The organism is Paraburkholderia sp. BR10937 (assembly GCF_040965695.1).
Classification (GTDB): Bacteria; Pseudomonadota; Gammaproteobacteria; order Burkholderiales; family Burkholderiaceae; genus Paraburkholderia.
Genome location: NZ_JBFRCL010000008.1, coordinates 1 through 57,448, shown reverse-complemented (window position 1 = coordinate 57,448; position 57,448 = coordinate 1). Strand labels below are relative to the sequence as shown.

Annotated in this window: 49 protein-coding genes and 2 pseudogenes (1 of these 51 cut by a window edge); 26 read left to right on the top strand and 25 right to left on the bottom strand. The window is 65.8% G+C overall.

From position 1 onward, the window contains the following. From AB4Y44_RS09015 to AB4Y44_RS08995, 5 genes are all read right to left on the bottom strand, one after another. Positions 1-132, bottom strand: partial view of a hypothetical protein gene (locus AB4Y44_RS09015; protein WP_342920816.1) — the beginning only. 306 nt of this gene lie to the left of the window's left edge; the window shows 132 of its 438 coding nt (coding positions 1-132); it begins with the start codon at positions 130-132; the stop codon falls past the left edge of the window. A gap of 174 nt (positions 133-306) precedes the next feature. Next, positions 307-930 (bottom strand): OmpW family protein, encoded by a 624-nt coding sequence (locus tag AB4Y44_RS09010; protein WP_246089235.1) that lies wholly within the window; start codon positions 928-930, stop codon positions 307-309. Positions 931-1,129: 199 nt separating this feature from the next. Further along, on the bottom strand, positions 1,130-2,914 hold the full coding sequence (locus AB4Y44_RS09005; protein ID WP_368699271.1) for an acyl-CoA dehydrogenase C-terminal domain-containing protein: 1,785 nt from the start codon (positions 2,912-2,914) through the stop codon (positions 1,130-1,132). A 14-nt stretch (positions 2,915-2,928) separates the two neighbouring features. Further along, complete coding sequence (locus AB4Y44_RS09000; protein WP_342920818.1) at positions 2,929-3,876, bottom strand: FAD-binding protein; 948 nt, start codon at positions 3,874-3,876, stop codon at positions 2,929-2,931. A 24-nt stretch (positions 3,877-3,900) separates the two neighbouring features. Continuing rightward, positions 3,901-4,650, bottom strand: a complete 750-nt coding sequence (locus tag AB4Y44_RS08995; protein ID WP_342920819.1) for an electron transfer flavoprotein subunit beta/FixA family protein — start codon at positions 4,648-4,650, stop codon at positions 3,901-3,903. Between the two features lie 268 nt (positions 4,651-4,918). On the opposite strand from AB4Y44_RS08995, the gene AB4Y44_RS08990 reads away from it, so the two are divergent. After that, on the top strand, positions 4,919-7,672 hold the full coding sequence (locus AB4Y44_RS08990) for a LuxR C-terminal-related transcriptional regulator (RefSeq protein ID WP_368699270.1): 2,754 nt from the start codon (positions 4,919-4,921) through the stop codon (positions 7,670-7,672). A 13-nt stretch (positions 7,673-7,685) separates the two neighbouring features. Here the strand turns inward: AB4Y44_RS08990 and AB4Y44_RS08985 are convergent, their stop codons facing one another. The 6 genes from AB4Y44_RS08985 to AB4Y44_RS08960 all read right to left on the bottom strand — a co-directional run bounded on the left by AB4Y44_RS08985 (position 7,686) and on the right by AB4Y44_RS08960 (position 14,321). After that, on the bottom strand, positions 7,686-9,008 hold the full coding sequence (locus AB4Y44_RS08985) for a DUF445 domain-containing protein (RefSeq protein WP_368699269.1): 1,323 nt from the start codon (positions 9,006-9,008) through the stop codon (positions 7,686-7,688). After that, entirely contained in the window at positions 9,005-9,856 is an 852-nt protein-coding gene (gene phaZ / locus AB4Y44_RS08980) for a poly(3-hydroxyalkanoate) depolymerase (RefSeq protein ID WP_342920822.1), read from the bottom strand. Before phaZ ends, AB4Y44_RS08985 begins: the two co-directional genes overlap by 4 nt. Positions 9,857-9,934: 78 nt before the next feature. After that, a complete protein-coding gene (phaP, locus tag AB4Y44_RS08975) occupies positions 9,935-10,357 on the bottom strand; it encodes a TIGR01841 family phasin (RefSeq protein ID WP_342920823.1) in 423 nt (140 codons plus the stop codon). A 65-nt stretch (positions 10,358-10,422) separates the two neighbouring features. After that, on the bottom strand, positions 10,423-12,129 hold the full coding sequence (locus AB4Y44_RS08970) for an alpha/beta fold hydrolase (RefSeq protein WP_342920824.1): 1,707 nt from the start codon (positions 12,127-12,129) through the stop codon (positions 10,423-10,425). Positions 12,130-12,175: 46 nt separating this feature from the next. Beyond that, positions 12,176-12,640, bottom strand: a complete 465-nt coding sequence (locus AB4Y44_RS08965) for a MaoC family dehydratase (protein ID WP_342920825.1) — start codon at positions 12,638-12,640, stop codon at positions 12,176-12,178. Positions 12,641-12,677: 37 nt separating this feature from the next. Next, positions 12,678-14,321: a fatty acid--CoA ligase gene (locus AB4Y44_RS08960; RefSeq protein ID WP_342920826.1), complete on the bottom strand. Its 1,644-nt coding sequence runs from the start codon at positions 14,319-14,321 to the stop codon at positions 12,678-12,680. A gap of 234 nt (positions 14,322-14,555) precedes the next feature. On the opposite strand from AB4Y44_RS08960, the gene AB4Y44_RS08955 reads away from it, so the two are divergent. The 3 genes and pseudogenes from AB4Y44_RS08955 to AB4Y44_RS08945 all read left to right on the top strand — a co-directional run bounded on the left by AB4Y44_RS08955 (position 14,556) and on the right by AB4Y44_RS08945 (position 16,915). Beyond that, positions 14,556-14,882 carry a DNA-binding protein gene (locus AB4Y44_RS08955; protein WP_368699268.1) on the top strand — a complete coding sequence of 109 codons (327 nt, stop codon included), beginning with the start codon at positions 14,556-14,558 and terminating at the stop codon, positions 14,880-14,882. A 525-nt stretch (positions 14,883-15,407) separates the two neighbouring features. Continuing rightward, a pseudogene (locus tag AB4Y44_RS08950) lies at positions 15,408-16,139 on the top strand (integrase); the annotation flags it as partial. 575 nt (positions 16,140-16,714) lie between these two features. After that, complete coding sequence (locus AB4Y44_RS08945) at positions 16,715-16,915, top strand: tyrosine-type recombinase/integrase (RefSeq protein ID WP_368699267.1); 201 nt, start codon at positions 16,715-16,717, stop codon at positions 16,913-16,915. Between the two features lie 101 nt (positions 16,916-17,016). Here the strand turns inward: AB4Y44_RS08945 and AB4Y44_RS08940 are convergent, their stop codons facing one another. Both AB4Y44_RS08940 and AB4Y44_RS08935 read right to left on the bottom strand, forming a co-directional pair. After that, a complete protein-coding gene (locus tag AB4Y44_RS08940; protein ID WP_342920830.1) occupies positions 17,017-17,745 on the bottom strand; it encodes a hypothetical protein in 729 nt (242 codons plus the stop codon). Continuing rightward, positions 17,732-18,220 carry a hypothetical protein gene (locus tag AB4Y44_RS08935; RefSeq protein WP_342920831.1) on the bottom strand — a complete coding sequence of 163 codons (489 nt, stop codon included), beginning with the start codon at positions 18,218-18,220 and terminating at the stop codon, positions 17,732-17,734. Before AB4Y44_RS08935 ends, AB4Y44_RS08940 begins: the two co-directional genes overlap by 14 nt. Positions 18,221-18,983: 763 nt before the next feature. Here AB4Y44_RS08935 and AB4Y44_RS08930 point away from each other — a divergent pair. From AB4Y44_RS08930 to AB4Y44_RS08890, 9 genes are all read left to right on the top strand, one after another. Continuing rightward, the gene (locus AB4Y44_RS08930) at positions 18,984-21,344 is read left to right on the top strand and encodes a bifunctional salicylyl-CoA 5-hydroxylase/oxidoreductase (RefSeq protein ID WP_368699266.1); all 2,361 of its coding nucleotides are present in this window, start codon (positions 18,984-18,986) and stop codon (positions 21,342-21,344) included. 2 nt (positions 21,345-21,346) lie between these two features. Beyond that, positions 21,347-22,126, top strand: a complete 780-nt coding sequence (locus AB4Y44_RS08925; RefSeq protein WP_368699265.1) for an SDR family NAD(P)-dependent oxidoreductase — start codon at positions 21,347-21,349, stop codon at positions 22,124-22,126. After that, on the top strand, positions 22,123-22,686 hold the full coding sequence (locus AB4Y44_RS08920; protein WP_069261929.1) for a MarR family winged helix-turn-helix transcriptional regulator: 564 nt from the start codon (positions 22,123-22,125) through the stop codon (positions 22,684-22,686). The genes AB4Y44_RS08925 and AB4Y44_RS08920 overlap by 4 nt, the downstream gene beginning before the upstream one ends. A gap of 35 nt (positions 22,687-22,721) precedes the next feature. Next, positions 22,722-23,576, top strand: a complete 855-nt coding sequence (locus tag AB4Y44_RS08915) for an enoyl-CoA hydratase family protein (RefSeq protein ID WP_368699264.1) — start codon at positions 22,722-22,724, stop codon at positions 23,574-23,576. 1 nt (position 23,577) lies between these two features. Continuing rightward, complete coding sequence (locus AB4Y44_RS08910) at positions 23,578-24,765, top strand: acyl-CoA dehydrogenase family protein (RefSeq protein WP_342920835.1); 1,188 nt, start codon at positions 23,578-23,580, stop codon at positions 24,763-24,765. 41 nt (positions 24,766-24,806) lie between these two features. Continuing rightward, on the top strand, positions 24,807-25,223 hold the full coding sequence (locus tag AB4Y44_RS08905) for a RidA family protein (protein ID WP_342920836.1): 417 nt from the start codon (positions 24,807-24,809) through the stop codon (positions 25,221-25,223). Positions 25,224-25,286: 63 nt separating this feature from the next. Beyond that, positions 25,287-26,924: an AMP-binding protein gene (locus AB4Y44_RS08900; RefSeq protein WP_368699263.1), complete on the top strand. Its 1,638-nt coding sequence runs from the start codon at positions 25,287-25,289 to the stop codon at positions 26,922-26,924. 220 nt (positions 26,925-27,144) lie between these two features. Next, on the top strand, positions 27,145-27,432 hold the full coding sequence (locus AB4Y44_RS08895) for a helix-turn-helix domain-containing protein (RefSeq protein ID WP_368699262.1): 288 nt from the start codon (positions 27,145-27,147) through the stop codon (positions 27,430-27,432). Continuing rightward, positions 27,429-28,664: a type II toxin-antitoxin system HipA family toxin gene (locus AB4Y44_RS08890; protein ID WP_368699261.1), complete on the top strand. Its 1,236-nt coding sequence runs from the start codon at positions 27,429-27,431 to the stop codon at positions 28,662-28,664. Before AB4Y44_RS08895 ends, AB4Y44_RS08890 begins: the two co-directional genes overlap by 4 nt. 37 nt (positions 28,665-28,701) lie before the next feature. Here AB4Y44_RS08890 and AB4Y44_RS08885 read toward each other — a convergent pair whose 3' ends face one another. Further along, positions 28,702-31,392 (bottom strand): ATP-dependent Clp protease ATP-binding subunit, encoded by a 2,691-nt coding sequence (locus AB4Y44_RS08885; RefSeq protein WP_342920840.1) that lies wholly within the window; start codon positions 31,390-31,392, stop codon positions 28,702-28,704. A gap of 199 nt (positions 31,393-31,591) precedes the next feature. Next, complete coding sequence (ydiK, locus tag AB4Y44_RS08880; RefSeq protein WP_342920906.1) at positions 31,592-32,674, bottom strand: AI-2E family transporter YdiK; 1,083 nt, start codon at positions 32,672-32,674, stop codon at positions 31,592-31,594. 173 nt (positions 32,675-32,847) lie between these two features. Between ydiK and surE the strand changes: the two genes are divergently transcribed. After that, positions 32,848-33,636, top strand: coding sequence for a 5'/3'-nucleotidase SurE (gene surE / locus AB4Y44_RS08875; RefSeq protein WP_368699260.1), 789 nt, complete (start codon positions 32,848-32,850; stop codon positions 33,634-33,636). Between the two features lie 24 nt (positions 33,637-33,660). Here surE and AB4Y44_RS08870 read toward each other — a convergent pair whose 3' ends face one another. Together AB4Y44_RS08870 and AB4Y44_RS08865 are read right to left on the bottom strand one after the other, a co-directional pair. Further along, positions 33,661-34,098: a thioesterase family protein gene (locus AB4Y44_RS08870; RefSeq protein WP_028203609.1), complete on the bottom strand. Its 438-nt coding sequence runs from the start codon at positions 34,096-34,098 to the stop codon at positions 33,661-33,663. Between the two features lie 45 nt (positions 34,099-34,143). Beyond that, the gene (locus tag AB4Y44_RS08865; RefSeq protein ID WP_342920843.1) at positions 34,144-34,734 is read right to left on the bottom strand and encodes a YSC84-related protein; all 591 of its coding nucleotides are present in this window, start codon (positions 34,732-34,734) and stop codon (positions 34,144-34,146) included. A 374-nt stretch (positions 34,735-35,108) separates the two neighbouring features. On the opposite strand from AB4Y44_RS08865, the gene AB4Y44_RS08860 reads away from it, so the two are divergent. From AB4Y44_RS08860 to AB4Y44_RS08845, 4 genes are all read left to right on the top strand, one after another. Continuing rightward, positions 35,109-35,480, top strand: coding sequence for a DUF2946 domain-containing protein (locus AB4Y44_RS08860; protein ID WP_368699259.1), 372 nt, complete (start codon positions 35,109-35,111; stop codon positions 35,478-35,480). Between the two features lie 101 nt (positions 35,481-35,581). Beyond that, a complete protein-coding gene (locus tag AB4Y44_RS08855) occupies positions 35,582-37,978 on the top strand; it encodes a TonB-dependent receptor (RefSeq protein WP_368699258.1) in 2,397 nt (798 codons plus the stop codon). Positions 37,979-38,079: 101 nt separating this feature from the next. Next, positions 38,080-39,597, top strand: coding sequence for a PepSY-associated TM helix domain-containing protein (locus AB4Y44_RS08850; protein WP_368699257.1), 1,518 nt, complete (start codon positions 38,080-38,082; stop codon positions 39,595-39,597). Positions 39,598-39,657: 60 nt separating this feature from the next. Then, positions 39,658-40,086, top strand: coding sequence for a hypothetical protein (locus AB4Y44_RS08845; RefSeq protein ID WP_368699256.1), 429 nt, complete (start codon positions 39,658-39,660; stop codon positions 40,084-40,086). Positions 40,087-40,162: 76 nt separating this feature from the next. Here the strand turns inward: AB4Y44_RS08845 and AB4Y44_RS08840 are convergent, their stop codons facing one another. Further along, positions 40,163-40,873: an SDR family NAD(P)-dependent oxidoreductase gene (locus tag AB4Y44_RS08840; RefSeq protein ID WP_342920848.1), complete on the bottom strand. Its 711-nt coding sequence runs from the start codon at positions 40,871-40,873 to the stop codon at positions 40,163-40,165. A 100-nt stretch (positions 40,874-40,973) separates the two neighbouring features. Further along, entirely contained in the window at positions 40,974-41,915 is a 942-nt protein-coding gene (locus AB4Y44_RS08835; protein ID WP_368699255.1) for a sterol desaturase family protein, read from the bottom strand. Positions 41,916-42,245: 330 nt separating this feature from the next. Between AB4Y44_RS08835 and AB4Y44_RS08830 the strand changes: the two genes are divergently transcribed. The 5 genes from AB4Y44_RS08830 to AB4Y44_RS08810 all read left to right on the top strand — a co-directional run bounded on the left by AB4Y44_RS08830 (position 42,246) and on the right by AB4Y44_RS08810 (position 46,721). Continuing rightward, on the top strand, positions 42,246-43,229 hold the full coding sequence (locus AB4Y44_RS08830; protein WP_342920850.1) for a hypothetical protein: 984 nt from the start codon (positions 42,246-42,248) through the stop codon (positions 43,227-43,229). A 102-nt stretch (positions 43,230-43,331) separates the two neighbouring features. Beyond that, complete coding sequence (locus tag AB4Y44_RS08825; protein WP_368699254.1) at positions 43,332-43,637, top strand: EF-hand domain-containing protein; 306 nt, start codon at positions 43,332-43,334, stop codon at positions 43,635-43,637. A gap of 16 nt (positions 43,638-43,653) precedes the next feature. Next, positions 43,654-44,367, top strand: a complete 714-nt coding sequence (locus AB4Y44_RS08820) for a response regulator (protein WP_342920852.1) — start codon at positions 43,654-43,656, stop codon at positions 44,365-44,367. After that, positions 44,367-45,764 (top strand): ATP-binding protein, encoded by a 1,398-nt coding sequence (locus tag AB4Y44_RS08815; protein ID WP_368699253.1) that lies wholly within the window; start codon positions 44,367-44,369, stop codon positions 45,762-45,764. The genes AB4Y44_RS08820 and AB4Y44_RS08815 overlap by 1 nt, the downstream gene beginning before the upstream one ends. A gap of 189 nt (positions 45,765-45,953) precedes the next feature. Next, complete coding sequence (locus AB4Y44_RS08810) at positions 45,954-46,721, top strand: DUF4410 domain-containing protein (RefSeq protein WP_342920854.1); 768 nt, start codon at positions 45,954-45,956, stop codon at positions 46,719-46,721. Between the two features lie 76 nt (positions 46,722-46,797). On the opposite strand, the gene dld is transcribed toward AB4Y44_RS08810, so the two are convergent. The 5 genes from dld to AB4Y44_RS08785 all read right to left on the bottom strand — a co-directional run bounded on the left by dld (position 46,798) and on the right by AB4Y44_RS08785 (position 53,855). Then, entirely contained in the window at positions 46,798-48,540 is a 1,743-nt protein-coding gene (dld, locus tag AB4Y44_RS08805; RefSeq protein WP_342920855.1) for a D-lactate dehydrogenase, read from the bottom strand. A 120-nt stretch (positions 48,541-48,660) separates the two neighbouring features. After that, complete coding sequence (locus tag AB4Y44_RS08800; RefSeq protein WP_342920856.1) at positions 48,661-49,560, bottom strand: LysR family transcriptional regulator; 900 nt, start codon at positions 49,558-49,560, stop codon at positions 48,661-48,663. A gap of 116 nt (positions 49,561-49,676) precedes the next feature. Next, positions 49,677-51,221 (bottom strand): hopanoid C-3 methylase HpnR, encoded by a 1,545-nt coding sequence (gene hpnR / locus AB4Y44_RS08795; protein ID WP_342920857.1) that lies wholly within the window; start codon positions 51,219-51,221, stop codon positions 49,677-49,679. Positions 51,222-51,312: 91 nt separating this feature from the next. Beyond that, entirely contained in the window at positions 51,313-52,800 is a 1,488-nt protein-coding gene (locus AB4Y44_RS08790) for a GntP family permease (protein ID WP_342920858.1), read from the bottom strand. Beyond that, the gene (locus AB4Y44_RS08785) at positions 52,797-53,855 is read right to left on the bottom strand and encodes a patatin-like phospholipase family protein (RefSeq protein ID WP_342920859.1); all 1,059 of its coding nucleotides are present in this window, start codon (positions 53,853-53,855) and stop codon (positions 52,797-52,799) included. The genes AB4Y44_RS08790 and AB4Y44_RS08785 overlap by 4 nt, the downstream gene beginning before the upstream one ends. A 211-nt stretch (positions 53,856-54,066) precedes the next feature. Between AB4Y44_RS08785 and AB4Y44_RS08780 the strand changes: the two are divergent. Both AB4Y44_RS08780 and AB4Y44_RS08775 read left to right on the top strand, forming a co-directional pair. After that, positions 54,067-54,663, top strand: a pseudogene (locus AB4Y44_RS08780) (uracil-DNA glycosylase family protein); the annotation flags it as partial. 45 nt (positions 54,664-54,708) lie between these two features. Continuing rightward, the gene (locus AB4Y44_RS08775; RefSeq protein ID WP_342920907.1) at positions 54,709-55,080 is read left to right on the top strand and encodes a DUF488 family protein; all 372 of its coding nucleotides are present in this window, start codon (positions 54,709-54,711) and stop codon (positions 55,078-55,080) included. Between the two features lie 40 nt (positions 55,081-55,120). On the opposite strand, the gene AB4Y44_RS08770 is transcribed toward AB4Y44_RS08775, so the two are convergent. Beyond that, positions 55,121-56,443: a TIGR00366 family protein gene (locus AB4Y44_RS08770; protein ID WP_342920860.1), complete on the bottom strand. Its 1,323-nt coding sequence runs from the start codon at positions 56,441-56,443 to the stop codon at positions 55,121-55,123. 271 nt (positions 56,444-56,714) lie between these two features. Between AB4Y44_RS08770 and AB4Y44_RS08765 the strand changes: the two genes are divergently transcribed. Continuing rightward, the coding region (locus tag AB4Y44_RS08765; RefSeq protein WP_368699252.1) for an SH3 domain-containing protein at positions 56,715-57,448 on the top strand (734 nt) is incomplete at its 3' end.

Sequence of the window (57,448 nt, the reverse complement as noted above, 5' to 3'; positions counted from 1 at the left end):
GACCAGCTGCTCGATGAACGTGTGGGGACCGAGATGGCAATCGAGGCTGGCGCCGATCTCCTGCGCGTAAATCGCATTCGAGACGAAGGCCGCGCCGAACGCGACGCATCGAGGCAGATGAGAGATCTTCACGACTATCTTCTCCTTGGACAATCGGCTCGCTGGCTCGGTGCCGTGGCCTTCCAGAGAGAAAGCTTAAGCGCAAAGCGGTGCCCGACTCAATTGCACAATGGTGTTAGCGGCTTATCCGTACCGATGCAAGGTGCGCGAGGTGCCCAGCCCGAACGCGTCGCGCATTGAGATCGGTCAGAAGCGGTATCCGACCCCCACGAACGTAATCCAGGGATTCGCAGTAATTCGCGTCTTGTTCGTGAGCGCAGGTTGTCCATTGGCGGCATAGGCTGTCACTGTCGCATTCGTCTTGAGCGGCAAATACGTTACCGACGCCGTAGCGTACCAGTTCTTGCTGAAGTTGTACGAGGCGCCCACGTTGAACGCCGGATTCCAGGACGGACTCAACGAACTCTCGACATGGCTGCCCGGCCCTGCGAACTGCTGCAATGCGCCGCTAAAAGTCGAGTTGAGTTCGGTGTGTGAATACCACGTGTAGTTCACGCCCACGCCCGCGAACGGCCGGAATTTCGACTGGGCATCCCCAAGGTAATATTTCACGAAGAGGATCGGCGGCCACGAGCGCGTGGTGGCGAGCGGCTGCAGGTTGCCCAGGTCGAGCCCCGGACCGCTCGGCCCGACCGGCGTCACCCTGCCCTGCGCATAGAGCTTGAGCTTGGGCGGTATGCCGCTCGCCAGATCGAGCGCGATGTGGTCGGTGACGAAATACGTCATCGAGAGTTCGGCGGTGAACGTATTGTGAATCTGCCCGCCCGTGCCCGGCGAAGTATAGGTGCCGAACGCCGTGGTGCTCGTCATGGGAGTCGCCGACGATTGCCCAAAGTCGAGCCACGCCCCACCCACGCTGGTAATGAGGCTGCCCGCACTCTGGGCCATCGCGCTACTACAAATCGCCCCGGGTATCAGGGCGAGACATACGAATTTCTTCACTTTCATTTTTGATTTGGATTCCGAATTGATCGCAACGGAGATTTCAGAAAATTCCGTCCAACCGGCTTTACAGCTGTTCAATAACGACCGCGCCCGATGTGCCCACTTTGATCGCCTCCAGCAACGCACAGGCCTTGGGCAGGATCTTTTCCGCGTAGAACCGTGCGGTGGCGAGCTTCGCTTGATAGAACTCCGGATCTTCATGCGCCGCCAGCTTCTGCGACGCCACCTCGGCTGCGCGCGCCATCTGCCAGCCGCCGCACACATAGCCCACGAGCATCAGGTAATCCGCCGAACTGCCGAGTCCTTCATCGGCGTCTTTAGCGAACGCGCCCAGCATCCAGGCGGTGGCGTCCTCGAGCGCCTGAACGGCGGCGGCAAAACGCGTGCAGATCGATACGACTTGCGCATCGGTGTTGCGCTCCAGTGCGGGCAGGATCTCGCGCATCTGCGCAATCAGCGCCGCCATCGCCATGCCGCGATCGGACGCCAGCTTGCGGCCGGCCAGGTCTGCCGCCTGAATGCCGGTCGTGCCTTCGTAGATCGTCGCGATCCGCGCGTCGCGCAGGAACTGGCAAGCGCCCGTTTCTTCGATGTAGCCCATGCCGCCATGCACCTGTACGCCCATCGACGCGATCTCGACACCGAGTTCGGTACACCAGCCCTTGAGCACCGGAATCAGCAGATCGATGCGAGCCTGGTGACGCACGCGCTCGTCGCCGTCGGGATGCCGGTGCGCGCGGTCCATGTCGCTTGCCATGACGTAGGCAAAGGCACGCATCGCTTCGACCTGCGCCTTCATCGTCATCAGCATGCGGCGCACGTCCGGGTGATGCACGATCGCGACCGCGTTGGGCGATTTGCCGCTCGCGAGACGCCCTTGCACGCGTTCCTTCGCGTATTCGCGGGCCTGCTGCCAGGCGCGCTCCGCCATCGCGAGGCCCTGGATGCCCACCTTCTGACGCGCTTCGTTCATCATCGTGAACATGTGCGCCAGGCCCTTGTTCTGCTGGCCGACCAGGTAACCGATCGCGCCATCGTTTTCGCCGAAGCTCATCACGCAAGTCGGGCTCGCATGAATGCCAAGTTTGTGCTCGAGAGAGATGCAGCGCACGTCATTGCGCTCGCCAAGCGAGCCGTCTTCGTTCAGCAGGAACTTGGGCACGAGGAAGAGCGAAATGCCGCGCACGCCTTCTGGCGCGTCAGGCAGGCGCGCGAGCACGAGGTGGATCACGTTGTCCGTCATGTCGTGATCGCCCCACGTGATGAATATCTTCTGGCCGCGAATACGATAGCGCTCCCCATCGGGCTCGGCTTTCGTTCGGACGGCCGCGAGGTCCGAGCCGGCCTGCGGCTCGGTCAGGTTCATCGTGCCGGTCCATTCGCCGCTCACGAGCTTCGGCAAATAGCGCTCCTTCAGCGGCTGCGAGCCGTGCAGGCGAATCGCTTCCGTTGCGCCGGCGGTGAGCATCGGGCACAGCGCGAATGCCATGTTCGACGAATTCCACATCTCGACCACGGCCGCGTGCATCAGCTCCGGCAAGCCCTGTCCGCCGAATTCCGGGTCGCCGGCGAGGCCGCACCAGCCGCCGGAAACGTATTGCGCATAGGCCTGCGGGAATCCCTCCGCCGAAGCCACGCCATGTTTCGTCAAACGCGCACCCTGCGCGTCGCCGGGCTTGTTGAGCGGGTCGAGCACTTCGGTCGCAAACTTCGCCGCCTCGTCGAGCACCGCATCGGCGAGTTCCGGCGAGACGTCATCGAAACCGGGCAATGCCGAGATCGAGTCGAGGCCAGCCAGCTCGGTCATCACAAAGCGCATGTCGCGCAGCGGGGCAATATAGGTCGTCATGGTCGGCTCCTTTGTCAGCCTTGCTGCAGTGTGTCCAGTTCGCGCGAGAGTTCGGGCAGAACCTTGAACAGGTCGCCGACGATCCAGTAATCGCAGACCTGGAAAATCGGCGCTTCCTCATCCTTGTTGATCGCGACGATCACCTTCGAGTCCTTCATGCCTGCCAGATGCTGGATCGCACCCGAAATACCCACCGCAACGTAGAGTTGCGGCGCGATCACCTTGCCGGTCTGCCCCACCTGATAGTCGTTGGGCACGAAGCCGGCATCCACCGCCGCGCGCGAAGCGCCCACCGCTGCGCCAAGCTTTCCGGCGATATCTTCAAGCAGTGCAAAGTTATCGCCGGAGGCCATCCCCCGTCCTCCGGAAACCACACGTCGCGCGGAGGTCAGCTCAGGCCGCTCGGAGCGCGTCAGTTGCTGGCTCACGAAACGGGCCCGAGGCACTTCGGGTGCTGCCTCCAGCGGCTCGACGGCAGCGTCGCCGCCTTGCGCGCTCGCGGCCTCGAAGGCCGTCGTGCGCACGGTAATGACCTTGATGCGGTCGGCACTGCGCACGGTCGCGAGAATGTTGCCCGCGTAGATGGGGCGCACGAACGTATCGGCGGATTCCACGGCAATGATGTCCGAGACTTGTGCGACGTCGAGCAGTGCGGCAACGCGGGGCATCACGTTCTTCGCGGTCGTGGTGGCCGGCGCCAGCACGTGGCTATATTCAGGAGCGACGTTCACGACGAGCGCCGCAAGATTTTCGGCCAGCGCATGGCCGTAATGGGCAGCATCGGCGATGCGCACGCGGGTCACACCGGCGACGCGCGCCGCCTGTTCGGCCACGTTCGCGCATTGCGATCCGGCCACGAGAACATGGATGTCGTCTGAGAGACGCGCGGCGGCGGTCACAGCGTTCAGGGTCGCTGCCTTGAGCACCTGATTGTCGTGCTCTGCAATTACGAGGACTGTCATTTCTGGTTCCTTTTCCTTGGCGTATCAGATCACTTGGGCCACGTTGCGCAACTTCGCCACGAGCTCCGCGGCGTCGGCCACGCGCACGCCGGGTTCGCGCTTCGGCGGTTCGGCTACCTTCAGTGTTTCCAGTCGCGGCGCGACGTCCACGCCCAGCGCGTCGGGCTTGACCACGTCGAGCGGCTTCTTCTTCGCCTTCATGATGTTGGGCAGGCTCGCGTAGCGCGGCGTATTCAGACGAAGATCGGTGGTAATGACCGCGGGCAGGTCGACCTCGATCGTCTCCAGCCCGCCGTCGATCTCGCGCGTCACGACAGCCTTGCCGTCGCCGATTTCGACCTTCGAGGCGAACGTCGCCTGCGGCCAGTCAAGCAGCGCAGCCAGCATCTGGCCGACCTGGTTCGCGTCGTCGTCGATGGCCTGCTTGCCGAGCATCACCAGTTGCGGCTGCTCCTTGTCCACCAGCGCCTTCAGAAGCTTGGCGACAGCGAGTGGCTGTAACTCCACATCGGTTTCGACGAGGATGCCGCGGTCGGCGCCAGTCGCCATCGCCGTGCGCAGCGTTTCCTGGCAGCCCTGCACGCCGCAGGACACCGCAACCACTTCCGTCGCGGCGCCGGCCTCTTTCAGGCGAACGGCCTCTTCCACCCCGATCTCGTCGAAGGGGTTCATCGAAAACTTCACGTTCGCGGTATCCGCACCGCTGCCGTCCGCTTTCACGCGCACTCTCACGTTTGCATCGACGACGCGTTTGACTGGTACAAGTACTTTCATTGCCTGCTCCGCTCCTTGAAATGATCCAAATATTCTGGATAACGAACTTTTACTCGTGCTTTCCCGCGCTGTGGCTTTGTGCGCTGCAACGTAAATCGTCGCGCTCAACCGCGCCAGCTTCGTAGCGGTTGGGCTATCATTTTTCCGTCCGCTTCGTTAGATGCCATGGTCTCTCAGGCTGACGCGGCGCAATATCCCCCATACAGGGGTGACCGATCGAGAAAAAAGGGGACGCAGCCGGGGCGAACCCGCAGACACGGAGCAGCCCATGCACGTGAGCGAAGCGTCAGGAGCGGTGACTGGAGGGGCGTTCACGGCCAGACCTCCCCTTTTGCTCGCGACGAAGATCTATCCGCCCCGGCTTCCCGCGGGCCTGATTGACCGTCCGCGCCTTGTCTGTCTCGCTGGCGAGGCCGAGAACAAACGTCTCACCGTCATCAAGGCCCCAGCGGGCTTCGGCAAGACCTCGCTCGCGCTGACCTGGCTCGAACGCTTGCGCAGGGAGGGCGTACTGGTGGCGTGGCTGTCGCTCGACAGTGAAGACGACGAGCCCGCGCGCTTCCTCTATCACCTCGCGCAGGCCCTGCAGCAGGCGTGCGACGGTGTCGGCGCGTCGGCCATCGGGCTCACGACAGCGGCGTCGCTCGTGCCAGCGCAGTCGATCGTGTCGACGCTCATCAACGAGCTCGTCGAGGTCGACGACGAAGTCTGCATCTTCCTCGACGACTTCCATCTGATCAGCCTTCCGGCCGTCCACGACGCGGTGTCGTTTCTGGTCGAAAACGCGCCTTCGCATGTGCACGTGGTGATCTGCACGCGCACCGACCCGCCGCTGCCGCTCGGCCGCCTGCGAGCCGGCAACAGCCTGCTGGAGCTCGACGCCTCCACGTTGCGCTTCGACTTCGACGAAACGCGCAGCTTTGTCGAGCACGAGTGCCCGGGCAAGCTGCATGCATCCAGCATCAAATCGCTGTTTACCCGCACCGAGGGATGGGCCGCCGCATTGCGCATTTCCGCGTCGGTGCTGGCGCGCGCCGCACACAAGCCGGATGCGGAGGTCGCGCCGGCCTCGGGCGCGTCACGCCCCTTTGCGGCCTATCTTGAGGACATGGTCAAGCGCCTGCCCGGCGGCATGGTCGAGTTTATGCTGCGCACCTCGATACTCGAGCGGCTGAGCGCGCCGCTGTGCGAGGCGGTCACCGGCGTCAGGACGAGCCAGGCCATGCTGGAGTCGATCGCCGCGCGCCAGTTGCTGCTCGAACCGCTGGATCTCGACGGCACCTGGTTCCGCTTCCATCATCTGATGGGCGAATACCTGCACCGGCGCCTGCAGACGCAGCACCGCGACGAGGTCGCCGACCTGCATCGCCGCGCATGCCAGTGGTACGCGCAGGAGGCGCAATGGACCGACGCGGTCAGGCATGCCATCGCTGCGGGAGATGCGGAAGAGGCGGTCTCGCTGATCGGCCGCTGCGCAATGGCGCTGGTCACGAAAGGTGATCTGCTTACCCTGCTCGGCTGGCAGCGGCAGTTCCCGGCGCATCTGATGCGTTCGCAGATCAAGGTCACGCTCGCCATCGCCTGGGGAATGGCGCTCGCCATGCGCTTCGACGAAGCGCTCGCCATGCTCGATACGATCGAGAAAGACGCCGCGTCAAGTGCCGATCCTGATTCAGTTCGTTGGGAATGCCAGGCGATCCGCTCTGTCGTGGCCGCCCTTCAGGACGACGCGCACGCCTGCCTCGCGCTTGCCGAAGGCTGCCTCAAGCGGCCATCGACCGACGTCTGGACGGCCAACGTGGCCTCCAACGTCGTGCGCTTCGCACACTGGAAAATGGGCAACCTGGAAGCACTCTACGCGGTGCCGTGGGTTCCGTATTCGATCGAGGAAGACTCGCGCAACGTGTTCGCGTCGGTCTACCGGCTCACGCTGCTGGGCCACGTGGAGATGCAGCAACTGCACTTCCCGCTGGCAGAGCGTTATTTCCAGGAAGCCATGCGGCTCGCGGAGCAGCACGCCGGTCCGAAGTCCATCGCCGTCGCGCAGGTCGCGCCGATGATCGCGCAGCTGCGCTACGAGCAAGGCCGGCTGGACGAAGCCGAAGCGCTGGTAAGCGACCTGATGCCGGTCATCGACGCCGCCGTGTTGCTCGACAGCGCCCTCATGGCCTACCGGATGCTCATCCGCACCGCCGGGGCGCGTTCTGACACCGTGCAGGCCTATGCGTTGATCGACCGGGCGCAGGCATTGGCCTACGCGCGCAAATGGGACCGCCTGAGCGCCGGCGCCCTCGTCGAACGCACACGGCTCAATCTCGCCGAAGGCCGCATCGTGGAAGCCGCGGCCAGCGTTGCGCAGCTCGATCGGCTTGCGGATTCGGCCAGCACTGCCGCCACGTCCGCTGCCGCGGAGATCGCCACGTACCGTGGGCTCGCGCGCGCGTATCTCGCGATGGCGCAGGGCCGCACGCCAGACGCCGCCGACACGTTGACCGCCACGCTGCAAACCATCGAGTGCCGGCACGGCTGCTATCTCGCGCTGCGCCTGCGCACGGTGCTCGCGCTCGTCTGGATGGCCGCAAACGAAAGCGCGCGGGCCGTCGAGACCTTTCGCGAAGTCTTCAAGGCCGCAGCGCCCGCGGGGCTATACCAATCCATCGTCGATCAGGGGCCGCAGATCGTGCCGTTGCTACAGGCGGTGCGCGAAGCGCTGCGTGGCGACGCGCACGCGAAGGCGCTGCTGGCCTACGTCGATCGCCTGCTGGACGGCAGCCGCGCGCTGTATCAGCTCGGCGAAACCCGCACGCGCAACGCGGAGCGCGAGCCGCTCAGCGCGCGCGAGCGCGATATCATCGGACTGATCGCGCACGGCCAGTCAAACAAGGAAATCGCGCGCACGCTCGGCATCGCGCCGGAGACCGTCAAGTCGCACGTGAAGAGCATCTTCGTGAAGCTCGCGGTGGACAAGCGCGCGCAGGCGGTGGCGCGGGCGCAATCGTTGGGGCTGGTCGGGAGCGTCTGAATCGTGCGGCGCGTCACGTCACAATGACGAGCGCGAGCCCATGCAGCAACACGCCGACCATTCCGCCCACCAGTGTGCCGTTGATCCGCACGTATTGCAGATCGCGGCCTATCTCCGCCTCGATCTTGCCGCTGACTTCCTGCGCGTTCCAGCCCTTCACGACGTCGGTGATCAGCGCAGAGAGCTGGTGGCGATAGCGCACCACCAGATCGCGCGCCAGCTCCAGCCACCACGCGTTGAGCTTGTGCTGGATCGCGCGCTCCTCGCTCACGCTCTTGCCAAGCGTTGCGAGTACGCCAGCCAGCGCGCTACGCACGATGGAATCCTCACGTTCGACATCGGCGATTACGCGCGCACGCACGTGGCTCAGCACGCGCTGCGCATAGGCCTCGTTTCTGAAATGGCGGATACAGTCGCGCATCAATGACCGGCCAAAGCGCCGGTACACCGGCGAACTCCGCAACTGGACGATCAGGTCCCGCACCGCTTCGTCGAACTGGTGTCGAAGCTCGTGCTCCGGGCTCGCCGCCACCTCGTGCAGCAGCGTGACGATGCCCTCGACGAACTTCCTCACGATATACGCGTCAAGCGGCGCGGGCGTGTATCTCGAAGCCTCGCTGAACTTGGCCTTGATCAGGTCCACGTTGGCTGCGAGCCACTGCTCGAGTCCTGCCAGCCCTCGGTCCAGCAGCGGCTGATGATGATTGCCTTCGGTCAGGACCTTGAGAATCTCGCCGATAGCGCGAGAAACGTCGAGCGAGCGCAATTGCGGCGTTGCCACGCGCTCGAAGAATTGTTCGACGCGTGTGTCGTCGATGCCGCTTAGCAGACGCGGCAGCGAATCGGCCACCACGTCGCCGATCGCCCGGCTATGCGCCGGCTCGGCGAGCCATACGGCGAGCGAGCGCGCGGCGTTATGGCCGCTCAGCCGGCCAATGATGAGTTCGGGCGCAAGAAAGTTGGCCTCGACGAACTTGCCGAGGCTCTCCGCAATGCGCTGCTGGTTTTGCGCAATGATCGCGCTATGTGGAACCGACAGGCCAAACGGCCGCCGGAACAGCGCGACCACCGCATACCAGTCCGCGATGGCGCCCACCGTACCGGCTTCCGCGAATGCCCTAAGCCACGGAAGCCCGGTAAGCCACGGATATCTGGCCTCCAGGAAAACGCATGCGAGCAACACCGCGAATACGACTGCGAGCAGACCTGTCGCGGTGCGCTGCATGCGTTTGAGACGCAGCGCCTTGCGCGCCGCCAGTGCCTGATCAGCCGCATTCAGCGGGCTTTCGGCGCCATCGGCCGGCGCGCTGACGTCGTCGCTAACTGCGCCGTTCACGCTAGTTCCTCGCGCAGGAAACGGCGCACCACAGGCGCGACTTCCTTCGCACGCGCGATCAGGAACAGATGACCGTCGTCGATCACGTAGAGCGTCGAGTTGCGGATGCGGGCCGCCAGTATCTTCGCGTTGGTCAGCGGCACGATGGGGTCGTCGTTGCCGTGCATCACGAGCGTGGGCTGACGCAGCGCGCCGAGCCACGGCAGGCTGGTCCAGCCGGACGCAGCCAGCAGCTGATAGAGGTAGCCCCGCCCGCGCGGCGGATGGATATGGCGGCTATGCTCTTCCAGCAACCTCGGGTCGCGCCGGTAGGCACCGCCATAAATCTCCGCGCCCACCTGCTTCATATAGCTGCGGTCGGTGTAGCGGCGCGGCCCGATCATCTTGGCGAGCACCGAGAGCCGCGCGGGGACCATGATGACGCCCGGCGACGTTGCCGCAAGAATGAGCCTGCGGCAACGCGTGGGGTAAAGACGCGCGAACTGCTGGGCGAGCGCCCCGCCCCACGAAACCCCGAGCACATCGACCGGACCGTCGTAGCCGAGCCGCGTCAGGAGCTTGTCCGTGAGCACGGAGAGCGTCGAGAAGCGGTACGGCACGAGCGGCACGGGCGATCCGCCGACACCGGGCACATCGAAGATGATGACGCCCACATCCCCCAGCGCCTCGACGAACGGCTCCACCAGCTCGAGATTCGCGCCGATGCCGTTGAAGAGGAGCAGCGGCGGGGAAGCGTCGCTGCCGTGCCGCACGCCCACGCGCAGGACCTGACCGTCAAGCTCGACGGTCTGGATCTGCAAGCCGACCGGGCCGCCGCTCGAATCGGGACTGGAAGCCTCTGCTCTCATCTGCTCGACCTCTTGCACGGGTGTCTCGCCACGGGTTGCGTCATTGGAAACATCGGCGTTTTGCATCGCCGCGCCCTCTTACTTCTTCGGCTGCAGGAGCGCCTTGAGCTCCTCGACGTGCTCGGCCACACGCTTGGTCACGACCGCGATGCTGTCCGACTGCGCACGGTAAGCCGTATCCGCGAGTTCCTGCATGTCCACGAGCGCCTTGTGCAGCGCCTGCTGGACGACTTCGCCCGTATTCGCGCCCGGCGCCACGCCTTGCGCGCCCAGCTTCGCCACGAGCGACTGCAGCTCGGTCATGGTCGTGCGCAGGATTTCAGCCTGCTTCAGACCGAGCGATTGCACGCCCGCGAGCGCCGCGCTGTTGGCCTGTGCCAGCGCCTCGATGTCCTTGCGGCGCGATTCGAGAATGGCCGCCACATCGACGCCCGGCAGCTTGAACTGGCCCAGGACCTTCGTGTATTCGGCAAAAAGATTCGTGGGATTGGTGGATTCCATGATTGAAACTCCATTAGTACTACGTTGAAAAAACAATGAATAACTTCTGAACGATTGGTCGTAAATCAAGCTTCGGTAACGTACGTTCCCGGTGCGTCGGCAAGCGCAGCGTGACGCTCATTGCCGAGCGAAGCCGGCGCGCTGCGGCGCTCGCCCGAACGGCTTGCCAGCCACTCGCGCCAGTTGCCCCACCACGAATCCTTTTCGGGCGCGGCGCTTGCGAGCCACGTGTCCGCATCCGCAGGCAGGTCCGAGTTCATGAAGTACTTTGCCTTCGGATTGCCCGGCGGGTTGATCAGGCTCTGGATGTGACCGCTCGAGCTGAGCACGAAGCGTGTCTTGCCGCCGAACGTACGCGCCGTGTTGTAAACACCCTTCCACGGCGTGATGTGATCCGTCATGCCTGCCACCACGTAGGTGTCGCACGTGACCTCGGAAAGATCGATAGGCGTGCCGAGCACCGTGAGCGCGTGGCGCTTGCTGAACAGGTTACCCGTGAAAATGTCGAGCAGCTGGCCGTGAAAGCGCGCGGGCAAGCGGGTCGTATCGTTGTTCCAGTAGAGGATGTCGAACGCGGGCGGCGCCTTGCCCAGCAGGTAATTGTTCACCCAGTAATTCCACACCAGATCGTTGGGCCGCATCCACGCGAACACGCGCCCCATCTCTTCGCCTGCGAGCACGCCGCGAGCGAGGCTGTTCTGCTTGGCTGCCGCGATCGCTTCGGGCGTGCAGAAGAGGCCTAGCTGCGAGTCGGCGGTGCTGTCCAGCACGGCGACCATCAGCGTGGTCGCGTTGACCGTCTTTTCGCCGCGGCTCGCGAGATGGCCGAGCAGCGCCGAGATCGTCATCGCGCCGGAACATGCGCCGTGCAGGTTCACATCTTCGCTGCCGGTGATGTCGCGCACCGCTTCGATGGCCTCCAGCAGCGCAGAGACATAGGTATCCATGTCCCAGTGGCTCTGCGCCGCCGTGGGATTGCGCCAGCTCACCGCGAACACCTGGAACTCGTTCTTCACGAGGTAGTCGACCATGCTCTTGCCTTCGGAGAGGTCGAACACGTAGAACTTGTTGATCTGCGGCGGCACGATCAATTGCGGGCGGCCATAGACCTGCTCCGTGGCCGGCTTGTACTGAATCAGCTCCAGCACTTCGTTGCGAAACACCACCGCGCCGGGCGAGGTGCCGAGATTCTTGCCCACTTCGAAGGCGCTCTTGTCCACCTGCGCGGGCATGCCCTGATTCTTCAGCATGTCGAACATGGCGTTCTTCAGGCCGCCGATCAGGCTTGCACCGCCCGAATCGACCACCTTCTTGAGCGCCGCCGGGTTGCCGAGCAGCGTGTTCGTGGGCGAAAGCGCATCGGTGAAGAGCGACATCACGAATTGGGCGCGCTCCTTGCTCTTCGGGTCCAGCGCCGAGCGATCGACAAAACCGCTCAGCGCGTCGCGCCACACCAGATAGCCCTGCAGCGCCATGCGATACCAGGTGTTGTCCTGCCACGCGGGGTCTGCGAAACGCTTGTCGCCTGCGGGCGGTGCGCTCTTCGCGTTGCCGCCCAGCACCGCGAGCAGATTACGCACGAGCGCCGCTTCCTGTTCCACCAGCAGCGCGGGCTGCCGCACGGCCTGCGCGCCGATCTGCTGCGCCGTGGCCAGGATATCGCACGGCCGCAGTCCGACAAACGGATTGGGCCCGAGCATGCCTTCCGTTGCCGACGCCGATATATCGTCAATCAGTTCGTTATGCGAATTATCTTTCGCCGTTTCCGACATTTTCTTGCTCCTTATGCGACGCATTGCGCGTCCTTGAACGCCCGGCTTACGCCACGAGCATCGCGAGGGTCTCGGCGACCAGCGCGGGCTTGTCTTCACCTTCGATCTGCAGTTCGTTCATCGTCTTGACGATGATTCGGCCGCCGCCCTTCTTCTCCACCGACACCAGGGTCACGCGGTTGCGCACCCGGGCGCCTGCCTTTACCGGCGTCATGAAGCGCACCTTATCCAGCCCATAGTTCAGGCCCGCCGACACGTCCTCCGGAATCAGGCCGATCTCCATGGCGAGCGCGGCCAACAGTGAAAGCGTGAGATAGCCGTGCGCGATTGTGCCGCCAAAAGGGCTCTCGCGTCTGGCGCGCTCGACGTCCACGTGAATCCATTGCCGGTCGCCCGTGCAGTGCGCGAACGCGTCGATGCGTGCCTGGTCGACGACGACCCAATCCGATACGCCCAGCTCGCGGCCCACGAATTCGTCGATCGTGGCGATGCTATATCCCTTGATGCTCATTGCGAATACTCCTTTTTGTTCCTTGGTGAATGACGTGTCAGGCGAACTGCTCGCGCAGCCATTTCTTGTCGATCTTCCCGACGCTCGTCTTCTTCAAGGCATCGACGAACTTGACGATTTGCGGCACTGCGTACTTCGAGATGTGGCCTGACGTGGCGAACGTCATGACGTGCTGCTTGATGTCGTCCGCGCTCGCTTTGGCGCCGGGTTTGAGCACGACGAGCGCCACCGGGCGCTCGCCCCACTTCTCGTCCTTGATGCCGATGACCGCCACTTCGGCCGCCGCGGAATGCAGCGAAATCAGACTTTCAATTTCGAGTGACGACACCCACTCGCCGCCCGACTTGATCACATCCTTGATACGGTCGGTAATCTGCAGATTGCCGGTCGGGTCGATATTGGCGATGTCCTGCGTATGCAGATAGCCGCCCGCCCAGAGCTGCTCCGAGGCCTCGGGATTCTTCAGGTAGCCCTGCGTGAGCCAGGGGGCGCGCACGACGATCTCGCCGTTGGCCTTGCCATCGCGGGGAAGGTCGTCCATCTCCTCGTCGACGATGCGCAGATCGACGAGCGGAACCGGGAAGCCCGTCTTGCAGCGCAAGCGCACCTGCTCGTCGAGATCGAGCGGCTCGCCGCCCGTCGGCAGTTGTGCGAGACTCAGCACCGGGCCCGTCTCGGACATGCCGTAGCCAGCGAAGATGTCGATGCCGCGTTCGAGCGCTTTGCGCGCCAGTCCCAGCGGCAACGCTCCGCCGCCAATCACGATCTTCCACTTGCTCAAGTCGACCGACTCGGACTCGCCGCTGTTGAGCAGCATGTGCAGAATCGTGCTCACGCAGTGCGAGAACGTGACGCCTTCGTCGCGTACCAGCTCCAGCAGACGGTCCGGCACATAGCGGCCCGGATAAACCTGCTTCACGCCCATGACCGTCGCAATGTAGGGCATGCCCCACGCGTGCACATGGAACATCGGCGTGAGCGGCATGTACACGTCGGCGCGATGGAAGCGCTGCCCGGAAACGGGGCTCGCGAGGGCCGCCATCAGTGTGAGCGTATGCAGCACGAGTTGACGGTGCGAAAAGTAGACGCCCTTCGGCAGGCCGGTGGTGCCCGTCGTGTAGAAGGTCGTGGCGCGAGTGTTCTCGTCGAAATCGGGAAAGTCGTAGTGCACTTCGCTTTGCGCCAGCATCGCTTCGTATTGCGCCACGAAGTCGATCGAATGCGCGACGGCCACACTGTCCGGCTCGTCGATATAGACGAAGGTGCGCACGTTCTGGAGCTTGTCCTTGATCGAGTCGACGACCGGCAGAAAGTCGGTATGCACGAGCAGCACTTCGGCGCCGGCATGGTCGATCGTGTACGCGATCTCTTCGGGCGAAAGACGCACATTCACCGTCTGCAGCACGGCGCCCATCATCGGCACGGCAAAGTAGCACTCCAGATAGCGATGGCTGTCCCAGTCCATCACCGCGACCGTGGTGCCATGCTGCACACCGAGCCCCTTCAGACCGCTGGCGAGGCGCGCGATGCGCTCGCGAAGCGTCGAATAGGTCATCCGCAGCTGCCCGCGGTAGACGATCTCCTGGTCCGGCGCCTGAACGCATGGCGTATGCAGCAGTTGCTTGATCAACAGCGGATAGGCATGGGCCGAAGTCGCCGCTTTCTGCACGTCGTCCTGCATCAATCTCTCCTTGAGTCTGAAAGTGGATGGCGGGCTGGCACAGATTCGCCGTACTACTACTGGACAGTGACATCCCGAATGACGTCATCTTCGGCCCGGACAAGGGGGCGGAACATCCCCTGAACGGGGGAGCGAGGGGGGAGCAGCGGTGGAAAAAAGGGGCGGACGCGGGCGCCCCTTGGGGGACGCGCGCGCAGACGTCCTCTGGCGCAAATCGCACGGCCCCGCCAAGGTTTGGGGTTGGGCTCCCCAAACCCGCCTCCCTGTAGATCAAGAACAACCGCGGCCGTCACCCCCGACGCCATCCGCGCCACCGTCCTCGCCCTGCTCGCCGAGGCGGGCGACCCTGCCCCCGCGTCCGACGCGCGGTTCCGCAAGATCGTCTCGGTGCGAAAGCTGCGCGCGCGTCTGGGCGCCGGCGACCCCGCCACGCTCTCGCGGCACCTGAACGCCATCGAGGCGGAGGTCGTGCAGGCGGGGCTGGCGCCACGAGGCCAAACTGCGCACGGAACTGCTGCGCACGGAACTCGCCGACCTGCGCGCGCAGCTCTCGACGCGTGACGACAACCTGCTTGGCCTGCGGCTCGAAGGCCGGGCGCTGCAGGAACGCGCCCAGGCGCTGGAATCTACCTGCACCCGGCTGCGGGCACGGCTGACCGCCACCGAGACGGCCACCGCTGACGCGGCGCAGCGGCACGAGCGCGAACTCGCCGCCGAGCGCGCCCGCTACGACGGCCTTGCGAAACAGCTGCTGCGCGAAACCGCCCACCAGCGGGAAACGTTCCAGACGGAACGGCAGCGGCTCGAGGCGGAACTCGCGCGCGCGGCCGAGCGGCTCGCCGCACTCGAGTCTCTCCGCGAGTACCTCCTGACGGAACTCTCGGACGAACACAACGCGCGACAACAGGCCGCCGCGGAGGCGACGGCGCTCGCCACGCTCGCGGAGCAGCTTCGCAAGACCCTGGCGCTGGTGGGCGCCGCGACGGGGAAGAAGCTCGCTGCCGGTGCGCGCCGGCCGGCGCGCACTGCGGCTCCCACCGCCCGGACGACAACGGTGGCCGCCGGCACGTCGCGGAGGAAGGCACGATGAAGCCGTCCCATCCCCCCGCCGATCTGTTCCATGCGTCAGGGTGGCTCGACGCCGGCTGCCGGCCGCCACAGCGCCTGCCGGAGCTGACCGACGCGGCAATCGAATACGTCGCCCACGCCCTCGGGCACCCCGTGTACGTGCGCTGGACGCTCACGGCACTCAAGCGCGGCTGCCCGTCGCTCGCCGACGCGAAACGTGAGCACCCTGCCGTGTTCGCGCTGCTGCTCGACCATGACGCGGCGGTGGAATACTGGGAGCGCGGGCGCCTGCGCGTCGAGCCAGAAAGTTCGGCCCCTTCCGCCGCCACGGTGCTCGAGCGGGTGCTGCGCCAGCACCGCCGGCGCTTCCGCCTCACGGCAGCCGACGATGCACCGGACGGGCCCCTGGCGGTCCGGCACGCGGCCAGCGAAGACGCCATGCTGCAGCCCGCCGGCGTGGCGCCCGCGTGGCTTGCGCGCGCCGGGCGCTTCGCGAATGCGGTAGCGCTGACCAACACCCTCGGCGTGGCCGATGACGCGCAGGCGGTGCGGCTTTTCCTCAGGGAGCGGGCCTCGCACTCACCGCACACGCTACGCGCCTACGTGACCGAGCTGCGACGGCTCGCCGCCTGGTGCACACGCGAACGCCTGGGTCCCTTCTCGGACCTCACCCGCCGGGACCTGATGGCGTACCGCGACACCATCCAGGCACCACGGCATCACGGGGACGGGAAGACCCGACGCGCGGCGCCGGCCACCGTGTCGCGCGCGCTCGCCGTGGTCTCGAGCCTCTATGCCTGGTGGCAGCGCACGGGGTATCTGAGCGTCAATCCGGCCGAGGGACTCGCCGCCGGACGGCGCGCGCGCATGACGTGGACGCCGGTGCGGTTCCTGTCCGCCGCCGCACTCGCGAACTGTGATGCCGTCGCGACTGGGGATACGCCCGACGACGTACCGTCAACGGTGTGGACGAGACGCCGCGCCATCTGGGCGCTGTACCGCTTCGCCGGCGTGCGGCTTGCCGAACTGGTGTGGAACGAGGCACTCGCGCTGCCGCGTATCGAGGTCGATGAAGCCCGGCAGTGGACCCTGCACGTCACCGGCAAGGGCAACAAGGTGCGCGCGGTTCCGCTTCCGTCGGCCTGCCTGCCGGCGCTGCGTGCCTACCGCCGGGTGCGCGGACTGCCCGACGATCCGCCGCCCGGAGAACAGTTACCGCTGATCCACAGCGAACGTGGCCGCGCGCTGGGCCGAGCGGCCTCTACGACGAGGTACGCGCGGTGTTTGCGCTGGCCGCGGCGCGGCTGCCGCCCGACGACAGTGCCATGCGCGTGGCGCTTGAAGGCGCTTCCACGCACTGGCTGCGGCACGGCTATGCGCGCACGCTGGTGGTCGATCACCTTGTGCCGCTGCCGGTGGCGCAGGCGCTGTTGGGTCACGCCTCGGTGCAGACGACCGCGACCTATGCGCGAACCGACAGCACGCAGCTACGCGCGTTTGTGAAGGGGAGTTTTCCCGTCCCTTGATTCGTGCTCATGCCCGTTGAGCTACCCCGGCAGTTCAATGCCATTGCGGTTTCGACTTCACAGTTCACAGGACTGGCGGACGACTGCACCACGCGCCGCGCCTAGAGCTTCGAAAAGACGTTCTGAATTAGCGTTTCTACGTGTGCAGATGCTTTATATTCACCAACGATCAATGAGTTGGGATGTCCGCAGCCGTTTCTCAATTTCAGACAAACTTCAAGTTCGTCCTTCACGTTCTTCCCGATCACCGATAGCGCGGCGAGCACCTGGAGGAAATCGTGCTCTTTCATGCGTGCAAGATCATCCTCTGTCTTCGCCGTTTTCCATTTGGGGTCTCTTCGCAACGCTTCCATGTTGAACTCGGCCAAGCAGTTCTTCAATACGTGATCGTAGAGAACCGAGACAGCGCCAACCCACGAAAGAACTATCGCGGATCGGTATAGCTTAGCTTCAAAAGCGCGCACCGCCTCTTCGGCAAAGGAGCGCGTTGAGTCATTGGAAATTGTCGGTAGTTGGTTTCGAAGCCCCGATACCACCAGCGTAGTAACCGGTGGCAACAGCAGCCCTGTTAACTCGGAAATTCGAGACTTACCTGCGGTAGTCAACTCCCACCCGCCTGCCGTGCGAATCGTAAATGCCTTCGCATTTGATAAGGTCTTCGAGATGTCCAAGTTCCTTGCCGCGCGAAAACCTAACGAGATGGCCAGCTCTCGAATCTCAGCGACTTTCCGAGGCTGTAACGGCTCCTGCGCTAAACAAGTAAGAATTTTATCCTTCGAAGAAAGACTCGCTTGCGCGAATAGCTCTTTAATTGAGTCATTGTCCAGCAAGCCGCGCCTCCAGTTCAGCCCTACAAGATGCCGTTAGTGCCAAGTTCCCCTTTGACGGTTCATTTAACTTGTTATCCTTGAGAAGACGGTGGACCGACCCCGACAAGTTTTTGACGTAGGTTTCCTTGAAGTAGCTATGCGCACTTCTCATTTCGTTGATCAGCTGCTTGCGGGTGAAAACCGAATGCCCCTCTGCCATCGTCAGCCGCGCGGCAGCGGCAAGCACAAGCTCGGGACCGGACTCGACTTTCAACCGCGCTGCGATCGTGGTGGTTGTTCCAATAGTCGAAGTGGGAGTGCCGCCGCTTGTGTGGCCATTAATGCCTCCCGGCGCAGCGTTATAGCTCGCAGCACCATTAGAAAAAACTCTATCGGGAGTAGATTCAATATCCGAAACGTTCAACGGCAGCTCAACCTGCGACTTTTGATAGAGATCAGATACGGCCGAAAGCAGCGCGGGAAGTTCTTCCTTCAAGAAGCTTTCTGATCCCTCATACTCCACTTCGATTGCGCCAAGCTGCACCCCAAATATGCGTCATGATTATCGTACGCGGCGAACCGGACGACCCGCCACAGCTCGCCAGGAAGTGCTGGCTCAGCATCTCGACTACCTCGCACGCTTGAAGGTGCGTGTAGCGCTGAAGCATCTCGCCACCCCGATGGTCCGGGCAGACCTTATCCCGATACCGGCGCAGAACGCCGCTTACGTGTCTAATCCGCCCGCGTGCGGCTTCAGGGCCTTCGGCTGGTCAAGATGCCCGTGATCCAGCGCGGCCTCCGCCGCCCGGATCCACTTCTCGCAGTCCTTCTTCTCCACGAAGGTCTTCCCTTAAGTCGGGAAGCCCTTCCGGCGCACCTTCTCCATATATGTTACGGCCCCAATTCTTAGCGACTTGCTTGCTGATCGTTCACATGTTCACGTCCCTGTAGAGTCCATCCCCCGACGTAGAAACGCCTGCAAAGGCGCGCCACTATTGGGTTCCGCACGTGCTTTCACACGGCACGAGGCTCAGAGTCAGAACACTCGCGCCCAAGCGCGACCGATCGCTCAGCAGACGTCATGTAGTTGCTCGCATTCCATATTACGGAATCCACTAACGGCTTTTATTTACGGATGACGGTTTTTATTTCCAGGATCACCACCGCGCCCAGGGTCATCCCGTCCTCGCACGCGAATTACTTGACACCTAAAGTAATTGGACCTACATTGAGCTTGCAGACTGAACGAAGGAGCGAGCATGCGCATTGTTTGCATGGGTGGCGGGCCCGCAGGCCTCTATTTCGGCCTTTTGATGAAGCGCCGTCACCCCGACTACGAAATCACCGTAATCGAACGGAACCGCCCGTACGACACGTTCGGCTGGGGCGTGGTGTTCTCGGACCAGACGCTGGGTAACCTGCGCGCGGCCGACCCCGAAAGCGCGGACGAAATTCTCGACGCCTTCAATCATTGGGACGACATCGAGATTCACTTTCGCGGCAGCGCGATCCGCTCGTCGGGCCATGGCTTCTGCGGCATAGGCCGCAAGCGTCTGCTCAACATCCTGCAGGCGCGTTGCGAAGCGCTCGGCGTGAAGCTCGTGTTCGAATCGCAGATCACCGACGACGACGTCACCCAGGCGGATCTCATCATCGCGAGCGACGGCCTGAACAGCGCCACGCGCCAGAAGTACGCCGCTACCTATCAGCCCGATATCGATTTGCGCAATTGCCGCTTCGTGTGGCTCGGCACCTCGAAACTCTTCGACGCGTTCACGTTCGCGTTCGAAGAAACCGAATGGGGCTGGTTCCAGGCGCACGCCTACCGGTTCGACGACAACACCTCGACGTTCATCGTCGAAACGCCCGATCACGTGTGGCGCGCAGCCGGCCTCGACACCATGAGCAAGGAAGACAGCATCGCGTTCTGCGAGAAGCTGTTCGCGCGCTATCTCGACGGCCACGCGCTACGCTCGAATGCGTCGCATCTGCGCGGCTCATCGCAATGGATCCGCTTTCCGCGCGTCGTCAATCGCGAATGGGTGCACTGGAAAACCGCGGCCGACGGCAAGCAAACGCCTGTCGTGCTGATGGGCGACGCGGCGCACACCGCGCACTTCTCGATCGGCTCGGGCACGAAGCTCGCGCTCGAAGACGCGATCGAACTCGCCAACAGCATGGAGGCTCACCCCGGCGACCTGCGCGCGGCGCTCACGCACTACACGAACGTGCGTAGCGTGGACGTCCTGCGCATTCAGAACGCTGCGCGCAATTCCACGGAGTGGTTCGAGCACGTGGACCGCTACGCGACGTTCGATCCGGAGCAGTTCGCCTATTCGTTGCTCACACGCTCGCAGCGCATCTCGCACGAAAATCTGCGCGAGCGCGACGCGCATTATCTGTCCGGCTTCGAAACGTGGCTCGCGCAACGCGCGGGTGGCGAGGCGCGCGCCGTGCCGCCCATGTTCACGCCTTATACGGTGCGTGGCGTGACGTTGAAAAACCGCGTGATCGTCTCGCCGATGGCACAGTACTCCGCCCATGACGGCGTAGCCGGCGACTATCACCTCATGCATCTGGGCGCGCGCGCCATGGGCGGCGCAGCTCTCGTGATGACCGAGATGACCTGCGTCTCGCCCGAGGCCCGCATTACGCCCGCCTGCCCCGGCATGTATGCGCCCGAGCATGTGCAGGCGTGGAAGCGCATCGTCGATTTCGTGCATGCGAACTCGGACGCGAAAATCGGCATGCAGCTCGGCCATTCCGGCGCCAAGGGCTCGACGCGCGTGGCATGGGAAGGCATCGACCAGCCGCTCGACGACGGCAACTGGCCGCTCGTCTCCGCTTCGCCGCAGCAATATCTGCGCGGTGTGAGCCAGTGGTCGCATGAAGCGAGCACCCAGGAACTGCGCGACATCGAGGCGCAATTCGTCCAAGCCACGCAAATGGCAGACGAAGCGGGCTTCGACTGGCTCGAATTGCACTGCGCGCACGGCTATCTGCTTTCCAGCTTCCTCTCGCCGCTCACGAACCAGCGCACCGACGAGTACGGCGGATCGATCAAAAACCGGCTGCGCTATCCGCTCGAGGTTTTCAAGGCGATGCGCGCGGTCTGGCCGGAAAACAAGCCCATTTCAGTACGCGTCTCGGCACACGACTGGGTGGAAGGCGGCAACACGCCCGACGACGCCATCGAAATCGCGCGCGCGTTCAAGGCGGCAGGCGCGGACATGATCGACGTATCGTCGGGCCAGGTGAGCAAGGAAGAAAAGCCCGTCTTCGGCCGCATGTTCCAGACGCCCTTCGCCGACCGCATCCGCAACGAAGCGGGCATCGCGACGATCGCCGTCGGGGCGATTTCCGAGGCGGATCACGTGAACGGCATCATCGCGGCCGGGCGCGCCGACCTGTGCGCCGTGGCGCGGCCGCACCTGGCCAACCCCTCGTGGACGCTCACCGAAGCGGCGCGCATCGGCTATCTCGACATCAAGTGGCCGAACCAGTACATGGCGGCCAAGACCCAACTCGAACGCAACATCGAGCGCGAACGCGCCGCAGCGGCAGCCGCGGCCGGCCTGTCGCCGATCGAGCGTGCGCAACGCGCCGAAGGAACCGTGTGAGCATGAACCATGCAATCCTGAACGATCGTCATGCCGTCGTGACCGGCGGCGGCAGCGGCATCGGCGCGGCGACGGCGGCCGCGCTCCTGCATGCCGGCGCGCGCGTCACGCTGATGGGCCGCGACGCCGCGCGGCTCGACGCCCAGCGTGCCGCGCTCGGCGGCGGCGAGAACGTGGCTTGCGTGAGCGTCGATATCACCGACGAAGACGCCGTGAACGCGGCGTTCGCGCGTGCGGCGGAAACGCTCGGCGCCGTCGATATCCTCGTGAACAACGCGGGCCAGGCTCAGGCCGCCCCGTTCACGCAAACCGACCTCGCGCTGTGGAAACGCATGCTCGACGTGAATCTCACCGGCGCGTTTCTGTGCACGCGCGCGGTGCTGCCCGGCATGCTCGAGCGCAAGGCCGGACGCATCGTCAATGTCGCGAGCACGGCGGGCCAGGTCGGCTACCCGTATGTCGCCGCCTATTGCGCCTCGAAACATGGCGTGATCGGCATGACGCGCGCGCTCGCGCTCGAAGTGGCCACCCAGGGCGTAACCGTGAACGCCGTGTGCCCCGGTTACACGGAAACGGAACTGCTGCAGGCGTCGCTCGAACAGATCACGCGCAAGACTTCGCGCAGCGAAGCCGAGGCGCGCAGCATCCTCGTGCGCCACAACCCGCAGCAGCGTTTCGTCACGCCGGAAGAAGTCGCCAACGCCGTGCTGTGGCTGTGCGCGCCAGGATCGTCCGCGATCACGGGCCAGTCCCTATCCGTTTCCGGTGGAGAAATCACATGACATCGCCCGCATCCACGCGCAAGAACGCCACCGCGAAGGCCGCAACGAAAGCGCCGCGCAAGGGCGTCGAAAAGCCGGCGGAGAATGTCGTCGACATGGAAATGAGCACGGGCGCCGACAGCCACATGGGCCTGCGCCTGTGGCTGCGCCTGCTCACCACGACGAACCTCGTGCAGGCCGAATTGCGCCGCCGCCTGCGCGTCGAGTTCGATACGACGCTGCCACGCTTCGACCTGATGGCGCAACTCGAGCGCCACCCGGAAGGTCTGCGCATGACGGAACTCTCGCGCCGCCTGATGGTGACGGGCGGCAACGTCACGGGCATTACCGATCAGCTCGAAAAGGAAGGCCTCGTCGTGCGCGACGTCGCCCCCGACGACCGGCGTGCCTTCGTGGTGCGCCTCACGCCCGAGGGCCGCGCCCTCTTCGACCGCATGGCGGCCGCGCACGAGCAATGGGTGGTGGAACTGTTCGGCGGCCTCTCGCTCGACGAGAAGTCGAAGATGCACGAGCGGCTCGGCAAGCTCAAACAACATCTGCGCAACGGGCTCGAAAGCTGAACACACTGCAATTGCAAAGATCCGGGAGACCTATCTTGACGACACGTTCCAGCGCCGAAGCGCTCTTCGCGGGCAACCGCGTCACGCTCGCCGGCTATGAGGCGCAACACTTCGGCTGGTCGGTGCAAGGCCGCGTGGCGACCATCACCCTGAACCGCCCCGAACGAAAGAATCCGCTCACGTTCGAATCGTATGCAGAACTGCGCGATCTGTTTCGCCAGCTCGCCTATGCGACGGACGTGAAGGCCATCGTGCTCCATGGCGCGGGCGAAAACTTCTGCTCGGGCGGCGACGTGCGCGACATCATCGCGCCGCTCATCGATCTGCCGATGCCCGAACTGCTGATGTTCACGCGCATGACGGGCGACCTCGTGAAAGCCATGCGCCACTGCCCGCAGCCGATCATCGCCGCCGTGGACGGCGTCTGCGCCGGCGCGGGCGCGATTCTCGCCATGGCCTCCGACATGCGCTACGCCACCGCGCGCAGCAAGCTCGCGTTCCTCTTCACACGCGTAGGGCTCGCGGGCTGCGACATGGGCGCGTGCGCGATCCTGCCACGCATCATCGGTCAGGGCCGCGCGGCCGAACTGCTGTATACGGGCCGCTCCGCAAGCGGAGAAGAAGGCCACGCATGGGGCTTCTACAACCGCATCTGCGAGCCCGCAACGCTGCTCGCCGAGGCACAGAAGCTCGCCGCCGATCTCGCGTCCGGCCCGACCTTTGCGCACGGCATCACGAAGACGATGCTGCATCAGGAATGGACCATGAGCATCGACGAGGCCATCGAGTCCGAAGCGCAGGCGCAGGCGATCTGCATGGCCACGCGCGATTTCGGCCGCGCCTATGAGGCGTTCGCGGCCAAAACGCGTCCGGTTTTCGAAGGAGACTGAATTGAACGCTGCCGTTGAAACGAATCTCCACGACGCGCTCGCGTGGCCGTTCTTCGAAGATCGCCATCGCGCGCTCGGCGCGGGAATCGAAGCGTGGGCGCGTGAGCATCTCGCCCACGTGCCGCACGACGACGTCGATGCGACCTGCCGCGCGCTCGTGCGCAAGCTGGGCGAAGCCGGCTGGCTGCGCTTCGGCGTGGGCGGCATCGCTTACGGCGGCCATGGCGACACGATCGACACACGCGCCGTCTGCCTGTTGCGCGAAACGCTCGCGAAGCACTCGGGTCTCGCCGACTTCGCGCTCGCCATGCAGGGCCTCGGTTCCGGCGCGATCTCGCTGGCTGGCAACGAAGCGCAAAAGTCGCGCTATCTGCCGCGCGTCGCGCGCGGCGAAGCGATCGCCGCGTTTGCGCTCTCCGAACCCGAAGCGGGCTCCGACGTTGCCGCGATGGCGCTCGCCGCACGGGCCGAGGGCGACGACTACGTGCTCGTCGGCGAAAAAACGTGGATCTCGAACGGCGGCATCGCCGACTTCTACGTGGTGTTCGCCCGCACCGGCGAGGCGCCGGGCTCGCGCGGCATCAGCGCGTTCGTGGTCGATGCCGACACCCCCGGGCTCGAAATCGCCGAACGCATCGACGTGATCGCACCGCATCCGCTCGCGCGCCTGCGCTTCACTGGCGCGCGCGTGAAGCGCAGCCAGATGCTCGGCGCGCCGGGCGAAGGTTTCAAGATCGCCATGCGCACGCTCGATATTTTCCGCACCTCGGTTGCCGCGGCTTCGCTCGGCTTCGCGCGCCGCGCGATGTCCGAAGGACTCGCGCGCGCCGCTTCGCGCAAGATGTTCGGCCAGACGCTCGGCGATTTTCAGCTGACCCAGGCCAAGCTCGCACAAATGGCGCTCACCATCGACAGCAGCGCACTGCTCGTCTATCGCGCCGCGTGGCTGCGCGACCAGGGCGAAAGCGTGACGCGCGAAGCCGCCATGGCGAAGTGGCATGCCAGCGAAGGCGCTCAGCAGGTGATCGATGCAGCCGTGCAACTCTGGGGCGGCATGGGCGTGCAAAGCGGCAACGTCGTCGAATCGCTCTACCGCGAGATTCGCTCGCTGCGCATTTACGAGGGCGCGACCGAGGTGCAGCAGCTCATTGTCGGGCGTGACTTGCTCAAGGCATACAACGTCGCGTAAGCGCCCGCTGCGCGACGCTTCTCTACGGAACCGGACGAAACATGAAACGAGCCCTTCTTCCCGCAGGCTGGGTCAAGCCGCGCGGTTATGCCAACGGCGTCGCCGCCGCCGGCACGCAGGTCTATATCGCCGGCCAGATCGGCTGGGACGAGAACGCGCGCTTCACGAGCCGCGAATTCGGCGCGCAGGCCGTGCAGGCGCTGCGCAATATCGTTGCCGTTCTCGACACCGCGGGCGGCAGGCCCGAGCACCTCGTGCGCATGACCTGGTACGTCATCGACAAGAAGGAGTACCTGGCATCGCTGAAGGAAATTGGCGCTGCGTTTCGCGAGCTGATCGGCGACTACGACATCGCCATGAGCGCGGTGCAGGTGGTCGCCCTCATGGAAGACGACGCCAAAGTGGAAATCGAAGCGACGGCCGTGATTCCCGACGACGCGCGTCTCACGCGCCGATAACGCGCCGATAACCCGCCGCCCACGCAACAGCACGATCAGCTCATACAGACAGCCGGAGACGCCATGCAACCCACCGCCCATGTCGATACGTTCGCGCGCGATCATCTGCCGCCCGAGTCGCAGTGGCCCGACATGCTGCTCGACAATCCCGACGTTGCCTACCCTGCGCGCATGAATTCCGCGGTCGAGTTGCTGGACCGCGCGATCGAGGCCGGGCACGGCGAGCGCCCGGCCATCTGGTCGGACATCGACGGCAAACCGCAAGCCACCACCTATGCCGAGCTGCTCGCGCTCGTCAATCGCAGCGCCCGCGTGCTGGTGGAAGACATGGGCCTGCAGCCGGGCAACCGCGTCCTGTTGCGCGGGCCGAACACGCTGCAAATGGCGGTGGCGTTTCTCGCGTCGCTCAAGGCTGGCCTCGTGGTGATTCCCACCATGCCGCTCTTGCGCGCGAAGGAGCTCAAACAGATTGCGGACAAGGCGCAGGTTTGCGCGGCGTTGTGCGACGTGCGGCTCACAGAGGAACTCGCGCGCTGCATGGACCCCGCCGACGAATTCTTTTGCGAAGGCGTCAAGCAGGTCTGCTACTTTCACGACACGGCGCCGGGCACGCTGGAAGCGCTCGCGGCAGACAAGCCCGCCGACTTCACGGCCTGCGACACGGCCAGCGATGACGTCTGCCTGATCGCCTTCACGAGCGGCACGACGGGCATGCCCAAGGGCTGCATGCACTTTCACCGCGACGTGATCGCCATGTGCGACCTGTTCCCGCGTCACATCCTGAAGCCCACGGCCGAGGACGTGTTCTGCGGCACGCCGCCGCTCGCGTTCACGTTCGGGCTGGGCGGGCTGCTGTGTTTCCCGCTGCGCGTCGGCGCGTCGACGGTGCTGATCGAAAAGCTCACGCCGGCGCTGCTGCTGGACACGATCCAGCGCTTTCACGCGACCATCGTCTTTACCGCACCCACGTTTTACCGGCAGATGGCGGCGCTCGTCACGCAATACGACCTGACCAGCCTGCGCAAGACGGTCTCCGCCGGGGAGGCGCTGCCGCAGGCCACCCGCGAACTATGGCGCGAGGCGACGGGCATCGAGATGATCGACGGCATTGGCGGCACCGAGCTGATTCATATCTTCGTGTCGTCCGCGGGCGCCGAGGTGCGCCCCGGCTCGATCGGCCGCGCGGTGCCTGGCTACGTCGTGCAGGCGCTGGACAATGACCTGCAGCCGGTGCCGCCCGGCGTGACGGGCAATCTCGCCGTGCGTGGCCCGACCGGCTGCCGCTATCTCTCCGACGAGCGCCAGGCCGTGTTCGTGCGCGGCGGCTGGAACCTGCCCGGCGACGCCGTATCGATCGACGCCGACGGCTATGTGTTCTATCAGGCCCGCTCCGACGACATGATCGTTTCGTCGGGCTACAACATCGCGGGGCCCGAAGTCGAGACAGTGCTCATGCAGCACCCCGCCGTGGCCGAGTGCGGCGTAACGGGCGTGCCCGACGAAGTGCGCGGCCAGGTGGTGAAAGCCTTCGTCGTCTTGCGCCCGGGCTTCAGCGCCGGCGACGCCCTGGTCGCCGAGTTGCAGAACTTCGTGAAGAACGCGGTGGCGGCGTACAAATATCCGCGCCTGATCGCTTTTATTGATGCGTTGCCTCGTACCGAGACCGGCAAGCTCAAGCGCTCGGCGTTGCGGTCGATGTGAAGCGGTGTGCGGTGAAAGAAATACTACGTAAACCGTTGAATTCTTTACGATCACGTATCGCGGCCCGATATCGCCGCCCTGAAACGCAGATTTGCGCAAAATCATGCGCATATCGGCGTTTCACCCGCAGCTCTGTGCAAAATTGCGCGCATTTCCCATCGCAGAGCCCCAGTCGCCTTGATGCGCAGAATTATGCGCAAATTGGTCAATAACGACTATAATGCGCACCATGATGCGCAAAAAATCTGCGAACCTATCGATCTCCAACGTCGAGCGCCTGGCAGAAGGCCTGCGCGCGACGCGCCGCGAGCGCAAGCTGACCCAGCAGGCCCTGGCCGAGCACGCGGGCGTCGCCCGCCGCACCGTCACGAATGCCGAACACGCCGGCAACGTCGGCGTACGCGAACTCTGCCGTCTCGTGAACGCGCTCGGCTATGAAGTCGTGCTGCGCCCCATGGATACCGTCATCCTCGAGGACCTGAACGACATATTCAGGGACGACGAATGACTGCCAGCGCCGCATTCGACCTCGAAAGGCTCCTGCGCGAAATCCGCAACCTGGAAGTCCATACGCCGCAGGGACCGAGCGGTCTGCTCGCGCGCGAAAGCCGCTTCGTCTTCAATTACGGCGACGCGGCGGACACGGCGGCGGTCTCGCTCACCATGCCGGTGCGGCGCCAGAGTTATGCGAGCGGCGACCTGATGGGCATCTTCGCGATGAACCGGCCAGAGGGCTACCTGCGCTTCGTCATCGAGGAACGGCTCGCGCGTTACGGCGCGCCCAGCGACATGTTTCTGCTCTTTCTCGCCGGCACCAATCAGATCGGGCGGCTCACCTATTCCGTGCCGGGAGAACGGGTGCCGCAAAGCGACGGCGAACGTCTGGACGAATTGCTTTCCTCGCCGTCGGGCCGGCTGTTCGAGCGCCTGATCGACCGCTACGCGCTCGGCTCGGGCATCTCCGGCGTACAGCCGAAGGCGGTCGTTCCGCTCGCCCACGAAACCGCCGCGCGTCCCGCCGAACACACGGCACTGCCCCTGCGCACGGTGATCGTGAAGGCCGAAGGCGACGATTTCCCCGGGCTCGCGCGCAACGAATACTTCTGCATGTCGGTGGCGAAAGAGGCGGCGCTCGAAGTCCCGGACTTCTGGCTTTCCGAAGACGGCAAGCTGTTCGTCATGTCGCGCTTCGATCGCGAGGCGGACGGCAAGCCCATCGGCTTCGAGGACATGAGCGTGCTCACCGGCAAGGCGAAATACGAAGGCAGCTACGAGATGATCGCCAAGGCGGTGGACATCTATACGCGCTCGGACCCGGCGCAGAAACGCCGCCTGTTCGAGCGCATCGCCCTCTCGTGCCTGTTGCGCGACGGCGATGCCCACATGAAGAACCTGGGAATCCTCTATATCGATCCGACCGGTCCGCGCCGGCTCGCTCCGGTGTTCGACGTGGTGTGCACGGACATCTATCCGGATCTCGACGGGCGCATGGCGCTCAACCTCAACCGGAGCAAGACGTTCCCGCTGCCGGCGGAGCTCCATGCCTTCGCCCGGCGCCTCGGCCTGCGGCAGTCCGAAGGCGAGGACATCATGAGCCGCCTGCACGGCGCCTATCTCACGGTCGCCGAGCGCTTCGCGGAGGACCGGCGATTCCACGAGGGCGACCTGCTCGCCAGGATCCGGCGGGCCGTCGAACGTCCGGGCGTCAAACCCGTCTCGCGCCCGAAGCTGGTGCGCTAGGCGCGCGAGCACGGGCAACCACGCCCGGCCGCCTGCATCAGCTTTCGCCCGCCCCCCGCAACGCGAATGCCATGCGTTTGCCCGCCGCGTCGTAACGGCATACGACTTTGGCGCCCTCTTTCACGCCGCCCTTGAGCATTTCCTTCGCGAGTTCGTTCTCCACCGCCTGCTGCATCTTGCGCTTCAACTCGCGTGCGCCGAATTCCGGCCGATACCCCTCCGCCGCGAGGTAATCGATCACGCTGTCGTCGAACGTCAGGTCGATGTCCTGGCTGCGCGCCATGCGCCGGACCTGTTCGAGTTGCAGCCGCACGATCGCGCGTAGCTCGTCGCTGGTGAGCGGCTGGAACATGATGATATCGTCGATGCGATTCAGGAACTCGGGCCGGAAATGCTGGCGCAGCTCGCCCATCACGGCGCCCTGCATCGACCCTTCGGCGCTCGAAAGAAAACCGGGCCCCGAGCGTTTTTGCCCCGAGACCACGTCGGAACCGAGATTGCTCGTTGCGATCACGACCGTATTGCTGAAGTCGACCACGCGCCCCTTGCCGTCGGTGAGCCGGCCATCGTCGAACACCTGCAGCAGCACGTTGTAGACGTCTGCGTGCGCTTTCTCGATTTCGTCGAGCAGGATCACGCAATATGGGCGGCGGCGGACCTTCTCGGTCAACTGGCCGCCTTCGTCATAGCCGACGTAACCCGGCGGCGAGCCGATCAGCCGCGACACCGCGTGGCGCTCCATGTACTCGCTCATGTCGATGCGCACGATGGCGTCTTCGTCGCCGAACACCACTTCGGCCAGCGCCTTCGCAAGCTCCGTCTTGCCGACGCCGGTCGGTCCGAGGAACAGAAAGACCGCCGTGGGCCGCCGGCCGCGCCGCAGCCCGGCGCGCGAACGGCGCACCGCGTCACTGACCGCTACGATGGCCTGCTCCTGGCCGATCACGCGCTCATGCAGCCGCTGTTCCATTTCGAGCAGCCGCGTGCGCTCCTCGGCGGTCAGTTGCGTGACCGGCACGCCCGTGAGCTTCGAGACGATCTCCGCGACGTCTTCGCTCGTCACGTCGGAGGTCACGGTGCCGAGCTGCCCTTTCCAGTCACTGGTGGCCTGCGTGAGCGCCTTTTCCTTGTCGGCAATCGGCTCGTCCAGCGCATGGGCGCGCTCGAAGTTCTTGCGCGTCGCCGCGTAGTCCTGCTCGCGCCGCAACTGTGCCAGTTCCGCTTCGAGTTCGAGGATCGCCGCAGGCCGCGAGGTGGCCGAAAGATGCACGCGCGCCGCCGCCTGGTCCACCAGGTCGATGGCCTTGTCGGGCAGGAAGCGCCCCATCACGTAGCGGTCCGACAGCTCGGCCGCCGACACGAGCGCGTCGTCGCGAATGGTGACGTGGTGATGCACTTCGAGCTTGTCGCGCAAGCCGCGCAGGATATTGATCGTCTGATCGACGCTCGGCTCGGAGACGAACACGGGCTGAAAGCGCCGCTCGAGCGCCGCGTCTTTCTCGATGTACTTCTGGTACTCGGATAGCGTCGTCGCGCCGATCAGGTTCAGTTCGCCGCGCGCCATCGCGGGCTTGAAGACATTGGCGATGTCGAGCCCGCCCTCGCCGCCGCCCTGGCCCGCGCCGACGATCATGTGCACTTCGTCGATGAAGAGCACGAGGCTTTCGCGCTGCGCCGAGATTTCCTCCATCACGCCCTTCACGCGCTCTTCGAATTCGCCGCGATACTTCGCGCCCGCGATCAGCCCGTTGACGTTCAGCTCGACGAGCCGCCGCCCGCGCAGCGATTCGGGCACGTCGCCGTTGAGCATGCGTTGCGCGAGGCCTTCGGCGATCGCGGTCTTGCCCACCCCCGGTTCGCCGATCAGCACCGGATTGTTCTTGCGCCGGCGCGCCAGCACTTCCACCACGGTCTCGATCTCGCTCGAGCGGCCGATCACGGGGTCGAGCTTGCCCTCGCTCGCGAGCGCGGTGAGATCGCGGCTGTACTGGTCGAGTTGCGGCGTCGCGCTCGGCCCCTTCGCGGCAGGACGCTCGCGTTTGTCGCCCTGGGCCTCCACGAGCCGCTGCAGCACCTTCTGGGGCGTCACGCCGTAGCGGCCCAGCAGATGGCCCGCAAAACTTTCCGGCACCTGCGTGAGACCGAAGAGCAGATGCTCGGGCGCGACGTAGCTGTGACCCAGTTCGCGCGAGACGAGAAACGCGCGGTCGAGCGCGCCCTTGAGGCGCGGCGAGACGCCGATGCGGCCGTCCTCGGGCGCGGACGCGCCTTCGCGCTTCTGCGCATTGGCGTCGATGAACGCGCGCACATCGTCGGGCTGAATGCCGAGACGCTTGAGGATCGCCGCGCCTGCGTCGTTGCCCGCGAGTTCGTAAAGCAGATGCTCGGTGTCGACCTCGCGCCGCCCGAACTGAACCGCCCGCTCCGCTGCGCGCTGGAGCAATTCACGCGCCACGTCGCTGAAATAGCGTTCGACGATGGCGCCGTCGCCCGCCTCCATGGCCTGTGGCGTGGGTTCGCCGGCCGGGGCGCCGGCATCGTCCGCGCCGTCCGCCTGCTGCGAGGCGCGAAACAGCGCTTCCAGCGGGCTCAAGGTGCGCTGATGCCGCGTGAGCTGCGCGTAGTGATAGTCGCAGACATCGAGAAAACGCCGCCTGCCGTCCTGCAACACGGCGACCCGCACCGTAGCGGGGCGCACGCCGCAGATATCGCAGTTGAACTGAGCCATTTCGTCTCCCTGGAAGCGATGCGCGGCGCGCGCGGGTGCGCTGCCCGCGACCAGCAATGGCACGAGGCATGCCCACGCGAGCGCCGCAAGATTGCTCTAACGAATGCCGAAGCGAAGTTCAGACGTCATCGTAACGTCGAATCGAACTGCGCGTCGTCAAGACGAGACGTTTGCTAATCGATGGCGTTCCTGCTCGGCGTCAAACGTCCTGCTGGGCAGCCGAACTGGACGCCCCGCGGACCTGCGCCGCCGGGTCGCGTATCCACGCGCTCAGCAAGGTGGACGAAACGGCGAGGATCACCGGCCCGATGAAGAGCCCGACGATGCCGAAGGCGAACAGGCCGCCGAGCACGCCGGAGAGAATCAGCAGCATCGGCAGATTGACGCCGCGCCGGATCAGCACCGGCCGCACGAGGTTGTCGAGCATGGCCACCATCACCGACCACACCGCGAGCAGGCTGCCCGCAATGTGCGCGTCGTGCACGAACAGCCAGATCACGCCGCCGAGCAGCGGCAGCGTCGGGCCGATCTGCGCGAGACACAGCATGAGCATCACGGCCGTGAGCACGCCCGCGCCCGGCACGCCGGCCACCCACAGGCCGATGCCGCCGAGCGCCGATTGCAGGACCGCCGTCACGACGATGCCGAGCGCCACTGCGCGCACCGAAGCGCCCGCGAGCTTGACGGCCTGCTCGCCGTAAGCGGGCGCCACGCGCATGGCGAAGCGCGTGACGTAGTCGGCGGCCTGCTCGCCGTTGCTGTACAGAATGCCTGTGATGATGACGGTGATGAACATGTGCATGACGAACACGCCCACCGAAGCGGCGTGGCCGATCAGCCAGTGCGCCGCGATCGAAACATACGGTTCGAGCTGCGCGAGCAGGCCGCCTGGGCCGGCGTCCGAAAACTCCTGCCACTTGGCGGCAATGCGCGAGCCAACCACGGGGATGTCGCTGACCCACTGCGGCGGCGCGGTCAACGCATAGTCGGGCAGCTTGCGGATCAGTTCCATGATCTCGCCGCCGTGCACCGCGAGCGTCGAGATGGCTTCATAGAGCGGCAGCACGATCACGACCAGAAGGATCAGCAGCATGATGAGCGTGGCGAGCCAGCGGCGGTTGCCGCAGCGCCGCTCGATGGCTTTCATGGCGGGCCAGGTCGCGACGACGATGGTCGTCGCCCAGATCAACCCCGGCAGGAACGGGCGCATGACGTAGAGGCTGCCGATCGTCAGCGCGCAGAGTATGGCAACAACGAACAGGATGCGGGCAAGGTCCGGCATGGCTTGCGGCTTCACGTACTTCTCCTCACGGCAGGGCGCGCCTCACGGCGCCGACGCGCTAGTCTATATCGGATAGGCTACGAATCCGTTTAAAAAGTCCCGCACACCTGCCGCCCGGAACGCACTCTGGAATAATGGCCCTTTCCCCGACCTGCAACGAAGAAGAGCCAGCCATGACCGCAACCGATACGAAACTGCCCTGCGTGCTCCTCACCAACGACGACGGCATCGACGCGCCCGGCCTCGCCGTGCTCGAAGCCGTGGCCGCCGAACTCGCGCACGAAGTCTGGGTCGTCGCGCCCGAGCACGACCAGAGCGGCACCTCGCACTCGATCAGCCTGCATACGCCACTGCGCGTGAGCCGGCGCGGCGCGCGGCGCTTCGGCGTGCTCGGCACGCCGGGCGACTGCGTGGTGATGGCGGTGCGCCAGCTCATGGGTGACGTGCGCCCTTCGCTCGTGCTCTCGGGCATCAACCGCGGCGGCAACCTCGGCGTGGAGACGATGTTCTCGGGCACGGTGGGCGCAGCGATGACGGGCCTGTTGCTCGGCCTGCCGTCCATCGCCCTGAGCCAGACCTTCCGTGACCGCGAGCGGGTGCGCTGGGACACCGCCCGCGCGCTCGCTCCAGACGTGATCCGCCGCCTCGCCGCCGTGGCGCATGACGCACCGGTCTGCCTGAACGTGAATTTTCCCGATATCGACGCGAGCGCCGCGGGCCCGCTCACGGTCACGCGCCAGGGTGTCGGGCTCGTGCAGGGCATCGACGTCGTGCCGCAGATCGACCCGCGCGGCATGGACTACCACTGGCTGCGCTTCAATCGCGGCCCGCGCGAAAACGGACCCGACAGCGAAACGGCCGTGGTGAACTCCGGCCGCGTTTCGGTCACGCCGCTGCATTTCGAGCGCACAGACGAAAAGACGTTCGCCACGTTGCAGGCGGCGCTGGGCGCTGCCGCCTGAACGTGGCTCGATGACCCGTCGCGATCAATCGCGCGCGGCGGCCGTCATCGCCCGCGCGATCGCGTCGCGGATGTCCTCAGGAATGCCAATCGACTTGTGAGTGTCGAGCGAGGTGGTCACGATGGTCTGGCGCGCCGCCATCCGCAGCACGCCGTCCACGCCCGTGCAGGCCCACGCGAGCGTGAGCGACGCCCCGCCCAGGCGCTCGACGTCGAGCGAGAGCCAGACCTCGTCGCCCATCTTGCTGACCGCCTTGAAATCCACTTCGAGCCGCACGGTCGGCATGCCCACACGGCGAGCGCCTATCACGCCGTGATAGCCCTCCTGCGGCAACAACTCGTCGATCCACGACTCGACGAGATCGTTGAAGAGGACGAAATACTGCGGATAGAACACGATACCGGCGGGATCGCACTCGGAGAAGTGAATCTTGTGTTTGCGGCGGTACGTGGGCGTCGCCATGCGTGCGTCTCCTTTCATGCCAACTCGTAACTGCGCGCGGCAGCGTCAAATGACGAGCCGCGACACCTTCACGCCTTCCAGCGACACACCGGCCATGAGGCCCGCGTTGGTCAGCACGAACGCTTCCACGGGGCTCATGGCGGTCGAGGTATCGACATTGCCGTTCGCGCCCACCGTGACGAGCGCCACCGTGGCGTCCGCGCCTGCCGACCAGCCCTGGCTGCTCGTGAAATCGTTGAGCGCGACCGGATTCATGAACGCGAAGATGATGGACTTGGACTGCGCGCCGATCTGCAGGCCGAACGAGCCCGCAATGGTGCTGTAGTAGCCCGTCGTGCGGCCATCCACGCGCAGCGCGCCGGTGCCGTACTGCCCGCCGAACCAGAAGCCTGCCGAAAGGACCTGTGGAAAGACGAGCACGCCGCTCGACTTCGAGATGAGTTCCTGCGATCCGCTCACCGTGTTGAACAGGCGTGCGAGCGTGGCGTCGACGCCCGCGTCAATCGAATTGCGCTTCGCCGTGTTCTGCGAGGCGTTGTTCTGCGAGCCGATCGGCGTGGTCGTGCAGCCAGCAAGCGCAAGCCCGCTGGCGGCGAGAGCGGCACCGGAGCTGAGAAGAAATTGACGTCGGCGCATTGCGTGATTTTCCTGTGCAAATGGGGCTTCGGGTGCCCGCGCCGGCCCGGTCGTGGACATCCGGGCCGCGCGCAAAGCGCTACAGGATAGCGCGCATGGCCGTCGCCGGGGCAAACCCGCAATCCGGCGCGTGGGCACCCGGCCGCCTGCGGCGGCCATGACCGCTCATCCTTGGGGGTGTAGGACCATGCAGCGGGCATCGAGTTCGCGCGAAGATGTAAGGAAATCCCCAGCCTCGGGCGTTTCGGTGCAACGCAACAGCATCCCTGGCCGCGACATCGCACCGCGCTTATTGCCATCCTCAGGGCCGGGGGCGCGCGTGCGCAAACGCGAAAGGCCGTGTTAGACTCCGCCGCGCAATCATTCTCATTCTCATGAATTCACGCAAGCATTCACTGCTGACCGCATGGCTTGGCCTCGTCGCCATGTGGCTCATCGTGCTTGCGCCGCTCGTGAGCCAGCTCGTCGCCGCGCAGCACGCGCATGGGCCGGACGCCACGCTCTGCTCGGCCGTGCAGCCGGTGCAGTCCGGTAGCGCGCCGCATCTTTCGCACGACGACGCATTCGGCGCCTGCGGCTACTGCCATCTGCTCGAGCATCATGTGGCGATGCCTTCGGTCGCCGCGCCCGCTCCGCTTGCCGCCCTCGTGCTCGCGCGCGAGACGATCGCGCCGCCCGTCACCCACGACCTCCCCTTAGGCGCCTTCCCTTCGGGCAGGCCGCGCGCCCCACCCGTCCTTTCCTGAGTTACGCCTTTACCGGCCGGTCGACCGCGATCTGATTGCGTGCCCAACGAGCACGCACGACACGCGCGGCTGCTCGATTCCCGTTTCCAGGAAAGCATTTCATGTCCACGCACACCACGCGTGGCGCTGGCGTTCGCTCACGCGAACGCGCAACGCCGCGCGCGCTGCGGCATGCCAGGCGCCTCGCGCTCGCCATGCTGCCGCGCGTCTTGCCGCTGCCTCTCGTTGCACCCATCGTCTTTCATGCAGCCCAGGCTGCCGAGGCGCAACCCGCCGATGCCGCCTCGTCCGCGACGCTGCCCACCGTCAAGGTCAGCGCCACCGCCGGCAGCGCCGCAGCGCCCGCCGTCGACCCCAACCTGCCGGCGACGGTGGAAACCGTCACGCCCGCGCAGTTCTCGAACTGGAACGTCGTCAACACCGAGGACGTGCTCAAGTACCTGCCCAATCTCGCCGTGCGCAAGCGCTACGTGGGCGATCTGAACTCGATCATCGCCGTGCGCGGCACGAGCAATACGCAAAGCGCGCGCGGCCTCGTCTATGCCGACGGCCTGCTGCTCTCGAACCTGCTCGGCAACAGTTACAGTTTTCCGCCGCGGTGGTCGATGGTGTTCCCCGACCAGATCCAGCAAGTGGATGTGATCTACGGGCCGTATTCCGCGCTCTATCCCGGCAACTCGCTCGGCGCCACCGTGCTCATCACCACGCGCATGCCGAAGGCGTTCGAAGCGACCGCGGATGTGAAGGCGTTCACCCAGCATTTCAGCCTCTTCGGCGTGAACCAGAACTTCAACGGCAGCGAGATGAGCGCGTCGATCGGCGACCGCATCGGCAAGTTCTCGTATCTGCTTGGCGTGAACCACCTGGAGAACACAAGCCAGCCGCTGCAGTTCGCCACGCTTGCGCGGTCGACCAAGCCCGCGCAGCCGGGCGACGTGCCCGTGCGTGGCGCGTACTTCTACAACAACCAGACCAACACGCCCACGGTCGTGCTCGGCGTGAACGGCGAAGGCATGCAGCACACGGTGCAGGACCAGTTCAAGCTGCGCATGCAGTACGACTTCACGCCCACCGTGCAAGGCGGCGTGACGCTCGGCTACTGGCACCAGACCTATAACAACGCCACCTCGACCTTCCTGTACGACGCGAACGGCAACCCCGTGTACAGCGGCAAGGTGTCGATCAATGGCTACGAGTACACCATTCCCGCGGCCGCGTTCGCACCGAGCCGCGGCTGGAGCGAAAACTGGCTGTATGGCGCGACACTGCGCACGCATCAGGCCACCGGCTGGAACGCGGAGGCCATTGCCTCGTACTACGACGTAAGCAACAGCGTGGCACGCACGGCGAATGCGGGCGGACCCGGCAACGGCCCCGGCGTCATGACGCTCGGCGACGGCACCGGCTGGAAGACACTCGACCTCAGGACGACGTGGACGCCCGCCACGCCCGACGCCGGGCTCGCCGCCCACTGGCTCACCTTCGGCTATCACTACGACGACTACGCGCTCGACAATCGCACGTACAACACGCTCGCGTGGCGCGACGGCGGCGCGACCAGTTTCGCCAACGCCTTCGCCGGCAAGACCGAAACCCAGGCGCTCTACGCCCAGGACGCCTGGCGCTTCCTGCCGCGCTGGAAGCTCGTGTACGGCGTGCGCTACGAGAACTGGCGCGCCTTCGACGGCTATCAGGCGCTCGGCAGCGTGAACGTGCCGTATGCGAACGTGGGCGACCATCACTTCTCGCCGAAGGCTTCGCTCTCGTTCGACGTGACCGACGACCTCACACTGCGCGCATCGATTGCGCGCGCCTACCGCTTCCCGACCGTGAGCGAGTTGTTCCAGGGGCAGGTGAACGGCTCGTCCATCGTCAACAACAATCCGAACCTGCGCCCCGAGGACGATCTCTCGAAGGAACTGAGCGCCGAATGGGCGCACTGGAACGGCCTGATCCGCCTGACACTCTTTCAGGACGACGTAAAAAACACGATCTTCAGCCAGACCGATACGACGGTCATTCCGAACGTCACGAACTTCCAGAACATCGGCAAGGTGCGCTCGCGCGGCGTGGAAACGAGCTATCAGGGAGAAGACGTCATCGTGCGCGGGCTCGATCTCGCGGCGAGCGTGGCGTATACGCAGTCGAAGATTCTGGAGAACGCGCAGAATCCGGCGAGCGTCGGCAAGTACTTCTACCGCATCCCGCTGTGGCGCGCGAATCTCGTCGCGACCTACCGGTTCGACGCGCGCTCCGCACTCACGCTCGCCGCGCGCTACTCGGGGCGCCAGTACAACACGCTCACGAACACCGACACGAACCCGAACGTATTCGGCGGCACGAGCACCTACACCGTCGCCGACGTGAAGTACATCTTCCGGCCGACGAAGAAGAGCGAGATCGGCGTGGGCATCGACAACCTGTTCGACGCGCGCTACTTCGTCTATCACCCGTATCCCGGCCGCACGTACTACGTCGAAGCGAAGCTCGGCATTTGAGCGGCGCGCTCGCGGCCTTCGCTTCCGTTCGCATTTCCGTCCGCGTTTTCGTCTGAATCATCCATGTACTCGAGCCGTGCCGGCTCGACAAGGAGTCCCCGATGTCCACGATATCCGACCCGGTCAGCGCACCGCCTGCCCGCGCGGTGCAGCCCGGCTACCGCACGCTGTGGCGCTGGCATTTTTATGCAGGCCTCTTCGTCATGCCCTTGCTGCTCGTACTCGCCATTACGGGCACGATCTACTGCTTCCAGCCGCAGATCGAACCCCTGCTTTACCCGCATCGGCTGGTGGTCGCGCCGGCGGCGACACCGCGCCTGCCCGTGGATGCCCTGCTGGCCCGCGCACGCACCGCGCTGCCGCCAGAGGCGCGGGCGCTGCGCGCGCACGTCGAGTCGAATCCCGCGCGCAGCGCCGAATTCGTGTTCGCGCTGCCCGGCGGGACCAAAGAGAGCGTCTACGTGAATCCCTACGATGGCGCGGTGCTCGGCACGCTCGACGTCGATCGCCGCTTCATGCAGGTCGACCGCATGCTGCATCGCAAGCTCCTGCTCGGCAAGCCCGGCGAGCTGCTCATGGAGCTGGCCGCCTGCTGGACGCTCGTGATGCTCGCCACCGGCATTGCGCTCTGGTGGCCGGGCGCGAGCGCGTCGTGGCGCGCCGCGCTGCTGCCTCGCTTCGGTGCGCGCGGACGGCCGTTCTGGAAGAGCGTGCACGCGAGCGTCGGCATCTGCCTCGCCGTGGGCGCGCTCGCGTTCGTGCTGAGCGGCCTGCCGTGGACGGGCTCGTGGGGCAAGCAGTTCAAGGCGCTCGCCACGCGCGCGAGCCTCGGCGCGCCGCGCGGCACGTGGGGCGGCGGCCTCGCGCTGAAGTCGGCCTTGCCGGGTACGCCGGCCGCTGCCGCCACCGCAGCAGCTAGCGGCGCAGCGGCGAATCCGCCCGCAAGCCACGCCGGCGAACAGGAACACAGCGGAGAGCACGCGGGCCATGCCATGGCGTCGATGCCGGGCATGGTGATGGACGACATGCCGCTGCCGCTCGTGCCCTGGGCGGTCGGCGCGGTTCCCGTACCGCACTCGCCCGACGCGTCCGGCGCACCGCAACACTGGACGCTCGCACAGGTCGTCGCCCAGATGCGCGATCTCGGCGTGCGCGACGGCTACGACATCGTGCTGCCCGCCACGCCCGATGGCGTCTACACCGTCTCGTACTTTCCGCCGGATCCGAAGGCGGAGCGCACGGTGTATATCGACCAGTACAGCGGCGCCGTGCTCAGGGACATTCGCTATGAGGATTACGGCGCGGTCTCGCAAGCCATTTCCTATGGCACGTCGCTGCACATGGGCCGCTACTTCGGCCTCGCGAACCAGCTGATCTGCGCGGCGATCTCGCTGGGCCTCGGCGCGCTCGCGGTGACCGGCTTCGTGATGTGGTGGATGCGCCGTCCCGCGCGCGCGAAGGGCGCATCGATGCTGGCCGCGCCGCCACGCGAGCGCGCCGCGCCGCCGCTGCGCGCCTGGAAGACCGGTCTCGTGCTGCTCGGCATCGTGTTTCCGCTGATGGGCGCGACGCTCGTGGCGGTCTGGCTGTTCGACCGCGCAGCCTTCCGACGCGCCTAGAAGCTGCCATCCTTCCGGCATCGGCGGCCGCGGCGGCCCTGCGGTAATCTGCGGACACAATTGCGTCTGAACCTGGCTGCGCCAAACGGTTTCAAATGTATATATGCGGAGATTATCGTGTGGCGGCTAATTTCAGCGCTGGGCGCGGCCGCGGTGCTCGCGGGCTGCGCGGTCGCGCCCTATCCCGGTTACCCCGGGTACGACGGCTATGACTACGGCTACCCCTACTCCTCGGGCTATCCGTACGCCTACGGTTACGACTACTACCCCGGTTATTTCGGCGGGGGCTATGGCAGCGTCGCCATCTGGGGCGGTGGCGGCGGATGCTGCTATCACCATGGCTGGCACGGCGGCCATGGCGGCGGCTGGCACGGTGGCGGCTGGCACGGAAGCGGTGGACACGGCGGTGGCGGCTGGCATGGAGGCGGTGGCGGCACGTGGCAAGGCGGCGGCGGTGGCATGGGGGCCGGCGGCGGCCACGGCCACTAACGGACCACCGCGCGATCACGGCGGGGACCGCTCTGTTGCAGCGGCCCCCGCCGTGCGCGCAAGCGCGCCGCCCCGCCTACACGCGCCCGTTCACGGGAATCAGCGCTCCCGTAATCGCCTGCGCGTCCGCGCCCAGCAAAAAAGCGATCACCGTCGCGATCTCGCGCGGCTGCACCCAGCGCGTGAAATCGGCGTCCGGCATGTCGGCACGGTTTGGCGGCGTGTCGATGATGCTCGGCAAAATCGCGTTCACCGTCACGCCCTTGTCCTTCAGCTCTTCCGCAAGCGCTTCCGTCAAGCGTGCCACGCCCGCCTTCGACGCCGAATACGCACCCATGCCGAGCCCCGCCTTGAGTCCCGCGCCCGCGCCGATGTTGACCACACGCCCCGCGCCGCTCTGCACGAGATGAGGCAGCGCGGCCTTCGAGGCGTTGAGCGCCGTCTTCACGTTCAGATCGAACATCAGATCCCAGGTGCGCGCGTTGCCATCGCCGATGGTCTCCCACCGGAACGCGCCCGCCACGTTGACGAGCGCGTCGGGCCCGCCCAGTTTCCCGTGCAACGTGCCGAACGCAGTCTGGGCCGCGTTCGCGTCGACGAGATCGACGCCTCCCATGCACAGCGCGCCCGCGAGCGCGGCGGGCAGCGCCGCCGCATCGGGGGCCGCGCCGCGGCCGATCAGCGCCACGCGGGCGCCGCGCTCGGCCAGCAATTGCGCTGTCGCCAAACCCAGGCTGCCGAAGCCACCCGTCACCGCGACCACCTTGCCGTTCAATCCGTTTTCCATGCGCGTGTTCCTCTCGTTGCTTCACTAACTGAATTCGATGCGGCCCGCGCGATCGGTGCGGGCGCCGCTGGCGCCACGTTACGCGAGGCGCGGCCTTCCATCAACCCGCGCTCGGGCGTCCGCGCCGGGCATCCGTACGTTCCGTGGCGAGTACGTGCTGCTTGCGCAGGTTCTCCGTGGTGTCCCCGCCGCCATCCGCGCGCCAGCCCGGCGGCAGGAAAACATAGCGCACGGCGGTCCAGAGGTTCTTCGCCATCACGACGTCGCGTGCGAGCGTCGCCCAGTGCTCCAGTTCGACGACGAACGGATTGCGCGAGCGCACGGGCGTCACGAGTCCGTAGCGGCAAGGCTCTTCGGCGCGCTCCGGCACATAGGTGCCGAACAGGCGGTCGAAAATGATCAGGACTCCGCCATAGTTCGCATCGAGATAATCGACGTTTGAGGCATGGTGCACGCGGTGGTTGGACGGCGTGTTGAATACGTACTCGAGCCAGCCGAGCTTCGGGATCCACGTGTTGTGCAGCCAGAACTGATAGAGCAGGTTGAGCGAGAGGATGGCGAGCACGACTTCGGGCCGTACGCCGAGCCACACGAGCGGCGCGAAGAACATGGCCTGGCCGGTGAGCTTGCCGGTCCACCCGAGCCGGTACGCAGACGAAAGCGTCAACTGGTTCGGCGAATGGTGCACGGCATGCGTGGCCCAGAAAAAGCGGATGCGGTGCGACGCGCGGTGATAGCAGTAATAGCAGAACTCCTGGCCGATGAAGACCAGCAGCACGAGCGCAACCGTGTCGATATTCAGCGTGAAGAGGCGATGCTCCCACGCGAAATCCAGGATTGGCGCGGCGAGCGAAATCGGCAGGAACGCGAGAAGCTTGCGGCCCACGAGGTCGGCGAGCGAAAGCCAAACTTCAGACCAATCGAAAGCGGCCCTGCCCGCTGCTTCGCGGCGCTTCCTGAAGGTGAGCACGCACGCCTCGATCAGCGAGACGGCAACGACGAACAGCGTGACATAGAAAGCGAGTTTTCCTGTGGTGAGCATGATGGATCGTGTGCAATAGGCGCGTCTTGCGCGGTGAAGAAAGACGCGTGTGGCACGCAGGAGTCGCGGCGGCGCGTCGGATGAAGGGCACTGTAGTGGCGCGCAGCGGGAAAAACCACGCGCAAAGTATGTCGGGGTATGTCACGCGCCGCGCGCGAAACACGTCGATATGCCCGCCGCGCCGCGTGCGCGGGGAGGTAGCGCCAGAGGCCGCGCAACGTGTAACACCGTGACATGGTTTATGACGCGACTTGCGCCGGGCCCAGCCCTATAGTTCGTTCCGCTGACACGCCGCAGCGTGCCCCCCGAAACGAACCGCAAGGACCTCTGATGAAAACGCTCCCCCTCGTCGTCGCCGCGCTCATCGGCTTCGCCAGCGCCCCCGCCTTCGCCGGCTGGTCCGGCCACGGTACAGCGTACACGCCGCACGGCACGTACAACGGCGCGCACTACGGTTCCTGCAGCGGCGGCAGCACCTGCTCGCATGCGGGCGGCGTAGCCGGTCCCTGGGGCGGCGTCGCCACCAACAGCGGCTCGGTCACGCGCACCGCGCCAGGCCAGTTCAGCAACAGCGGCACGGCCTACGGCCCGAACGGCCGCTCGGTCCAGCATTCGGGCGATACGAGTTGCGCGGGCGGCACCTGCTCGCACACCGGTTCGCTCGACGGCTCGGATGGCCGCAGCGCGAGCACCTCGGGCAGCGTGACGCGCACCGCGCCGGGCCAGTACTCGTCGACGGGCACGGTCACGACGGGCAACGGCAACACCTACGGGCACTCGGCGTCCACGAGCTGCGCGGGCAGCACGTGCAATCGCTCGGGGACCGTCACCGGTACGCAGGGCGGCAGCGTCTACCACTCGGGCAGCGCCATGGGCGTCGGAACCGGCGTGGTGACCACGGGCGGCGGCACGACCGTCGTCCACGGCGGCACGGTGACCACCGGCACGGTCACGACCACGGGCACGACGACGGTCGCCGTCGTGGGCGCCCCGGCTCCTGTGCCCGCGCCGGTCGTCGTCACGCCGCCGCCGCCCAGCACCACGCTGTATGTCGCCCCGCCGCCGCCCGCCCCCAAGACGGTGGTCGTCGCGCCCGCACCTGCACCACAGACGGTTTATGTCGCGCCTCCCGCACCGAAGACCGTCTACGTCGCGCCGGCTGCACCCAAGGTCGTCTACGTGGCGCCGCCGGCACCCAAGGTCGTGTACGTGGGCCAGCCGCTGCCGCGCGCCGTGTACATCGCCCCGCGCCCCGCCGTGTGGATTCCCGGCCACTGGGTCGGCCGCGTGTGGGTCCCTGCTCACTGGGCCTGAACCATCACCGGCGGCTGCGGATTCGCATGACCCGCAGCCGCCCGCCTCTTTCGCTTGATCAACCGGCCGGCGCACTACGTCGGCCACCTCACGGAGAACACCATGAAGAAGATGATCGCTGCCCTCGTTTTGTGTATCGTTTCAGCACCGGTTTGCGTGCCGGCATCGGCTCAGGCTTTGCCGGGCGGCTCAGGCGACAGCGCGCGCGTCGAACGCATGATGACGCAGCTGCAAGGGCGTTTCGCCGCCGCGAACACGACGCACGACGGCAAGCTCACGCGCGAACAGGCGCAGGCGGGCATGCCGAAGGTCGCGCAGCACTTCGACGAAATCGACACGCTAAAAGCCGGCTTCGTCACCCTCGCGCAGATCGAGGACTTCATGCGAGCGCGCGCAGCAGCCCGATGAACGCCGGAGGCGTCACATGGAGCAGGCAAACAGGATCATCGTGCTCGACGACGAAGCCGAACTGCGCAACATGCTGCAGCGCTTTCTCACGAGCCAGGGTTTCGAGGTGCGCGCCGTCGCCGACGGCAAGCGCCTCGACCGCCTGCTCCAGCGCGAGCCCTACGACCTCCTCGTGCTCGATCTGATGATGGAGCCCGAAGACGGCCTAACGGTATGCCGCCGCCTGCGCGCCGAAGGCCAGACGCTGCCGATCCTCATGCTCACCGCCAAGGGCGACGCCGCCGACAAGGTGATCGGCCTCGAAACCGGCGCCGACGACTACCTCGCCAAGCCGTTTCTTCCCGACGAACTGGTCGCGCGCATTCGCGCGCTGCTGCGCCGCCAGAAGATGGCCTCGGGCGAACCCACGGTCACCTCGCAAATGCTGCGCTTCGGCGACTTTCAGTTCGACGTTGGCAAACAAACGCTCTACCGCGATGGTGCGCCCATCGAGGTCCACTCGGCGCAGATGCTGCTGCTGCACGCGCTCGGCTCCTCGCCGAACCGCGCCGTGAGCCGCGAGAACCTGCTCGCCCGCGCGCGCGGGCGCGACCACAGCGCGCTCGACCGCAGCGTGGACGTGCAGATCCTGCGCCTGCGCCAGATCGTCGAGGACGATCCCGCCAAGCCGCGCTTCATCAAGACCGTCTGGGGCATCGGCTACATGCTGGTGGCCGGCGTCGAAGCGTAATGCGCTTGCGCCTGCCGCGCTCGCTGCTCTCGCGCAACATCGCGCTGCTGGTGGCGCTCGTCGCGCTCTCGCAGATCTGCTCGCTCATTGTGCTGCTGCACTTCGTGCAGCGCCCGCGCATCGAACGCGCCTCGATCATCTTCGCCGATTACGTCAAGCTGCTCGACACCACGCTCGCGTCCATGCCGCCCAACGAAGGGCGCGCGGCGGCCGCGCGGTTCGATGCGCGCCGTGCGGCGCCGCCACAAGCGCCCGCCGAAACCCACCCGAGCCTCGTCGATTTTTTCCGCACCTGGCAGCGCGACGTATTCGTCGAAGCGCTGCAACGCCATCTGCCGCCCGAGCTGCTGGTGCGCTGGGACGCGAGCCACGACGAGACCGCACCCGCAGCGGATGGCGAAGCCGCGCAGGAGCGCCTGTGGATCCGCCTTCATGCGGCGGGCGAACCGATCTGGATCGCACTGCCGGTGACCGCCGACGCGCGAGCGAGCGGCATTACCACGGCGTTGATCCTCTCCGCCGCGCTCGCGCTGCTCGCCGCGCTCACCGGCTACCTGTTGCAGCGCCACATCAACCGGCCGCTGCGCAAGCTCGCGCGCGCGGCGCGGCGCGTGAGTGCCGGCGAAACGCCGCCGCCGCTGCCGACCGACGGCCCGACCGAAATCGCCCAGGTGAGCCGCGCCTTCAACCAGATGACCGAAGCGCTGAAGCAGGCCGAGGCCACGCGCGCGCTGATGCTGGCCGGCGTCTCGCATGACATCCGCACGCCGCTCACGAAACTGCGCCTCGCGATCGCGATGGCGCTGCCGCGCGGCAGCAACGATGCGCTCGTGGCCTCGTCCGAGAGCTATCTGGACCAGATCGACACGATCCTCCAGCAGTTCATGGACTACGCAGGCAGCGGCGAGCGCGAAGCGCCGCAAGCGGGCGACCTCAACGCGCTCGCGGGCCAGCTCGTCGCCGACTTCGCGGGGCTCGGCCATGAATTCGATTTCGACGAAGGCGAGTTGCCGGTGTTCGCGTTCCGGCCCATCGCCGTTATGCGTCTGCTGATGAATCTCATGCAGAACGCCGTGAACTATGGCCGCACAGGTCTGACGATTCGCACCTGGCGCGACGGCGACGCCGCCTGCGTGATCGTTGCCGACCGCGGCAACGGCATCCGCGCCGAGGAACTGGAGCGCCTCAAATCGCCCTTCAGCCGCGGCGCGAACGCCCGTACGCATTCAGGCGGCTCGGGCCTCGGGCTTGCCATCGTCGAGCGGATCGCGCGGCTGCACGGCGGCTCGCTCACGTTCCGCGACCGCGAAGGCGGCGGTCTCGAAGCCGTCGTGCGCCTGCCGCTGAACCGTCCCTCGTCGAGTCAGAACGGCGCGTCGCCGGCCGCGCGCCCATGACATGACTCGACATAATTTGCGCGTGGATTTCGCGCGCCCTTCCCCCCATACTTGCGCCTGAGCCTGAGCAACGGAGCAGAACAAACCGAAGCCCAGACGCCGAAGCACCATAGTCGATAGTTCGCCATCCTGATTGATTTGCGAGTATCGGCAGACACGAGACACTCTTTCAGGCAAAAGGACATCGACATGCAAACGATCATCAACTTCCTCGTCAAAAAAGCCAAGCGCATCGCGGGCACCACGTGCCTCGCCGGCGCGCTGTTCGCGAGCGGCTGCGCATCGGCTGCGCCGGTCGTGCAGACGAACGGGCCGCTCCCACAGCTGCACGCCGACGTCGTCTACGTCTACACGTTCGACGCCGCCGCCGACCAGGTGAAGCTCGACAGCACCGGCATGCTGCACAAGCTCAAGACGATGACGAGCGGCGAGTCGTCGGAGCAGCAGCAACAGCAGGCCGCACTGCAAACGCGCGAGCATCTCGCCGATCAACTCGTGAGCGAACTTCAGAAAATGGGCCTGCCCGCCGTGCGCATGGACGGTCCCGCACCCTCCGGACGCAACGCGCTGATCGTGGAAGGCCGCATCGACACGATGGACGCGGGCAGCAGCCGCCGCCGCATGCTGATTGGTCTCGGCGCGGGCAAGAGCGAAGTGGGCGCGACGATCGCGGTGCTGTTCCAGCCCGCCAACGGCGGCCAACCGCAACCGCTCCTGAGCTTCGAAACGAAGGCGGATAGCGGCCATATGCCTGGCATGGCCGAGACGGCGGGCGTGGGCGCGGCGGCCGGCCATGTGGCGACGGCGGCGGTGGTGGGCGGCGGTCTGCACGGCGCCTCGGAGGCGAAGCGCGACACGCTCTCGTCGGATGCCGGCAAGCTGGCCCGTTCGATCGCGAAGGAAGTCACGCAGATCAGCACGCAGAACGGCTGGATGGCAACGACGACGAGGAGCTAACAGGGGGAAGCGCGCAGCGCAGCGCGAGGTAAGTGCCCTTTACGGCGACGGTTCGATACCGCCGCCGTCTTTTTGTTTACTGGACCAGCGGCTCGCGCTGCACCTGAGGCTCCCGATAGCGCGCGAACTTCGACGTATGGCCGATCCCCGGATTGAAGCAGTTGCACGGATCGAGCGCTTCGTAGAACGACTTCAGCGCAGGCTTCGCATCGTAGAGATGGCCGACATTGTGCTCAGCGGGATATTCGGCGCCGCGCGCGTCGAGCAGCTTCCACATCTCGTGTTCCAGCGCGAGGCAGTCATGGCCCTTGCGCACGATGTAGTCCTGATGGAACACATGGCAAAAGAAGTGCCCGTAATAGAGCTTGATCGCGATGGGCTGTTCCACCGCCTCGGGCAGTTGCTCGAACCAGTCGCGATCGTTGCGGCGCAGCGCGATATCGAGCGCGACGATATCCTCCACTTCGTCGCCATGCACCGCGCGATAGCGCACCGCCGCGCCTGCCGCCGCGAAACGATGAAGAAACGCCTTGCTGCCCTCTTCGTCGCTACATTCGAAAAAGTCGCCGCTCGCCACGCCGAAAAACGCGTTCAGGTAAGCACGCGTTTCGTCCACCATATCGGCCGATACCTTGAGCATCAAATGATGCTCGTAACGCTGCCGGTAGTCCTTGAGCCGCGCGGGGAGATGGCCCGGAAAGCACCGGCTCACGGCCTGCGCCACGCGGTCAGTGAAATGCGCGGGAAAGAACGGCAGCCGCTCGAACAACGCGTCGCAGCGGCTCTTGAAGGCGAACAGCGCGGGCAGGCGCTGTGTGCCGAGATGCTGGATCAGGAGGAACATGTCCTTGCCGTAGCGCTCGGCGATATCGAAGGCGTCCCGATGGATGTATTCGCCCGCGATCGGCAGCTTCGAGAACTTGCCGAGCATGTCGCGGCGCAGGTCGGTTAATTCGGCCGTCTCGTTCGTGCCGATGTAGAACACCTTCGCACCGCGTTCGATGGGAAACGTGTCGAGCCGCACCGCGAACACCATGACCTTGCCCGCCGAACCCGCCGCTTCGTGCAGACGAAGCGGGTCGGCGTTGTAGCGCGCAGGCGTGTCCGCTTCGATGTCGCGCACGTGATCCGCGTAACGGTGGTCGGAAGCCGCGCCCGCGTCGTGAAGGATATCGGCTTCGGGCAGCTCGCCGCGATCGAGGCGGCCGAGCACTGCTTCCGGCGTCTCGCCCAGCCGGATGCCGAGATGATTCACGAGCGTAAGACGCCCCTCTGCATCGACCTGTGCAAACACGGACATTTCCGTATAGGCCGGGCCGCGCCGCACGAGCGAGCCGCCCGAGTTGTTGCACACGCCGCCCACGACCGATGCGCCCAGACATGAGGAGCCAATGACCGAATGCGGTTCGCGCCCGAGCGGCTTGAGCGTCTGCTCCAGCTGGTCGAGCGTCGAGCCCGGCAGGCAGACCACCTGCTTGCCGCCGTCGATCACGTAGACCTTGCGCATGCGCGTCATGCTCACGATCACGACCTCGCGGTCGTAGTCGTCGCCGTCCGGGGTGGAGCCGCCCGTGAGGCCCGTGTTCGAAGCCTGCGAGATGACGATCGCGTTCGCGGCGACGCAAGCCTGCAGCACCCGCCACTGCTCGACGAGCGTACCGGGCCGCACGACCGCCGCCACCTTCCCTTCGCCAAAACGAAAACCCTTGCGGTAGCGCCGCGTGGCTTCGTCGCCGGTCAGCACGTGCTGGCGGCCGACGACGACGCGCAACGATGCGACAAGCGGCTCGCGAGCGGCGCCCGGGTGCGTGGTGGACATGCGAACGGCTCCTGCAGAAAACGATGATCGCGGAAGGATAGAACCCGCGATCCATTACGTCCAATATCGCGACCACGCACGATCAAGACGAAAAAGATATGGATCGACCTTTGAGCCGAATCAGCCCTGCGGCGCATGCCGCGCCGCATCGCGCACGATGCGCACGAAGTTCTGCACCGTGGGCGCCTTTTCGCGCGGACGGTACACGAGCGCGATGGTCGTGTGCAGCGTGCCGCCCTTGAGATCGTGGTAGGTCACGCCCTTGGGCTGGATCTGGCGCATCGAAGAAGGAATGAGCGTGACGCCGAAGCCCGCCGCCGCCATGTTGACGGTCGAGGAAATCTGCGGCGACTCCATGCTGATCACGGGATTGAAGCCCGCCGCGTGGCACGCGCTGATGATCGAGTCGTAGAGATCGGGGCCGATCGGGCGTGGGAAGAGGATCAGCGGATCGCCCGCGAGATCGCCGAGATCGAGGCTGCGGCGGCGCGCGAGGCGATGGCGCGGCGGCAGCACGGCGAGTATGTCCTCTTCCACGAGCGCCTGCGTGGCGAGACCGCGGCAATCGAGCGGCAGGCGCACGAAGGCGGCGTCCACCTTCGCTTCACTCACGCGTTCCAGCAGCACCGAACTGTTGCTCTCCTCGCACCCGATCACGACACCGGGATACGCGCTGCGATAGCGCTGCAGCACGGTCGCAACGAGCGTGTGGAACACCGTGGAACCCGCGAAGCCGAGCACGAGCCGCCCGCTCTCGCCACGCCCCGCGTTTTGCGCCTCGGCGAGCGCCAGATCCGCGTCGTCGATGAGGCGTTGCGCGCGCTCGCGAAAGAGCCGCCCGGCCTCGGTCAGCTCCACGCGCCGCGAGTGGCGAATGAAGAGCCGCGTGCCGATTTCCTTTTCGAGCTTGAGGATCTGCTGGCTGAGCGGCGGCTGCGCCATGCCGAGAAAGGCTGCCGCCTCGCTGAAATGCAGATACTCCGCAACGGCGAGAAAGTAGCGTAGTTGCCGGAACTCCATATCGTTTTCGTCTTGATGCAACCGGTGCATTGTGAACCCGCTACGCGCGCGCGTCCAATCCCGACGGCAGGACGCGTGCGCAACTGGTATGCGTCAAGACGGCGCCGGCCGAAATATCAGCCGAGACCCATGCGCGTCTCGTCGACGAACTTCTCCGTGGCGTCGTCGATCTTGCGGCCCTTGCGGCCGGTGGGACCATGAATGTAGACGGTTTTCATGTCGACCTGCGTCGCCCCGCTCATGCCGGGCGGCGGCGTCATCTCGTAGTGGACTTCGCGCGCGTGGTCGGCCATCTGCAGGCGCGGATCGAACACCGAGTTGAAACGCCACAGCATGCGCACGAAATTGGTCTGGCCATGCAACAGCAGGTGCGTGGCCTGCCCCGCCGCGCCGCGTAGCGCGGTCCAGCCCATGTGCTTGCGATTGAGCACCTGCTGCGTGCGCACGAGTTCCGCGTAGAACTCGTGCAGCGGAAGCTTCGTCGGCACGACGGCGTGCTGGATGTCATAAAGACGATAGTCGAGGCTCGTGAGGCGCCGCGCCTCGCGCTGCCAGTTCTCCGTGCCCGGATACGGTGTATTCACGCTGATATTGACGATCTCGGGAATCTCGAGGCACCACTGGCGGATCGTCTCGAAGCGTTCGCGGTCCCAGTCCGGATCGGCAATCAGATTGATCGCGACGGTAATCCCGAGCGAACGAGCAAACTCGAGCGCCTCGAAATTCCGGTCGAGGCTGATCCGTTTGCGAAACGCCTTAAGCCCCTCCTCGTCGATCGCCTCCAGACCGAGGAACATGTACTTCAGGCCAATGGACTGCCACAGGCGGAACACGTCCTTGTTGCGCAGAAGCACGTCGCCACGCGTTTCCAGGTAGTAGCGCTTGTCGATGCCACGCCGCTTGATCGCCTCGCCGATCGCCATGCCGTGTTCGGCGTGCACGAACGCCACATCGTCGACGATGAACACACCCGGCTCGCGCAGCGACGCCAGTTCGTCCACGACGACTTCGGGGCTGCGCGTGCGGTAGCTGCGTCCGTAGAACGTCCATGCGCTGCAGAACGTGCAGTCCCACGGGCAGCCACGCGCGAACTCGATGGATGCGCAAGGATCGAGCGTGCCGATGAAATACTTGCGGCGATGGCGCAGCAGGTCGCGCGCGGGCCGCACCGGATCGAGATTCTCGACGAAGCCCGGCGGCGGCCCCGATCCGTGGCTCGTGAGGACGCCGGGCACCGCGAGCAGGTCTGTGCCGCGCGACACCGCTTCGAGCAGTTCGTTAACCGAAGCTTCACCCTCGCCGCGCAGCACGCAATCGATCGCGCCTTCGGCATGGCGCAGCAGATCGTGCGCGGTGAACGACACGCTGTGGCCCCCGACGAAGACGAAACACGAGGGCAGCGCGGCCTTCACGGCCTTCGACAGATCGATGATCTCGGGAATGTTGGCCAGATAGTTGCCCGAGAAGCAGAGCGCCTCGGGCTGCCAGTCACGCACCATGCGCATGAGGTCGCGGTGTGTCTCGACCTGCAGATCGAGCAGGCGCACGTCATGACCCGCATCGCGCGCCGTGCCGGCCACGGATTCGAGACCCAGCGGCTCGAGCCGCAGGAACACGCGCGTGTACATCAGTCCGCTCGGGTGGACAGCAAGCAATTTCATGAAGCCTCCTTGCGAAGGGCCGCCGCTTCGCGAGAGTCTACGCGCGTTGGCGGATCGCTGCGCCGCGGCGTGTCTCGCGCAGGATCGATGTTCAGAAACTGCCGAACAGCGAACCGAGCACGATCACCACGCCGAGCGCGATGAGCGCGCCGACGATGCTCACCACCACGAGGTCGCGGTAGCTTTCACGATGCGTCGAGCCGCACACGGCCAGCAGCGTGACGACGGCGCCGTTGTGCGGCAGGCTGTCGAGCGTGCCCGACGACATCACGGCCACGCGGTGCAGCAACGCGGGATCGATGCCATGCTGGGCGGCGAGTTGCATGTAGGTGCCGCCGAGCGCGTCGAGCGCGATGGTCAACCCGCCCGAGGCCGAGCCCGTGAGCCCGGCTAGCAGGTTGGTGGCCACGGCGAGCGAGACGAGCGGGCCGCCGCCGATGCCGAGCACCCAGTCGCGCACGGCCTCGAACGCGGGCAATGCGGCGATCACAGCGCCGTAGCCCACGAGGCTGCCCACGCTCAGCACCGGCAACACCGACGCGTTGGCACCCGCATCGACGCTTTCGCGCAGCGCGCCGAGCCGCCCGCGATTGAGCGCCACCAGCACGATGATGCCGAGCGCGAGCGCAACCGAGACACCCCACACGCCCGCCACCGCGGAAAGCGTGGTCGAACCCCAGCGCGGTTCGGCGAGATACGAGGCGTCGATGCGCGGGAACACCACGACGTTCATCACGAAGTTCATCCCCACGACGACCACGAGCGGCGCGAGCGCGACGAAGGGCGACGGCGGCCCGGTGTGGTCCGGTACAGCCGCGCCGCCGATCTCGGCGGGATCGAAGGCTTGCGCGAGACTCGCGCGCTCGCGCACGAGCGAGGACTTGCCGCGCTCTTCGTCATCGGCGCCGCCGTTATCGGGCTCGACAAAGCCCTCGCCGTTGCGCCGCGCCGCCGCCGCCGCGCGGCCGAGCCACCAGAGGCCGAAGCCCGCCATCACGAGGCTCGCGATCACGCCGAGGCCCGGCGCCGCGAACGGCGTCGTGCCGAAGAACGGCATGGGAATGGCGTTTTGTAGCGCAGGCGTGCCGGGCAGCGCCGACATCGTGAAGGTCGCCGTGCCGAGCATGATCGCGGCGGGCATCAGGCGGCGCGGGATATCGGCCGAACGAAAGAGCGCCTGCGCCATGGGAGCGAGCACGAAGAACGCGACGAACAGGCTCACGCCGCCATAGGTGACGAGCGCGCCGCCCAGCACCACGGCCACGAGCGCGTGACGCGTGCCGAGCTTGTCGATCATGAGGCGCGCCACGGCATCCACCGAGCCGCTATCTTCCATCAGCTTGCCGAACAGCGAGCCGAGCAGGAAGAGCGGAAAGAACTGGGCGAGAAATCGGCCCGTGCTCGACATGAATGTTTGCGTCCAGTGCGCGAGCACTGGCTCACCGGAAATGAGCGCGGCCAGCATGGCGCACAGCGGTGCGAGCAGCAGCACGCTCCAGCCGCGATACGCGAGCCAGATCAGGAGCGCGAGACTCGCGAGCATGCCCCCGAGGCCGATAACGAGCGTGCCCGCGCTCATTGCAGCACCCCTTCGAGCAGCGCTTCGAAATTGAACGTGGACGCCTCGCCGAGCTGCGCACCGTGCTGCGCGAGGAATTCATCGGCGGTGCGGCGGCCTTCGTCGCGCAGCATCGTGATGAACGACCACTCGGCGTTGAGCTTCGACGACGAGCCCAGCGTGACGAGCTTCGCGCTATGCACGCGATGCAGGCGCATATGCGCCCAGCGGCGGCCCTCCTCGCTGCCTGCGTCGGCGACCTTGTGCAGCAGCGCCATCATGCGCAGTTCCTTGATTAGCGGCGAGTTGAATGCGATCTCGTTCACGCGGTTGATGATGTCGCGCGCCGAACGCGGCGTGCCCGCGCGTTCCACGGGGTTCACCTGCACGAGGATCGTGTCGTCCGAATCGGTCTCGCGAATCAGCGGCGTAATCGTGGGATTGCCCGCGTAACCGCCGTCCCAGTAGGCTTCGCCGTCGATCTCGACGGCCTGAAACAGCGTGGGCAGGCAGGCCGAGGCGAGCAGCGCGTCGGGCGTGACGTCGGCATTGCGGAACACGCGCGCCTGGCCGTTCGAAACGCGCGTGGCCGTGACGAAGAGCTTGATGCGCGAGCGGCGCAACGCGTCGAAGTCGATGGTGTCGGCGAGGATCGTGCGCAACGGGTTCACGCGCCCTGGATTCAGGTCGTACGGGGAGACGACGCGCGCCATCATGTCGAGCGCGACGAACACGGGCGAATGATCGAGCGTCCAGCGCCCGAGCAGGATGTCGACGGGACCGCGCCGGAACGGGCTGAAGCGCGCGGCGTCGGCCACGCGGCGCCAGAAGCGTTCGAGCGCCTCGCGCGCGCCGGCCGCACCGCCCAGCGAATGGCCGCTCGCAAGCACGGCGGCGTTCATCGCGCCCGCCGAGGTGCCCGAAATGCCTTCGATCTGCAGCCACGGCTCTTCGAGCAGGCGGTCCAGCACGCCCCATGTGTATGCGCCATGGGAGCCGCCGCCTTGCAGCGCGAGGTCGACGAGCAAGGGCTCGGTGCGGGTCGTGCGGGTTGACGTCTCGGCTTCGGCAGGCATCGCGGCTCCGTTGCAGACAGACCACGGGCGAGATTACAGGAAAAGCGCAAATGGCCGCACGAGAATGACGCAGCGCGCAATCGCGTTCACGCGCGCTGGCATCGCGCTGCTGCCGGCACGCCGCGGGCCGGTCGCAGCGGCGCACCAGGGCGTTTGGTAGACTGGATCTCCCGTCACGCTTTCCCGCCTTGCCGTGTCGAAACTCCATCCGCTGCGGGGGCCGCTTGCGCTCTCGGGCGCGCTTCCCGAACTGCTCGCCGAAATCCGCGCCTGCCATGCCTGCGCCGACGCGCTGCCGCTCGGGCCGCGCCCTGTGCTGCAGGCGAGCGATACGGCAAGCCTGCTGATCGTCGGCCAGGCGCCGGGCGCGAAGGTCCACGCCTCAGGCGTGCCGTGGGACGACGCGAGTGGCAAACGGCTGCGCGCGTGGCTCGGCATCGACAGCGAGACGTTCTATGACGCCGCCCAGGTCGCGCTCGTGCCGATGGGCTTTTGCTACCCCGGCCGCGGCGGCGGCGGAGACAACCCGCCGCGGCCGGAATGCGCCCCGCTGTGGCACGCGCGGCTCGTCAAGCAGTTGCGTGGCGTGCGCCTGACCCTGCTCGTCGGCCAGTATGCCCAGCGCTATTTTCTCGGCAGCGAGCGCCGTGGCTCGCTCACCGAGACGGTCGCGGCCTGGCGCGACTACGCACCCAATTTCGTGCCGCTGCCGCATCCGTCGCCACGCAATCAGGTATGGTTCAAGCGCCACCCGTGGTTCGAACTCGACGTCCTGCCCGCGCTGCAGGAGCGCGTAAAAGCATTGCTGGCACCCGATGGCCGCCACGCGCACACCACTAAAAAGGAGCCGACGATGACGACGAAACCGGCAATCGATATCCAGCGTGTCTACGAACCGCTGCCCGCGGACGGACACCACTGCTATCTGGTGGACCGGCTGTGGCCGCGCGGCCTGAGCAAGGAAAAACTCGCGAACGTGGAATGGCTGAAGGAGGTGGCGCCGAGCACCGAACTGCGCCAATGGTTCCACAGGGAGCCGGAGCAGTGGACCGAATTCAAAAAGCGCTATCTGGCCGAGCTGAACGCCAATCCCGACGCCTGGCGTCCGCTCGCCGAAGCGGCCGCGAACGGGCACATCACCCTGCTCTATGGCTCCCATGACACGGAGCGCAATCACGCGATCGTGCTGCGCGACTATCTGGCGAAGCACGTAAAGCACAAATGAGCGCACGGCGCGCAGGCGCCGTCCGTTTCACGCTCAACGCTCAGAAGAGATACATCCCCGCGACGAACACCACGCCCGAGAACAGCAGCGTGGTCACGCAGTAACCCATGATGTCGCGCACGCCGAGGCCTGCGATCGCGAGCGCGGGCAGCGCCCAGAACGGCTGCGCCATGTTGGTCCACGCCTCGCCGTAAGCGATCGCCATCGCCGACTTGCCGAGGTCCGCGCCCAGCGCCTGCGCCGCCGGCATCACGAACGGCCCCTGCACGACCCAGTGGCCGCCGCCTGAAGGCACCGCGAAGTTGATCACCGCCGAGCTCAGAAACACGAGCAGCGGAAACGTATGCACGTTTGCGATATCGACGAACCACTTCGTGATGACGCCCGCCAGACCCGAGTGGTCCATGAGCGCCTGAATGCCCGCGTAGAACGGGAACTGGATCATGATGCCCGAGGCGCCCTTCGCAGCGCCGGCCACGGCGCGCGCGTAGGCCATCGGCGTCTTGTGCAGCACGAGGCCCGCGGCGAGGAACACGAGGTTCACGGTGTCGATGTCGAGCGCGAAGCCCTTGGTGTGAAACCGGAAACCGAGGAACACGAAGCACAGCGCCGCCACCAGCAGCGAGAGCGCGCGGCTTTCCTCGATGCGCTCGGCGAAGGTCGCATCCGGGTCGAGCTTGCGCTCGACGCTCGGAGGATCTTCGAGCAGCGCCGGGTCGACCGAGACGACATCCTCGGGCTTCGGCATCATGAGACGCACGAGAATCGGCAGCAGCACGATCAGTCCGATCGTGATGAACGCGTTATAGCCCGTGAAGATGGTCTGCGAGACCGGGATCAGGCCGACGGCCTTTTCCATCGGATTGCCCTTCGTGGCCGCGACGAGCGGCACCGAGCCGGAAAGGCCGCCGTGCCATGTGAGAAAGCCCATGTACGCGGCGGCGACGAGCAGTCGGTAGTCCGTGCCGCGCACGCGCCGCGCCACTTCGCGCGAGAACATCGCGCCGAGCACGAGGCCGAAGCCCCAGTTGATCGCGCAGGCGATCGCGCCCACGAATGCAACCAGCATCACGCCCTGGCCGGGCGTGCGCGCGCAACTCGCCAGCGCGACCAGCATGCGCTTGACCGGGCCCGAGCTCGCGAGCGCGTGGCCGGTCACCAGAATCAGGACCATCTGCATCGCGAACGCGAGCAGGTTCCAGAAGCCCGAACCCCACATCAAGACGAGCGCTTCGGGCGGCTGCGGCGTGAGCGCGAACGCCAGCACGAAGGTCACGACGGTGAGGAGAATGGCGAAGATGAGCGGGTCCGGCAGGATCCGATGCACTACGCCGGTAAAGAAATGGGAAATACGCTGAATCACGGTGGTCTGCTCCTCGTCTGCCGATACGGAACCGGTCGCCTGTTTTCTTCTTTGCGAACCGAGGCCGCGATTTTTGCACAGCGCGGCACAATGCGTGCGCCACGCCGGCGATTGGCCAAATGTGCGCCGAACGCCGCGCCTGACCGGTGATTGTGCGCCCCCACGAAATAAGCCGTTACATGCTTAGGCGCGCCCTAAAAGTCTTATCTGCTACCGTTATGGTTGCTATCTCAATAAATGTCCGGGTGATTCCACCCAGCTGGAGGCAGCAATGCGCAAGCAGTTTCTCGGTGTCGTGCTCGCCGCGCTAGCCGGCCTGTTCGTGGCTTCGCCGCCCGCGCACGCCCAGTCGCAGGCATTCACGAACCAGACCGTCAACATCTACGCGGGACCTGCGGCCGACTTTCCTATCGTCGCCCAGATTCCGGGTGGCGTGGCGGTAACGGTATGGGGCTGCGTAGCGGGCTTCAGCTGGTGCGACATCGGTTTTCCGGGCCTGCGCGGCTGGGTCTACGGCACCTTCATCAGCTATCCGTGGCAAGGACAGCGCGTGCCGGTGATGAACTATGGTCCGCGCATCGGTCTGCCCATCGTGACGTTCTCGCTCGGCGCGTACTGGGGCATGCACTACCGCGATCGGCCCTGGTACTCCAATCAATCGCGCTGGGCGCGCCATCCAGGGCCGCGGCCCGTGCCGCCGCCGCCCGTGCGGCCGCGTCCGCCCGTCGGTCGTCCGCCCAGCGGCACACGGCCGCCTAACCAGGGCGGCGGGAATCGTCCGCCCAACAACAATGCCGGCCAGGGAAACCGGCCACCCGGCGCAGGCCCCGGCAACAACAACGCGCGGCCGCCGGGACAAGGGAATGCCCGTCCGCCTGGACAAGGCAATGCTCGTCCACCTGGACAAGGCGGTGGCCGGCCGCAGGGGCAAGGCGGCGGGCGGCCGTCCGGCGGCGGGAGTAATCGACCACAGGGCGGCGGTGGCGGGCCTGGTGGTGGTGGTGG

What these genes read in the sequence shown, in the direction of transcription:
- AB4Y44_RS09010 (WP_246089235.1), bottom strand. Translation starts at nt 930, where the DNA reads ATGACGAGCACCACGGCGTTCGGCACCTATACTTCGCCGGGCACGGGC.
- AB4Y44_RS09005 (WP_368699271.1), bottom strand. Translation starts at nt 2,914, where the DNA reads ATGACGACCTATATTGCCCCGCTGCGCGACATGCGCTTTGTGATGACC.
- AB4Y44_RS09000 (WP_342920818.1), bottom strand. Translation starts at nt 3,876, where the DNA reads ATGACAGTCCTCGTAATTGCAGAGCACGACAATCAGGTGCTCAAGGCA.
- AB4Y44_RS08995 (WP_342920819.1), bottom strand. Translation starts at nt 4,650, where the DNA reads ATGAAAGTACTTGTACCAGTCAAACGCGTCGTCGATGCAAACGTGAGA.
- AB4Y44_RS08990 (WP_368699270.1), top strand. Translation starts at nt 4,919, where the DNA reads ATGCACGTGAGCGAAGCGTCAGGAGCGGTGACTGGAGGGGCGTTCACG.
- phaZ (WP_342920822.1), bottom strand. Translation starts at nt 9,856, where the DNA reads ATGAGAGCAGAGGCTTCCAGTCCCGATTCGAGCGGCGGCCCGGTCGGC.
- phaP (WP_342920823.1), bottom strand. Translation starts at nt 10,357, where the DNA reads ATGGAATCCACCAATCCCACGAATCTTTTTGCCGAATACACGAAGGTC.
- AB4Y44_RS08970 (WP_342920824.1), bottom strand. Translation starts at nt 12,129, where the DNA reads ATGTCGGAAACGGCGAAAGATAATTCGCATAACGAACTGATTGACGAT.
- AB4Y44_RS08965 (WP_342920825.1), bottom strand. Translation starts at nt 12,640, where the DNA reads ATGAGCATCAAGGGATATAGCATCGCCACGATCGACGAATTCGTGGGC.
- AB4Y44_RS08960 (WP_342920826.1), bottom strand. Translation starts at nt 14,321, where the DNA reads ATGCAGGACGACGTGCAGAAAGCGGCGACTTCGGCCCATGCCTATCCG.
- AB4Y44_RS08945 (WP_368699267.1), top strand. Translation starts at nt 16,715, where the DNA reads ATGCGCGTGGCGCTTGAAGGCGCTTCCACGCACTGGCTGCGGCACGGC.
- AB4Y44_RS08930 (WP_368699266.1), top strand. Translation starts at nt 18,984, where the DNA reads ATGCGCATTGTTTGCATGGGTGGCGGGCCCGCAGGCCTCTATTTCGGC.
- AB4Y44_RS08925 (WP_368699265.1), top strand. Translation starts at nt 21,347, where the DNA reads ATGAACCATGCAATCCTGAACGATCGTCATGCCGTCGTGACCGGCGGC.
- AB4Y44_RS08920 (WP_069261929.1), top strand. Translation starts at nt 22,123, where the DNA reads ATGACATCGCCCGCATCCACGCGCAAGAACGCCACCGCGAAGGCCGCA.
- AB4Y44_RS08905 (WP_342920836.1), top strand. Translation starts at nt 24,807, where the DNA reads ATGAAACGAGCCCTTCTTCCCGCAGGCTGGGTCAAGCCGCGCGGTTAT.
- AB4Y44_RS08900 (WP_368699263.1), top strand. Translation starts at nt 25,287, where the DNA reads ATGCAACCCACCGCCCATGTCGATACGTTCGCGCGCGATCATCTGCCG.
- AB4Y44_RS08895 (WP_368699262.1), top strand. Translation starts at nt 27,145, where the DNA reads ATGCGCACCATGATGCGCAAAAAATCTGCGAACCTATCGATCTCCAAC.
- AB4Y44_RS08890 (WP_368699261.1), top strand. Translation starts at nt 27,429, where the DNA reads ATGACTGCCAGCGCCGCATTCGACCTCGAAAGGCTCCTGCGCGAAATC.
- AB4Y44_RS08885 (WP_342920840.1), bottom strand. Translation starts at nt 31,392, where the DNA reads ATGGCTCAGTTCAACTGCGATATCTGCGGCGTGCGCCCCGCTACGGTG.
- ydiK (WP_342920906.1), bottom strand. Translation starts at nt 32,674, where the DNA reads ATGCCGGACCTTGCCCGCATCCTGTTCGTTGTTGCCATACTCTGCGCG.
- surE (WP_368699260.1), top strand. Translation starts at nt 32,848, where the DNA reads ATGACCGCAACCGATACGAAACTGCCCTGCGTGCTCCTCACCAACGAC.
- AB4Y44_RS08870 (WP_028203609.1), bottom strand. Translation starts at nt 34,098, where the DNA reads ATGGCGACGCCCACGTACCGCCGCAAACACAAGATTCACTTCTCCGAG.
- AB4Y44_RS08865 (WP_342920843.1), bottom strand. Translation starts at nt 34,734, where the DNA reads ATGCGCCGACGTCAATTTCTTCTCAGCTCCGGTGCCGCTCTCGCCGCC.
- AB4Y44_RS08860 (WP_368699259.1), top strand. Translation starts at nt 35,109, where the DNA reads ATGAATTCACGCAAGCATTCACTGCTGACCGCATGGCTTGGCCTCGTC.
- AB4Y44_RS08855 (WP_368699258.1), top strand. Translation starts at nt 35,582, where the DNA reads ATGTCCACGCACACCACGCGTGGCGCTGGCGTTCGCTCACGCGAACGC.
- AB4Y44_RS08850 (WP_368699257.1), top strand. Translation starts at nt 38,080, where the DNA reads ATGTCCACGATATCCGACCCGGTCAGCGCACCGCCTGCCCGCGCGGTG.
- AB4Y44_RS08840 (WP_342920848.1), bottom strand. Translation starts at nt 40,873, where the DNA reads ATGGAAAACGGATTGAACGGCAAGGTGGTCGCGGTGACGGGTGGCTTC.
- AB4Y44_RS08835 (WP_368699255.1), bottom strand. Translation starts at nt 41,915, where the DNA reads ATGCTCACCACAGGAAAACTCGCTTTCTATGTCACGCTGTTCGTCGTT.
- AB4Y44_RS08830 (WP_342920850.1), top strand. Translation starts at nt 42,246, where the DNA reads ATGAAAACGCTCCCCCTCGTCGTCGCCGCGCTCATCGGCTTCGCCAGC.
- AB4Y44_RS08825 (WP_368699254.1), top strand. Translation starts at nt 43,332, where the DNA reads ATGAAGAAGATGATCGCTGCCCTCGTTTTGTGTATCGTTTCAGCACCG.
- AB4Y44_RS08820 (WP_342920852.1), top strand. Translation starts at nt 43,654, where the DNA reads ATGGAGCAGGCAAACAGGATCATCGTGCTCGACGACGAAGCCGAACTG.
- AB4Y44_RS08815 (WP_368699253.1), top strand. Translation starts at nt 44,367, where the DNA reads ATGCGCTTGCGCCTGCCGCGCTCGCTGCTCTCGCGCAACATCGCGCTG.
- AB4Y44_RS08810 (WP_342920854.1), top strand. Translation starts at nt 45,954, where the DNA reads ATGCAAACGATCATCAACTTCCTCGTCAAAAAAGCCAAGCGCATCGCG.
- dld (WP_342920855.1), bottom strand. Translation starts at nt 48,540, where the DNA reads ATGTCCACCACGCACCCGGGCGCCGCTCGCGAGCCGCTTGTCGCATCG.
- AB4Y44_RS08800 (WP_342920856.1), bottom strand. Translation starts at nt 49,560, where the DNA reads ATGGAGTTCCGGCAACTACGCTACTTTCTCGCCGTTGCGGAGTATCTG.
- hpnR (WP_342920857.1), bottom strand. Translation starts at nt 51,221, where the DNA reads ATGAAATTGCTTGCTGTCCACCCGAGCGGACTGATGTACACGCGCGTG.
- AB4Y44_RS08790 (WP_342920858.1), bottom strand. Translation starts at nt 52,800, where the DNA reads ATGAGCGCGGGCACGCTCGTTATCGGCCTCGGGGGCATGCTCGCGAGT.
- AB4Y44_RS08785 (WP_342920859.1), bottom strand. Translation starts at nt 53,855, where the DNA reads ATGCCTGCCGAAGCCGAGACGTCAACCCGCACGACCCGCACCGAGCCC.
- AB4Y44_RS08775 (WP_342920907.1), top strand. Translation starts at nt 54,709, where the DNA reads ATGACGACGAAACCGGCAATCGATATCCAGCGTGTCTACGAACCGCTG.